This window comes from Timaviella obliquedivisa GSE-PSE-MK23-08B (genome assembly GCA_019358855.1).
Classification (GTDB): Bacteria; Cyanobacteriota; Cyanobacteriia; order Elainellales; family Elainellaceae; genus Timaviella; species Timaviella obliquedivisa.
This window is the reverse complement of the sequence record JAHHII010000015.1, coordinates 1-57,671: the sequence shown is the minus strand read 5'-3', so window position 1 is coordinate 57,671 and position 57,671 is coordinate 1. Positions and strand designations below refer to the sequence as shown.

At 45.5% G+C, this 57,671-nt stretch carries 37 protein-coding genes (1 of these 37 running past the window's edge); 21 read left to right on the top strand and 16 right to left on the bottom strand.

Annotated elements, in window-relative coordinates:
• Positions 1-985 carry the 3' portion of a radical SAM protein gene (locus tag KME11_20020; GenBank protein MBW4517498.1) on the top strand. The gene continues 38 nt to the left of window position 1, outside the view, so only the last 985 of its 1,023 coding nucleotides appear in the window; its start codon lies beyond the left edge, outside the window; the stop codon is at positions 983-985.
• Between the two features lie 186 nt (positions 986-1,171).
• Here KME11_20020 and KME11_20015 read toward each other — a convergent pair whose 3' ends face one another.
• Positions 1,172-1,621, bottom strand: a complete 450-nt coding sequence (locus KME11_20015; GenBank protein MBW4517497.1) for a hypothetical protein — start codon at positions 1,619-1,621, stop codon at positions 1,172-1,174.
• 140 nt (positions 1,622-1,761) lie between these two features.
• Between KME11_20015 and KME11_20010 the strand changes: the two genes are divergently transcribed.
• On the top strand, positions 1,762-2,136 hold the full coding sequence (locus KME11_20010; GenBank protein MBW4517496.1) for a DUF2237 domain-containing protein: 375 nt from the start codon (positions 1,762-1,764) through the stop codon (positions 2,134-2,136).
• 8 nt (positions 2,137-2,144) lie between these two features.
• Here KME11_20010 and malQ read toward each other — a convergent pair whose 3' ends face one another.
• Positions 2,145-3,644, bottom strand: a complete 1,500-nt coding sequence (malQ, locus tag KME11_20005) for a 4-alpha-glucanotransferase (GenBank protein ID MBW4517495.1) — start codon at positions 3,642-3,644, stop codon at positions 2,145-2,147.
• Positions 3,645-3,966: 322 nt separating this feature from the next.
• Here malQ and treS point away from each other — a divergent pair, with 322 nt between their 5' ends.
• Complete coding sequence (gene treS / locus KME11_20000; GenBank protein MBW4517494.1) at positions 3,967-7,323, top strand: maltose alpha-D-glucosyltransferase; 3,357 nt, start codon at positions 3,967-3,969, stop codon at positions 7,321-7,323.
• Positions 7,324-7,936: 613 nt separating this feature from the next.
• Complete coding sequence (locus KME11_19995) at positions 7,937-8,566, top strand: hypothetical protein (protein MBW4517493.1); 630 nt, start codon at positions 7,937-7,939, stop codon at positions 8,564-8,566.
• Between the two features lie 374 nt (positions 8,567-8,940).
• Here KME11_19995 and KME11_19990 read toward each other — a convergent pair whose 3' ends face one another.
• Positions 8,941-9,444, bottom strand: a complete 504-nt coding sequence (locus KME11_19990; protein MBW4517492.1) for a DUF4385 domain-containing protein — start codon at positions 9,442-9,444, stop codon at positions 8,941-8,943.
• A gap of 265 nt (positions 9,445-9,709) precedes the next feature.
• Between KME11_19990 and KME11_19985 the strand changes: the two genes are divergently transcribed.
• Entirely contained in the window at positions 9,710-11,995 is a 2,286-nt protein-coding gene (locus KME11_19985) for an FdhF/YdeP family oxidoreductase (GenBank protein MBW4517491.1), read from the top strand.
• A 70-nt stretch (positions 11,996-12,065) separates the two neighbouring features.
• Here the strand turns inward: KME11_19985 and KME11_19980 are convergent, their stop codons facing one another.
• Positions 12,066-12,566: an META domain-containing protein gene (locus KME11_19980; protein ID MBW4517490.1), complete on the bottom strand. Its 501-nt coding sequence runs from the start codon at positions 12,564-12,566 to the stop codon at positions 12,066-12,068.
• A gap of 158 nt (positions 12,567-12,724) precedes the next feature.
• Positions 12,725-14,659, bottom strand: a complete 1,935-nt coding sequence (locus KME11_19975; GenBank protein ID MBW4517489.1) for a mechanosensitive ion channel family protein — start codon at positions 14,657-14,659, stop codon at positions 12,725-12,727.
• Between the two features lie 330 nt (positions 14,660-14,989).
• Between KME11_19975 and KME11_19970 the strand changes: the two genes are divergently transcribed.
• Positions 14,990-18,682 carry a CAAX protease gene (locus tag KME11_19970; protein ID MBW4517488.1) on the top strand — a complete coding sequence of 1,231 codons (3,693 nt, stop codon included), beginning with the start codon at positions 14,990-14,992 and terminating at the stop codon, positions 18,680-18,682.
• A gap of 226 nt (positions 18,683-18,908) precedes the next feature.
• Here KME11_19970 and KME11_19965 read toward each other — a convergent pair whose 3' ends face one another.
• From KME11_19965 to KME11_19955, 3 genes are all read right to left on the bottom strand, one after another.
• Positions 18,909-20,738, bottom strand: coding sequence for an EAL domain-containing protein (locus KME11_19965; GenBank protein ID MBW4517487.1), 1,830 nt, complete (start codon positions 20,736-20,738; stop codon positions 18,909-18,911).
• 9 nt (positions 20,739-20,747) lie between these two features.
• Positions 20,748-24,809, bottom strand: coding sequence for a GAF domain-containing protein (locus KME11_19960; GenBank protein MBW4517486.1), 4,062 nt, complete (start codon positions 24,807-24,809; stop codon positions 20,748-20,750).
• 709 nt (positions 24,810-25,518) lie between these two features.
• A complete protein-coding gene (locus KME11_19955) occupies positions 25,519-26,061 on the bottom strand; it encodes a GAF domain-containing protein (protein ID MBW4517485.1) in 543 nt (180 codons plus the stop codon).
• 194 nt (positions 26,062-26,255) lie between these two features.
• Between KME11_19955 and KME11_19950 the strand changes: the two genes are divergently transcribed.
• A complete protein-coding gene (locus tag KME11_19950; protein ID MBW4517484.1) occupies positions 26,256-26,450 on the top strand; it encodes an acetyl-CoA carboxylase biotin carboxyl carrier protein subunit in 195 nt (64 codons plus the stop codon).
• 109 nt (positions 26,451-26,559) lie between these two features.
• A complete protein-coding gene (locus tag KME11_19945; protein ID MBW4517483.1) occupies positions 26,560-27,069 on the top strand; it encodes a DUF2808 domain-containing protein in 510 nt (169 codons plus the stop codon).
• A 9-nt stretch (positions 27,070-27,078) separates the two neighbouring features.
• On the opposite strand, the gene KME11_19940 is transcribed toward KME11_19945, so the two are convergent.
• Genes KME11_19940 through KME11_19930 form a run of 3 tightly spaced genes read right to left on the bottom strand, consistent with a single transcriptional unit; the run spans position 27,079 to position 28,540 of the window.
• Positions 27,079-27,912, bottom strand: a complete 834-nt coding sequence (locus KME11_19940) for an aldo/keto reductase (GenBank protein ID MBW4517482.1) — start codon at positions 27,910-27,912, stop codon at positions 27,079-27,081.
• A gap of 32 nt (positions 27,913-27,944) precedes the next feature.
• Positions 27,945-28,091 (bottom strand): DUF4174 domain-containing protein, encoded by a 147-nt coding sequence (locus tag KME11_19935; protein MBW4517481.1) that lies wholly within the window; start codon positions 28,089-28,091, stop codon positions 27,945-27,947.
• Positions 28,067-28,540: a DUF4174 domain-containing protein gene (locus KME11_19930; GenBank protein MBW4517480.1), complete on the bottom strand. Its 474-nt coding sequence runs from the start codon at positions 28,538-28,540 to the stop codon at positions 28,067-28,069. Before KME11_19930 ends, KME11_19935 begins: the two co-directional genes overlap by 25 nt.
• A gap of 287 nt (positions 28,541-28,827) precedes the next feature.
• On the opposite strand from KME11_19930, the gene KME11_19925 reads away from it, so the two are divergent.
• The 6 genes from KME11_19925 (at position 28,828) to KME11_19900 (ending at position 40,954) form a co-directional block, all read left to right on the top strand.
• Positions 28,828-29,541: an alpha/beta hydrolase gene (locus KME11_19925; GenBank protein ID MBW4517479.1), complete on the top strand. Its 714-nt coding sequence runs from the start codon at positions 28,828-28,830 to the stop codon at positions 29,539-29,541.
• 52 nt (positions 29,542-29,593) lie between these two features.
• Complete coding sequence (locus KME11_19920; GenBank protein MBW4517478.1) at positions 29,594-32,035, top strand: sucrose synthase; 2,442 nt, start codon at positions 29,594-29,596, stop codon at positions 32,033-32,035.
• Positions 32,036-32,132: 97 nt separating this feature from the next.
• Positions 32,133-34,988, top strand: coding sequence for a beta-phosphoglucomutase (gene pgmB / locus KME11_19915; GenBank protein ID MBW4517477.1), 2,856 nt, complete (start codon positions 32,133-32,135; stop codon positions 34,986-34,988).
• A gap of 424 nt (positions 34,989-35,412) precedes the next feature.
• On the top strand, positions 35,413-37,698 hold the full coding sequence (locus KME11_19910) for a GAF domain-containing protein (GenBank protein ID MBW4517476.1): 2,286 nt from the start codon (positions 35,413-35,415) through the stop codon (positions 37,696-37,698).
• Between the two features lie 9 nt (positions 37,699-37,707).
• A complete protein-coding gene (locus KME11_19905; GenBank protein ID MBW4517475.1) occupies positions 37,708-38,202 on the top strand; it encodes a response regulator in 495 nt (164 codons plus the stop codon).
• On the top strand, positions 38,165-40,954 hold the full coding sequence (locus tag KME11_19900) for a PAS domain S-box protein (GenBank protein ID MBW4517474.1): 2,790 nt from the start codon (positions 38,165-38,167) through the stop codon (positions 40,952-40,954). The genes KME11_19905 and KME11_19900 overlap by 38 nt, the downstream gene beginning before the upstream one ends.
• 72 nt (positions 40,955-41,026) lie before the next feature.
• Here the strand turns inward: KME11_19900 and KME11_19895 are convergent, their stop codons facing one another.
• On the bottom strand, positions 41,027-41,884 hold the full coding sequence (locus KME11_19895) for a sigma-70 family RNA polymerase sigma factor (protein ID MBW4517473.1): 858 nt from the start codon (positions 41,882-41,884) through the stop codon (positions 41,027-41,029).
• 339 nt (positions 41,885-42,223) lie between these two features.
• Here KME11_19895 and KME11_19890 point away from each other — a divergent pair, with 339 nt between their 5' ends.
• The 3 genes from KME11_19890 (at position 42,224) to KME11_19880 (ending at position 44,716) form a co-directional block, all read left to right on the top strand.
• Positions 42,224-42,691: a hypothetical protein gene (locus tag KME11_19890; GenBank protein MBW4517472.1), complete on the top strand. Its 468-nt coding sequence runs from the start codon at positions 42,224-42,226 to the stop codon at positions 42,689-42,691.
• A gap of 330 nt (positions 42,692-43,021) precedes the next feature.
• Positions 43,022-43,855, top strand: a complete 834-nt coding sequence (locus tag KME11_19885; protein ID MBW4517471.1) for a sugar ABC transporter permease — start codon at positions 43,022-43,024, stop codon at positions 43,853-43,855.
• Between the two features lie 24 nt (positions 43,856-43,879).
• Entirely contained in the window at positions 43,880-44,716 is an 837-nt protein-coding gene (locus KME11_19880) for a carbohydrate ABC transporter permease (protein MBW4517470.1), read from the top strand.
• 183 nt (positions 44,717-44,899) lie between these two features.
• Here KME11_19880 and KME11_19875 read toward each other — a convergent pair whose 3' ends face one another.
• Complete coding sequence (locus KME11_19875; GenBank protein MBW4517469.1) at positions 44,900-46,231, bottom strand: ABC transporter substrate-binding protein; 1,332 nt, start codon at positions 46,229-46,231, stop codon at positions 44,900-44,902.
• 249 nt (positions 46,232-46,480) lie between these two features.
• Positions 46,481-47,029 carry a fasciclin domain-containing protein gene (locus KME11_19870; GenBank protein MBW4517468.1) on the bottom strand — a complete coding sequence of 183 codons (549 nt, stop codon included), beginning with the start codon at positions 47,027-47,029 and terminating at the stop codon, positions 46,481-46,483.
• A 574-nt stretch (positions 47,030-47,603) separates the two neighbouring features.
• On the opposite strand from KME11_19870, the gene KME11_19865 reads away from it, so the two are divergent.
• The 4 genes from KME11_19865 (at position 47,604) to KME11_19850 (ending at position 55,838) form a co-directional block, all read left to right on the top strand.
• Entirely contained in the window at positions 47,604-49,049 is a 1,446-nt protein-coding gene (locus KME11_19865) for an efflux RND transporter periplasmic adaptor subunit (GenBank protein ID MBW4517467.1), read from the top strand.
• Between the two features lie 34 nt (positions 49,050-49,083).
• Entirely contained in the window at positions 49,084-52,392 is a 3,309-nt protein-coding gene (locus KME11_19860) for an efflux RND transporter permease subunit (GenBank protein ID MBW4517466.1), read from the top strand.
• 348 nt (positions 52,393-52,740) lie between these two features.
• Positions 52,741-54,423 (top strand): NAD(P)/FAD-dependent oxidoreductase, encoded by a 1,683-nt coding sequence (locus tag KME11_19855; GenBank protein MBW4517465.1) that lies wholly within the window; start codon positions 52,741-52,743, stop codon positions 54,421-54,423.
• A gap of 83 nt (positions 54,424-54,506) precedes the next feature.
• The gene (locus tag KME11_19850) at positions 54,507-55,838 is read left to right on the top strand and encodes an MATE family efflux transporter (GenBank protein MBW4517464.1); all 1,332 of its coding nucleotides are present in this window, start codon (positions 54,507-54,509) and stop codon (positions 55,836-55,838) included.
• Here KME11_19850 and KME11_19845 read toward each other — a convergent pair.
• A complete protein-coding gene (locus tag KME11_19845; protein ID MBW4517463.1) occupies positions 55,828-56,808 on the bottom strand; it encodes an aldo/keto reductase in 981 nt (326 codons plus the stop codon). The two genes, KME11_19850 and KME11_19845, sit on opposite strands and share 11 nt — an antisense overlap.
• A gap of 33 nt (positions 56,809-56,841) precedes the next feature.
• Entirely contained in the window at positions 56,842-57,255 is a 414-nt protein-coding gene (locus tag KME11_19840) for a MerR family transcriptional regulator (protein ID MBW4517462.1), read from the bottom strand.
• Between the last annotated feature and the right edge of the window lie 416 nt (positions 57,256-57,671).

Sequence of the window (57,671 nt, the reverse complement as noted above, 5' to 3'; positions counted from 1 at the left end):
AGAGGCTTGGGGGCAAAAGATTCTGACACGAGTGCAATCTTTCAATTTGCCTGTTGAGGAACTGCCACGTAACCGCCTGACTGGGTTACGTGGAGAGACAGAGCAAGAAACCTATGCGATCGCTAAACGTACCTTAGCGGTTGTGACTGCACCTCCTAGCAGCTTTAAGCTGAGTCCGATTCCCCCTTCCGCCGATTGGCAGTTTCACTTAGCTGAAGGATGTCCGGCTCATTGTCAATATTGTTATCTGGCTGGAAGTCTGCAAGGACCCCCAGTGATTCGAGCATTTGCTAACTTGCCCCAGACCTTACAAAACTTGGCAGCTTATGAACGCTTAGATAGCACTACTAGTTTTGAAGTAAGTTGCTACACAGATCCGTTGGGTATTGAGCATTTATTGGGCAGTTTGGCAGAATGCATTCGCTACTTTGGTACCCGTGAGAACGGACACTTACGCTGGGTTTCTAAGTTTGATGCGGTTGACGAATTACTAGATCTACCCCATAACGGACATACTCGTTGTCGCTTTAGTGTGAATGCTGCACCGATCAGCAATCGACTAGAAGGGGGAACAGCTTCTGTTGCTAATCGGATTCAGGCATTACGTAAGTTGGCATTGCCCTCTGAACGGGGTGGCGGCGGTTATCCCGTAGGTTTAGTGATTGCGCCCATTATGGCGATCGAGGATTGGGAAGATTACTATGATCAGTTGTTCGATGACCTGAGCAATGCTTTAGACTTTGATGTCGATTTAACGTTTGAGCTAATTTCTCACCGTTTTACCCCTGGCTCAAAAAACGTTTTACAGGCTTGGTACCCTAACAGCAAGCTAGAAATGGATGAGTCAAACCGAGTGATAAAACGTAATAAGTTTGGTGGTGTGAAATATGTCTATGATGGCGACACCATGAAAATGATGCGAAAGTTCTTTGAGCAACAAATTCAAAAACGTTTCCCGCAAGCTAAGATCTTGTACTGGACTTAAGTTTGAGAAGATGTTCAATGGGTCTACGTGATTGTGTAGCAGTAAGCGTTCTTGTTAGGACATCGTTAACGTGCAAGATTAATAAGAGGCTTAAGCCCTTGTCCTAGACAATGTAAAAACTGGGGTATGATACATCATGCATCATACCCCAGTCAATTCACCTAGGCGTGCTAGAACACTAAATTCTTACTTACCAAAAGCATCCTTAACATTATCTACAGCCTTCTCGATAACATTCTTAGTGTTATCTACTGCCTTTTCAGTCCGGCTTGCATCTTCCTCTGCTCTTTGCTGAATGCGCCCTGCATCTCTCTTAGCTCTATTTGCGATCGCGCTATCATTGTCGTCGGTGGCGTTATCTACTTTTGCAGCGTTGCTTCTGGCAGCTTCTTCCACCTTATCTGCGGTATCTCTAATGAAGCCCTTGGCGTTCTTGGTATCTTCACCCACTTTGTTCTGGACTTTATTGCCCAAGTCTGCTGCCACGACAAAGTTGTTCGTAGGATTAGCCATTGCTGCATTGTTTAGCAAGAATGCACCCTGCCAGAAAAAGGCGATCGCCGACAAGCTTAACAACACCATTGTCAACCGACGACCTAAAGCAGAAATTTGTTTTGTCAAATGATTCAGTTTCATACCAATAACCAGGTTGTTTACCAAGTCATTTGTACTGCGTTTGGCTAGTCATACAAATCTGTCCAGAGATAGATTTTCCTTTACTCTAAGATGTCTGGAGATAATGTACTCTTGATCACGACATTTAAGAGGTATAAGAAATGGTGAATGCAGCAGGTGCTAAAAACGTTTTAGGTGGCAAGCTGGAAATTTGTTGCACTGAGCCAATGACAGGCTTTTATCGAAATGGCAAGTGTGAAACTGGAGCCGATGATCAGGGAGTACACGTCGTTTGCGCTCAAGTCACCGATGAGTTTTTAGCGTTTACCAAAGCTCAGGGGAACGATTTAAGCGCGCCAGGATTTGGCTTTCCTGGGTTGAAAGCAGGCGATCGCTGGTGTCTCTGTGTCAGTCGTTGGAGGGAGTCCCTAGAGGCGGGTGCCGCTCCTCCCGTAGATTTGGCGGCAACCCATGCAGCGGCGCTTAAGGAAGTCTCGCTAGACGATTTGACAAGTCATGCTATTCAAGGGACGTAAAGTCAGATTTAACGCCCATACAGCCGTGTTAACCACCCTAAGCGATCGCTCATCTCTTGATTCAATTGCTCTGAACTTTCATATCGCCATCGCCACTGACCTGCATTCACGCTTGGATCGTTCATTCGCCCCGAACTGCCTAATCCCAGTAAATCTTGTAGCGGCAAAATTGCTAAATCCGACACTGAAGCCAACGCCATCCGAATTAGTGCCCAGTTAATTTCTGAAACATCTTCCGGGCGATCGTACCCTAGATATTGAGCAAATTGCTGTTTTTCTTGGGCGGCGGCACTTGTCCACCAGCCGATCGCCGTATCGTTGTCATGGGTGCCCGGATACACCACACTATTAGGCACATAGTTATGAGGTAAATAGGCATGATCAGGGTCACCTGTGAAGGCAAACTGGAGGATTCGCATTCCTGGAAACTGGAAGCGATCGCGCAGATTCTCTACTTCAGGGGTAATAATTCCTAAATCTTCTGCCATCACGGGCAAATTGCCCAACTCTGCCGCTAACGCCTCAAAGAACTCAACGCCTGGAGCCTTCACCCATTCCCCATTCATAGCTGTCGTCTCACCTGCACGTACCTGCCAATATGCCTCGAACCCTCGGAAGTGGTCGATTCGCACAATGTCTACGTACTGCATCGTTGCTTTAAAGCGTTCAATCCACCAAGCAAAGTTTGTGGCTTGCAGCTTATCCCAGTTGTAAACCGGATTGCCCCAAAGCTGCCCGGTGGCGCTGAAGTAGTCGGGCGGAACACCTGCTATGTAAGCTGGTTCTAGAGTTTGAGGATCGAGCTTAAAGATTTCAGGATTGCCCCAAACTTCGGCGCTATTGTGACACACATAAATGGAGACATCTCCAACAATTTGGATATTTTTCTGTTGAGCATAATTTCTAAGGTTCGACCATTGCCCGAAGAACTTAAATTGCAGAAATTTCTGGTAGAGAATTTCATCCTGTAATTGCTCTCGCTGGGCAGCAAGGGCGGCTGGCTCTCGTCGGGCGATCGCCCCTTCCCACACGTTCCACGCCTTGCCATTATTCGCCTCCAACAGTGCCATAAACAAGGCAAAATCGTCTAGCCAAACTGCCTTCTGTTCACAGAACTGCTCAAACTCAGCTTGAGAGTTTCGCTGCTTAAAGTTGTTGTATGCCAGCTTGAGATAATAGGATTTGTGCGGAATGACTCGATCAAAATCAACGCGATCGGCGGGCGCTTCAGGTAAGGGCGCAAGCTCATCGGGATGAAGCAGTTGGTCACCTGCCAATACATCAAGGCTAAGCAACATCGGGTTGCCTGCAAACGCACTGTAATTCATGATGTAAGGCGAATGCTCGTCACCCGTAGGCCCTAGCGGCAAGACTTGCCAGAGCTTTTGTCCACTGCGTTCCAAAAAGTCTATGAACTCGTAGGCAGATTGACCTAAATCGCCAATCCCAAAGCGGCTGGGAAGGCAGGTGGGGTGTAGTAAAATTCCACTGGCGCGTTGAAAAGTCACAATATTTTAGGGATGCTTAGGGATTAGTCAATTTGATTCCTATCCACAGTAATAGAATGCGTCAGATTCACGCAACTGTCGGCAAGTTTATGTCTCAGTCTGTATTATTAGTAAGTTATCAGTAAATTCTTGATGAATGTGTCATAGCGAACATTATTATTTGTTACTAATAATTCCATTAGATCCATGATGAGACTGCCTGTTCATCTTAAAGCAGAGCCTAATGCAAAGACAGTATGAAAGATTGCACTAAAGTAAGAGTAACTCAATCAAGTTATGGCAATCTCTTCTAATCTACCCCACCCCCTAACGCACTTCCCCTATGCAACAATCGACCCTTCATAGCGATCCTCTCTGGTTTAAAGATGCCATCATTTACGAAGTGCCTGTTCGGGCTTTTGCCGACAGCGACAGTGACGGCATCGGCGACTTCCGAGGACTAACCGAAAAGCTCGATTATATCCAAGACTTAGGCGTAACAGCCGTTTGGGTACTGCCCTTTTTCCCTTCGCCATTGCGAGATGATGGGTACGATATCGCCGACTACAACAGCGTCAATCCTATCTATGGCAACCTTGAAGACTTTCACATGTTCTTGGAAGCGGCGCACCAGAGAAATATCCGCGTCATTATTGAACTAATTGTTAACCACACTTCCGATCAGCATCCTTGGTTTCAACGGGCAAGGAAAGCCCTGCCTGGCAGTTCAGAGCGTGACTTTTACGTTTGGAGTGATACTCCTAATCAATATCAAGGTGTACGGATTATTTTCCAAGATTTTGAAACCTCTAATTGGACATGGGATCCTGTTGCAAAAGCGTACTTTTGGCATCGCTTTTACTCTCATCAACCTGATCTGAATTATGAACATCCCCAACTTCAGAAAGCTATTTTCGATGTTGTCGATTTTTGGCTAGAAATGGGGGTTGATGGGTTACGGATGGATGCAGTGCCGTATTTGTATGAGCGCGAAGGCACCAACTGCGAAAATTTGCCTAAGACTCACGATTGGCTGAAGCAACTCCGCGCCCATGTCGATCGCAAGTTTCCTAATCGAATGTTGCTTGCCGAAGCTAATCAATGGCCTGAAGACGCAGCGGAGTACTATGGGCAGGGTGACGAATGCCACATGAACTTCCATTTTCCACTGATGCCGCGCCTGTTTATGTCGCTGCAAATGGAAGATAGTTTTCCTATTATCGATATTTTGCAACAAACCCCAGAAATTCCGCCTAATTGTCAGTGGGCGCTATTTTTGCGTAACCATGATGAACTGACGTTAGAAATGGTCAGCGATGAAGACCGTGACTATATGTATCGCGTTTATGCCCAAGATCCGCAGGCGAGGATTAACTTAGGAATTCGTCGGCGTTTGGCTCCCCTGATGGGGAATAATCGACGGCGCATTGAGTTAATGAATAGCCTGCTGCTGTCGCTGCCTGGCACGCCCGTCCTGTACTATGGCGATGAAATTGGCATGGGTGACAACTTTTACTTGGGCGATCGCAATGGCGTTCGTACTCCCATGCAGTGGAGTTCTGACCGCAACGCTGGGTTTAGCCGCGCCAATCCTCAACGGCTTTATGCGCCTCCTATCGTTGACCCAGAGTATAACTATGAAACTGTCAACGTTGAAGCACAGCGAGCAAACTCTAGTTCCCTGTGGTGGTGGATGAAGCGATTAATTGCGGTGAGAAGTCGCTACCAGGCGTTCGGTCGGGGTACTTTTGAAGTTCTTTCTCCCGAAAACCGCAAGGTATTGGCGTTCACCCGTACCTATGATGGCGAACACATTTTGGTCGTGGCAAATCTTTCTCGATTTGTACAGGCAGTAGAATTAGATCTATCGGCATTTCAAGGAATGATGCCCATTGAAATCTTTGGACGCACCGAATTTCCGCCCATTGCTGATACACCCTATTTTCTCAGTTTGGGGCCTCACTCGTTTCTCTGGTTTACGCTGCAAATTCAGCCCAGCACTGCCTTACTTCCTAAAGCTCCGGCTCAGCTACCGACCTTAACCGTAAGCGGTCATTGGCAAGATATTTACAGCAAAGCAGATTCTAGAAAAGCATTAGAAGCGCTTCTGCCTGATTTCCTACGACAGTGCCGTTGGTTTGGGAGTCGCAATCGTTCGATGCAATCTGCCCAAATTGCTGATGTGATTCCGTTTAATATTCAGCCGCAACCCGAAGCTAATGAATATCACATTGTTTTGGTCAAAGCCGAGTATACCGAAGGGGTTGCCGAAACCTATGTGCTGCCGTTAGCTTACGCGGTCGGGAATCACCATCCTATTACCCATACCGAACACGCGATCGCCCAGATTAAGGGCAACTACATTTCTGGCATTTTGTTTGATGCCTTCAGCGACAAAGACTTTCTGCCTATTCCTCTAGAAGCTTTGATTCAGGAGCACTCCCAGAAGGGTAGTCAGGGTGAAATCGTTGCAACCTTGTTTGAGCCAGCTAATCTGTCTGTCTCTGCCACGCCCCATTTACCTAAAGTCGAGCATGGCAATGCCTTAGTCGTTTATGGCGATCGCCTCATCTTTAAACTGTTTCGCAGAGCAGAAGAATGCATCAACTCAGACATTGAAATGGGACGGTTTTTAACCCAACGTTCAACTGCGACTGATTCACCTAGTGAACACTTTGCACCCATCATTGGATCAATAGAGTATCGCCGCAAGGGTGTTGAAGCGATGGCTCTGGGAATGTTTCAGAAATACATTCCAGATACTCGTGATGCATGGTCGTTCACACTCGATAGCCTGCGTGATTTCTTCGAGAAAGTAATGGCGCAACCTAGTGAAATGATCCAAGTCCAGTTGCCGCAAGCCTCATTAGTCAATGCGTTAACGCTTGAGGTGCCTGAGTTAGCCTATGAAATTATGGGAACCTACCTGGGAGCCGCAGAGCTACTGGGACAACGCACCGCTGAAATGCATATTGCCTTAGCTGCGGATGAAAACGATCCTAGCTTTGCACCAGAGCCGTTTACGCTGTTCCACCAGCGATCGGTTTACCAATATATGCGCAACCAGGCTGGACAGATTTTTTTACGCTTGAAAAAGCAACTGAAAAAACTGCCCATTAAACAACAAGCCTCGGTTCGGACTTTACTGAATGAACAAAGTGCAATTTTAGATCACTATAAGCGCATTGTTGATCAACCTATTGCCGTCATGCGAATTCGCTGTCATGGTAATTATCATCTTGAGGAGGTGTTGTATACAGGTAAAGATTTTGTCATCATTGACTTTGAAGGTGAAGCCAGCCGTCCGCTGAGTGAACGACGGATGAAGCGATCGCCAATCCGAGACGTTGCTAGCATGGTGCAATCTTTTTACTATGCATCGCGGATAGCTTTACAGCGCGAGGTTGAGAGTGGTGTCATTCGGACAGAGAATCTGCCATTGATGGAGCAATGGGCGCAGTTCGTGTATTACTGGACAAGCGTGGTGTTTTTGAAAAAGTATTTAGCAACGGCGAGCGGTGCCGCGTTCTTACCTAAAACACAGCCCGAGCTTCAGGTTTTACTAGACGCTTTTCTACTCGAAAAGGCAGTGTATGAGTTGGGGTATGAAATGGAAGCCCGCCCAGATTGGACAGATGTTCCGCTCCAGCGGATCTTAGAGTTACTAGGTATCAATCCTGATAAAAAAATCAGCCCCTGAATCTAGTTTCTCTTTCTGCTTAGGGAAGAGGCTAGGGTTTAGAAGAGGATACTTTCAATAGCGCTAAACTATTGGTGTTGCTGAGCATCGTTGAATGAAAGTATGAATCTAAATCAAAGCCCCTTTCCTTGTTTCTGTTAGCAGCAGTGCGTCGGTTTTTTGGGCATCCCATTTTTTGGGCATCCCATTGATCTGCACGAAGTTCGCGCGGTAATAATAAGTTCTTGCCACAAAACGTTTGAGTCAGGGAGCCAACTGGTCGCCCGACTCAACTAGCCAAACCAGAAAAAACAAAAGGTGTCTCGATAGTAATGATGGGCTGCCTCATGGGTCAGGACTGCCTCAATTTGGGCGTTCCTCAATTCGGGCGTTCCTCAAGTTGGGCGTTGTTGAATGAGGTGAGCAAGCCGAGACTGATGACTAATTTAGAATTCCAAAAGCCTACTTGCGCTGCAAACAAAGCAGGCGTATCTAAAATATTAGAATATATTGAGCATTAATTAACCTTATTCAATCCCCCTATCGAAAGAGCTACTCTCACCCTCTAGACGGTGGGTTGCCCGTAGATGCCTTGCTAACCTTGATAAGCCAATACAAACGTAGGAATAACACTATGCTTCACTCTTTAACTTTTGTCAAAAAACTTTCCTTAGCTGTAGGCGTAGCAGGAATCGGCATTCTTACAGGTTTTCCTGCCTTGGCTCAGTCCTCTGGCTCAACTCCAGAGTTTGAGTTATCGAAAGAGGGCTTTATCATCCTTTGCGATCGCACCCCAATGAATTCTCGTTGCGAAGGAAGCCCATACTACACGGGTTCATCAAGTCAATCGCCTCAAGAGAACCCTACGTTTTCACCCAGCGGTACTACTGCTCCTACTCAGAACTTACCTAGCGAAAGTGATGTACCTGAACCCTCATCTGCTCCCGAAACCCGCTCTCCCGATGGCATGATGCAAGATGGTTCTTCGCCTGGATCAAGTGGGTCTTCTGGCTCAAACGGCATGGGTTCACCTGGCAATACAACGGGTTCAGATGGCACTATGTCACCCAGCGGTACCACTGCTCCTACCCAGAACTTGCCTAGCGAAAGTGATGAAACTGAAACACAGACTGCACCTCAGAATCAATCTCCTAGTGGCGCGGGTCAAGGCGGTTCATCTTCCGGATCAAGCGGTAGCTCAGGTTCACCTAGCAATACCACTGCTCCTACGCAATCTCTACCTAGCGAGTCTGACACTAAATAATGGGCTATCTTCAGCCTGTTTCAAACTGCTTCAAACAGAGAGAATAGTTTTATAGGCTGAGCATGTAGAAAAAATAAACCAGACATAAAGCTTCTCATCTTCAGGATGGGAAGCTTTACTTTAATTCAGCGACAAATCCAAGCCATGCATCTAATTAAGCGAGTAGAAAGTTTCCTGCTTTTATAAAAATAGGTTCTAAAATGCTTTCTTGTGAAGAGTTTAAAGCATTATAGAGAACCATGAAAGTTTCTTTTCGGGCTGGCTACGTAAAGTTAGTTTCTCGGAATTGTCTTCTCAAGCCTTAAAGGTGTCCTTGGTTCCTAGCATTGTAGTTGCACAGTTTATCTTATTTGTAACCGCTTTGTTCTCGCACTTTAGTCTTCAGCTTCTATAGGTGCTGTTAATTGCTCATATTGGTTTCGATGGCGATCGCTTAGTTTCAAGTATTCTGAATCTGTCTTAGCTAACTGCCATGTCTCGTAAAAGATTTTGGCAGATTGAGCTTTAATTGGGTCTTCTTCTCTTGGTAAAATAACTCGAGAATTTTTGTCATATTTCCGTCCTGATTTATGATTGGCATAACGACGGGAGCGAGTGTAACCCATTTGTAAAAACTTCCGCGCCATGTCCATTCCTACAAAATCATTCTGTTCTTTGTAAGCAAGAAAAAGAGCATAAATTTCTTCTGCCGACTGTTGGGCAATCTCTGGTGTTTTGAATCTCCAATAGGGTAGTATCTCGCTCTTATAAGGCTCAACGAGTAAGACACCTTGTTCGCCTTTTCCTATGCAATAAAGCTCGGGGTGCTGCCGAAAGTCGATCGCTTTAAAGTCAAGCGAGTAGTCAAATTTCTTGAGCGATGGTGACTTCTTAACCAATTGTGTTGATGGTAAAACTTAGTGAAAACTTCGATTTGCAGATTATCATAGATCAACTGTAATCCAAGTCACCCTAACGAAATATCTTGATTTTTGCAGTGCTTCTTCTAGCGATCGGCAGAATCTCTTTTTCATTGCTTGTTACTAAAATGCTTGATGTTGAAAAATGTTGTAGCAATGCTCGAAATCTACCTATCGGGGGATTCTTACTTCCTTTGACATACGCTAAATTGCATAGGCAAAAAAACTTCAATGGCGTGTCTACATGGAAACTGACCCTCAGCCCAAACTGCCTTTCAACGAAACTAACGCAGATACTCCTGAGATTGGGGGCGGTATTCCTATTATTGAATATTGGGCAAAGCATACGCTGTCGCCAGAGGGACCAAAAATCTGGAAAACACTGTTTCACCATAGTGCTTGTTTATCTTGTTCTTGGGGCACAGGGGGACAAAAAGGTGGATTTACTAACGAAGAAGGTGAAAAACTACAGCGCTGTATGAAAAGCGTTGAGGCAATTTCAGCCGAAATTCAGCCGCCTATTCCAGCACATTTTTTTGATACTCATTCGATCGCTGAGCTAGAGCAATTATCTTCTATGGAAGCCGATCGCTTAGGACGATTGAGCTTTCCAGTAATCTTTCGGGCGGGTAATTCTCACTACGAACGCATCTCTTGGGACGAAATTTACGCGATCGCGACTAAAGCATTCCAAAAACATCCTGAACGAATTGCTTCATATAGCTCAGGTCGGGGTTCTAACGAAGCGGCATTCTTGCTACAACTGATGCTGCGAACGCTAGGTTCTAATAATCTGGCAGATTGTTCAGACTTGTGCCACGCGCCCTCGACAACGGCACTCCAAGAAATGTTTGGCACAAAGACCTCAATTGTTAGTTTAGAGAGTCTGAAGCAAGCAGATTGTGTCGTATTAGCAGGGGCGCACTCTTCTTCAAATCATCCGCGTTTAATGAATGAGCTCATTAAACTGCGCGATCGCGGTGGTAAAGTTATTGTCATTAATCCAGTCATGGAAGTTGGATTGGTCAAGTTTGGCTCCCCTGTGTTCCCAGTTAAATCTTTGGTTCCTGGCTCTGAAATTGCTTCATTGTATTTACAGCCCATTCCAGGTAGCGACGTGGCGCTATTTGTTGGTATTCAAAAAGCGTTGATTGAACAGAATCGAGTTAATTACCCGTTCCTACAAGCGTATACAGAAGGGTGGGAAGCCGTGCTAGAACAGGCGCGATCGCTTTCCTGGAAAACCCTTAGTACACTTTGCGGCGTTACTCAAACAGAAATTGAAGCAGCGGCAGCAATTATAGGTATGTCGAAGGGTGTGGTCTTCGGTTGGGCGATGGGAATTACTCAACAGATGAATGGTGTTGACAACGTTTATAGCATTGCTAATACTGCGTTGATTACGGGTCAGATTGCCAGAATGGGCGCAGGGCTAATGCCTGTGCGTGGGCATTCTAATGTGCAAGGCTTTGGCTCAATGGGCGTAACAGTAAAGCTGAAAGAGGAGATTAAGCAAGCACTAGAGACACTTTTGGGGCGATCGCTGAATCTACCCAAGGGCTATCACACCCGCGATTTAATTGAAGCAGCAGAAGCAGGCAAAGTAGAGAGTCTAATATGTGTTGGTGGTAATATTTATGGTGCTAATCCTGACTCAGCCCAAGCAAAACGGGCGTTGGGAAACATTGATACCATTATTTACATGGCTACCAAACCTAACATTGGGCACTTTAATGGATTGGCAAAAGTAAATACTATTATCATCCCTGTCCTAAATCGGTTTGAAAACCCCCACAAAACTACGGTTGAGTCGGGTAACAACTTTGTCCGGTTCAACGATGAAGGCACAACCCACTTAAAGAATGCTGACCTGATTTCGGAAGTCGAATTTTTGACAGAACTGGCGCATCGGTTGCTAGGTGACTATCCAGTAGAGTGGCGTAAGATGCAAGATACCCGCTACGTGCGACAGTTGATTGCTAAAACCATTCCCGGTTACGAAAAAATCGCCACCCTTGACGATACCCAAGAAGAATTCACTATCTCTGGACGCATCGTCACTGAGCCTCATTTCAAAACACCATCGGGAAAAGCAAAGATGCTCACTACGCCGTTACCTAACCTTACCTTACCTGAACCCAAAGATTTCGGAATTGCTGAACCTGCAAACAGTCTTATTTTGGCATTAATGACGGGACGGAGCTACTCGCAGCACAACACAGTGGTTTACAAAATTGGGGATCAGTATCGGGGAATGCCCCATCGGCACTGTATTCTGCTCAATCGGAGCGATGCAGAAAGAGTAAACTTAGCTGAACACGATCGCGTTACTGTACAGGGTGATGCAGGTAAATTAGACAATATAGAAGTGATCTATGGCGCAGTGCGGCAAGGTGCGGCGCTAATGTTCTACCCTGAAGTAAATGTTATCTTTAAGGCAAAAACTGAAGTACGATGTGGCACGCCTGCTTATAAGCGAGTACCCGTCGTAGTTTATAGCAAAAAGCAACAGGTGCAACAGAAAAAATAGAGATGAGCGTCATGACTTTGTGGTTATAAAATCCTATTAAGATAACCGTGATGGAACGGTAATGCACTGTTTACCATAACGCTCTGACGGTTTGAGAGGTAAAGCGTAAAACGCCTGACTCTTGCGCAGTTTGGTAAAAGATTTGCAACTCACCTTGAGTATTCACCTCATATTGCTGGGCGGCTTGTAATGCGGCTAAATACTTTGCCTCCTGATTCATCACAGATTCCTCACAAGCCTTGCGAGTAGAGGCTAGAGCGCCAAGGCTTAATATATTTGACTCGGTTTCATAGCTTCCGGTAAAGCGGTTGCATCCACCTGAACCAGAAACGCGATCGCCCTCAAAATTGGCGGTCAGTTCAGTTGCTTGCAGGGGTACGGTTAGAGCGGCGGTTGTTCCCATAGAGATAAGCCGCCAACTGCCTGTGATCGTGGAGGATTGTGCCATGAGAATTGGGGTTTCAGTCGGGATGGGCTGTGCCATTGCAAGATTTTTAGCCGCAACTCCAACGATCTCGATCGCTATTACCGCGCCAACTGCTAATAGTGAATTGCTTAATAGTGGATTCATTGAGGGCTTCATAACTTGTACCAGAGCGATGAATTGCTTTTCAAATTAACTGACAATGGTCAAATCAAAAACCTAACATTAATTAACTCATGTTAATGAACAGCTTTGCTCAAGAATTAACAAGGATTAAAAAATAACACACAGAATTACTCTAGCTCTTAGGTTGTGTCAGCAGGGTCAAGTATATCAGTAAGGGTGCCTAGCACAACTTGTTGCGGAACACCAATTTGAATATTATGGCGATCGAAAGCAATTTTAAGCCGACGGCGCAATTCTCGTGCTGTCGGCCATTGTTTAAGCGGAGCCGTTTTAATCAAGATGCGAATCACGATGCCCGTGTGCGAAATCTGATGAACGCCAAACAGTTCTTGGGTATCGAAGATTAAGGATTGCCATTCTGGATCTTGTGCCATGCGATCGACGGTTTCACGAACGACTGCAAGAGCCAAATCCACATTGGTATCATAGGCGACCTCAATCCGAAAATCTGCCCTTGCCCAAGTCCGTGACATGTTTTCTACTTGAGTAATTAGGCTGTTGGGTAAAGTGATTAAATTACCATCGTCACTGCGGATCTGAGTGATGCGTAAATTTAGGTTTGTCACAAATCCAGCAGCCGTACCAATTCTGACGTAATCTCCAATTCGGAACTGGTCTTCTAACAAAATTAAGAATCCGTTCACGAGATCTTTAACCAGGCTTTGTGCCGCAAACGAAATTGCTAATGCAACTAATGCTCCCAACGCCAAAAGCGATCCGGGTGCAAGATTTAGCCACTGGAGCACCCAGAGAAAACCTAGAGAATAAACCAGAACTCTTTTTAGCCCTTTAACCACGTTAGCAAGCGTGGCGACCCGCTGTAAATTTGCTTCTGTTAAAGATTGGTCTTGCTCACGGCTTTCGATAAAGCGATCGATGACCAGATCGGTAAGGCGATTAATTAGCCCTGTTAGAAACCACGTTATTAAAATTACAACCGGGATGGCAATGACTCTGTTGGCAAACTGGCGCGTTTCAGGAAAGGTTCTGAGACTATAGGCAAGCCCAATCAGCCAGGTAAAAGCGATCGCCCAAAAAGTCAACCACCGAAAAAATCGAACAATCTTCAGTCGTCGCTGTAATCCCAAATAATCATGTAGCCTCTGAAACAGCCAAGGCTCTAAGTAAGTGGTTTCAACATGGGTTGTTCCAGCATGAGTTGCTTCTACCGCAGGCGTAGCTTCAACACGAGCCGCTATCTCGGCTGCCTGCCGTTGCTCAAGCTTCCGTCTGCGCCATCCCCAAAATATCCAAACTCCACTCAGTAAAACGGTTGACAGCGCCGTTGCCATTAAAATTCTAATCGCTTCAGAGTTCTGTTGTTCTAATGCTTCTGGCTGGCGCAGTTCTAGCGCCTGGCGCAGTTCATTCTCTAAAATTTCCTTCCATCGGTTTGCCAGTCTGTCTTGGGTTGTGGAGTAAAACTGGGCATCTGTATCGGTTACCGTCAGCAAGACTTTCGCTTCCGTCAAGGTAGCATCTTTAACAAATAAAACTGGCTGACCATTCAGTATCTCAATTGAAACCCGTAGGGTTTCGGGGTCTAGCATTTCATCCTCAGATACTTTACTTGCTAGAGTCAGTTGTCTAAGATTGGCTTCCACCTGTTTGGCACGAACTTCGACTGGAATTTGGCTACCCGGCTCACTGCGGTTGAAAATAGCTGAAGACGCAATTTTAAACAGTTCTTTTCCGTCCAGCCTTATTCCAGCAGCTTCTAATGTGCCTCGCCGTTCTACGCCCGTTGGCAGGGGCGGAGTAGTGGTTGGATTAGTCAAGGATGGCAATTGCCCTAAGACAGGGATGGTGGTTGATGGTGCGATCGCCCTGCCTTGGCTTGCGCTTACCGTTAGCAAGAGAAAAGTAGCGAGACTGCATACAGCAAGTTGGTAGAAGCGGTGGATTCGGCTCCACCTATAGCCCTTAGATAGATGACCCGAGAATGATTTTAATAGATAAAGCGCGCTTTTTGAGATACTCGTAAAGGGTCGCTCAATTCTTTGAAAAGGGTTACATAATATGCGCTTGGAGTTGGGTTGCAAAGGGTGACTCATAGATGGCAAATTAGGGCGTGGGGAGAAGTGATCTCTTCAAGATACCTATAAGAGGTTACCTCTCGGAAGAATTAGGCGTATGGTGGATTGCAATGGCTGAATGAAAAGTAAAAAAGAGTCGCTGCTGAATTGTGGTACGAAAATCTAGTTCTCCTGCCCTCTTAGGAAAAGGGCTAGGGGCTAGGATTATTGGCAAAGCAGTTAGCGAAACCTCTCCTCAACCTCCTTCTCTTACGGAAAGAGGCTTTAAATGGATTCATACTTCTATTCAGCAATGCCCGATTCTTTTTACACAAGCGCTAGTGCTAATTTAACTAGGAGACCTTAGGAATGACTGATCCGCTGTTTAATGAACTTGGCAATTTGATTAGTGGAGCGTTCTCTCTCAACTCAGAGGCATTCCAAAAAATTGTCAGTTTTCCAGGGGGACAAACAGCCGCACTTCTGGTCGTTCTAGCCGCAGGACTCTCCTTAGCAGTGGGACAGAGTATTATTCTATTTACCAATCAGGTGCAGCCATTACGGTTTGTCTTTAGTCTATTACTGAATGCCGTCTTGTTTGCCTGTGGTTTTTTGTTTCTAGTGGCTAGCACCTGGCTAACGGGTTGGATACCTGGATTTTCGCAGTTGTCATGGAGCAGTTTGGTTAAAAACTTGGGGTTAAGTTACGCGCCGTTACTGTTTAGCTTTCTGGCAGCTTTACCCTATGCCGGAGTTCCCATTTTTAACTTATTATCGGTCTGGCATTTGCTGGCAATGGTCGTCGGATTTAGCGCGATCGCCCAGGTTGATGGAGCCTCTGCCTGGGTTCATGTGGCGCTCGGTTGGTTGGTGCTACAGCTTCTACAAAGAACGATTGGACAGCCGATCGCCAAGCTAGGACGGCGCTTAAGCGAACAGGTGGCAGGTGTTGATCTGGCTGATAATCGCTCGGAATTAGAAGAGATTGTTCAATCTGGACTAGAAACACGGCTGGCTGAGGCTTTACCAGAACCATTGCCCCAAGCCCCAGAAGCTTTAGCTTCAACACCAGAGCAGCCCGAAACCCAAAACCCTGATGCAACCCTTACCGCATCATCGGCGATCGCCCCTGTCCAGATACCGTCTGTAGGCACCGCTCAAAACCTATTAGTTCGTTCCTCTCATTATTCAAGAAGCATTCCCCAGATTATTCAATTGGGGTTGGGCTTGCTGGCAATGATTCTGTTATTTCTAATCATTACAATTCTGCTACGTCCAGTCCGCGAAAGTCTTTTTGTCTGGCATGAAAGCATTCCCAAATTAATCCGTCAACTTTTTGATCTCGTTTGGATTGGAGTTGTTGCGCTGATATTCGCCGGATTCCTGGCTCCCCTAGAAGCCTTGGGCTGGTGGGCAGGCTGGTATGGCGACGGTTTAGACACTCGCCGCACTCCAGCGCCCGTTGTACCTGTTAATCCTGGCGATCGCCCCTCGCGCTATGTCGTTTATCTAGACGGGGTGGGTCAGTCTGGCGAAACCTACACGCCCGATGTAGTCGAATTTATTCAGGCGCTTCAGACTGCTTTACCTAAAAATGTCGTGTTTGTACAAGGGCTGATGATGTACTCCGTCTTCAATCAACCTTTGGATCACGATCGCTTGTTGTCTTGGGCTTGGCGGCTAGCAGACAAAGTGCGGTGGAAAAATCCTACCTCTTTGTTAGGTCTCATGATCAATCTTCGGAATGCGTGGATTGTTGCTGTATCTGCCGATCAGCGTTACGGACCCATCTACAATCAAGGAATTGCCCAAATACTTTATAACGGGCTGGTGCAGCAGGGTTATCAACCTCGTACAGGCGTACCGATTACCCTAATTGGCTATAGCGGCGGCGGTCAAATGTCGGTTGCGGCAGCACCTCATCTCAGGCGGGTGCTGGGCTGCGAAATTGAGGTGATTTCTCTGGGAGGTGTGATGAGCGCCAACAATAATTTTTTGAAGCTGGCGCATCTTTATCATCTAGTTGGTGATCAAGATAAGGTTGCAGGTCTAGGGTCAATTCTTTTTCCAGGACGATGGCAGATATTTGCTTTGTCTTATTGGAACCGGGCAAAGCGCAAGGGCAAAATTAGCGAAATTTCGTTAGGTTCTATGGGGCATCAGGTTCCGGGGGGGATTATGGATCCTCATGCGTTACTGCCGAATGGACAGAGCAATCTTCAACACACGATCGCCCTTATTCTTTCCATCTTGCAGGGTCGGTTCCTAATTGCTAGTTCACATCGTTCTAAAGAAACTAGCAATTATGATCGCTATCTGCGTGCCGATTTTAATCACTATACCTATTATCCCTTATCTCAAACTATCGATTTGCAATGGTATCGCCCGATCGCACCTTGGATGGGTCGCTTAATCTTGCCGTTGTCCTCAGAACGAACTCAGGTACGAGGAGTTTGGTTTGAAGTCCATCATGCTGAGCGTGGCTATGAGTGGATGGTGGGACAAACGGTGCTGTTGCGTTGGATTGATCATCCCCCGGTAAAAGAGCGAGTGCGAACTGTAACGCGCGATGTTCACTTCAGCGCTGATGCAGAATATTCTAGTCAGCAAGGCAGCACTATTTTGCCAGAGCGGTTAAACCATTGGCAACAAGTCGATCCTCTAGAATCCTTAGCAGGCGCTCACCCCATTGATGATCTCATCGTCATGCTTGAAGAAGTCAAGGTCGAAGAATCCGATCGCCCGGTTCTGCGTATTGCGAATCAACCTGTTGAAATTACCGGACGTTATTACGGCTTAGTGCAGTTTGAAAGAGCGATCGCCAACACCGATCAGTTTCAGGTTAAGCATTTTAATCCTACTTCACGCCAGTTCGATGGCTGGACAGAAGTCGTGCGGCTCCCATCAGTCATTCAGTCTGAAACAGGCAGCTATCCCTCTACGACTCGGCATCTAGAGCAAACCCCCTTAAACGAAACAGGCTGGTATATCTATGGTGCTAAGGATGCTACCGGACAATTTGTGGTGCGATCGCTGGCTCCTCGCTCCTTGCTGCGGCTTCAGCCCGATCGGGTAGTGTTTGGTGAAAAAGCAGCATATCATTATATTCGCCAAGAAGCCTGGGCAAACATTGCGGCGCACAAAGGGCAAATCTCATCAGTTCTTTGTGCCGGAAGCTCGTATACAGAGCAAATTCAAGCGGCTATTGATGATTGGAAAGTGGGCGATCGGGCGTTGCTGCTCCATGTCTATGGTGGCATTGGGGGCAAAAAAAAGGAACCTGCCGCTGCAACTCCTCTGTTCTTTGGGCACTTTGCCTACGGGTTAGCAACCGTAATTCGTGATCCGCTGAGTCATGAACTGCGGTTTGAGATTCAGTATTATCAAGTGTATTCCCAGAATACAGATGGTCTAACGGCAGGAACGTTGCATTGGTCAAGATATATGGGCGATCGGCAGTGGGGCTGGCTAGGCACCCGCCCAACCTGTGATCTTTTAGTTAAGTTTGAGCCATTTACAGGCTACCTGGATATTAACGGGATGCGGCGATCGGCGCTTAGCAATATGGTGAGTCAATTGCAAGTCATGACTGCTCGTTATCGAATTGGAGACGGTACGGGCGCGACCTATGTTGGTCCTGCTAATAATTGCGCCCAAGATTCTAATCACGCGTTGTTTGATAGTCTTCGCTTTGTATTTCAGGCGATCGCCACTAATCAAAATCTGTTGCAATCCTGGCTAACGAATAATCCAGCGCAAACCCAGTGTTATCAACAACTCCTAGACGTAAAAACAAAGCTATACCGCAAATTGCAGCCGCTGGGTTCTCCTCGCAGTGATTGGGAAACCAATGAATTTAATTTGGGTAGCACTCTCGAAGACGAGCCGCTTCGTAATTTGTGGGCAGGTTTAGTGAGTTGGCGAACGCTCCTACCTCGAAAAGCAAGTGATACGATCGTTCAGGTTTTCTTAGAGCAGGGAGCATCAGTGTGGGTACTTCGCACCAACCAAGTGGGCGGACAAGACCCTGATATTGCACCGATCGCACCCATGACGCTGTAAGCCTGATTAGCAACTTAACTCGTTAGGGAGTTGCAATTAAATAACGCCCCGAACCGCCCCCTAAATCCCCCATTCTGGGGCAGGACTCCCGAACCTTTCAAAGTCCCCTAGAATGGGGGATTTAGGGGGCTGAAAAGTCAATGCATTTCACTGGTGTTTTATTTTCACGTAACTCCCTTACCTTTTAATCTTAGTAGGAATCAACCGATGATAGAGTGAATCAAGATTACTCAGAAGCCTCTAAATGCTTTTGATGAGTCGTACTGAGAAGAACAATCATTTCTTCAGAAGGCAAGGGTTTAGAGAAGAGATACCCTTGACCAAACTGACAGCCCAAAAACTTCAAATGGGCAAGCTGTTCACTCGTTTCAATGCCTTCTGCAATCAAGTTCATCTTCATCGCCTTACCAATTTGCACGATCGCAGTCACTAACCCAAAATTGCTCTTCTTTTTATGCAACCGATTGATGAACGAGCGATCGATTTTAAGATTTTCGACTGAAAATGAATGAAGGTAGCTCAGCGATGAGTACCCTGTGCCAAAGTCATCAATGCTTAATTGAATCGATCGCTCCTGTAAGTTACTGATGTTATCGGCAACCAAAGGAATATCCTGCATGATTACTGTTTCGGTGATTTCTAGCTTTAAGCACTGAGGTGCAAGCTGAGTTTCCGCCAAAATTTCATCAAGCTGCTTAACAAAGTCAGGTTGAGCAAACTGGCAGGCTGAGACATTGACGCTGACTGAAAACGATGAGGCGACAATGCATTGGTCTTGCCAATAACGAAGGTGACCGCAGGCTTCTCTAAGCGCCCAGTGCCCTAGTTTTAAAATAAATCCTGTTTCTTCTGCAATCGGAATAAATCGATCGGGTGGAATCAAACCTTGAATGGGATGGTGCCAGCGAATTAATGCTTCTACCCCAACAATGTTACCGGTTGCTAATTCAACAATGGGCTGGTAATACAGAGCTAGCTCTTGGCGCTGAATTGCTTGTCGTAGATCTGTTTCAATCTGTAATCGATGGCACACTGCTTGATACATTGAAGGCTCGAAAATTTGATATTGGTCTTTTCCTAGAGCCTTGGCTTGATACATTGCGGTATCCGCATCTCGTAGCAGTTCTTCAGGATCCCAGTAACTTGAACACTCTAATACAATCCCGATGCTAAATGAGACAAAGATATCTTTTCCCCTTAAATGAAAGGGAAGGTCAAAGCTTTTAATAATTCGATCGGCAACTTGAGTTGCGTATCGTGAGTCTTCTAGTTTACCAAGTAAAATAACAAATTCATCTCCCCCTAAACGCGCCAAACAATCTTCTTGGCGCAAGAGAGAATTTAGGCGCTCAGAGATGGCAATTAGTAACTCATCGCCTGCTTGATGCCCAAGCGAATCGTTGACAGGTTTGAAGCGATCGCAATCTAGATAAAACACAGCAAACTGATTTTCAGAGCTTGCCTGCTGTTGACTTAAGGCTTCGTGAAGGCGCTCCATGAATAAAGCGCGATTAGGCAACCAAGTGAGCGGATCACGAAATGCCAGTTTCGAGAGTTGAGAATTTGCAGTTTCTAGCTGCTGAGTTCGTTCCTGAACCCGTCCCTCTAACTGGGCATTAAGCTGACAAATGGTTTGTTGAGCCGCAATCATAGCAAGTTGATTTTGAATGCGTGCCAAGACTTCTTCTATATGAAAAGGCTTAGTAATGTAGTCTGCACCTCCTACTTTAAATGCTTCTATTTTATTAGTAATATCATCTGCTGCACTCAGAAAGATAATAGGTATATGAGCGGTTCTAGGATCTGATTTGAGGCGTTGGCAAACCTGGTATCCGCTCATGTTAGGCATTCGGATATCTAGCAGAATTAGACTGGGTAAAGTTGTCTCAACAGCAGTCAATGCCATTGCGCCATTCGTTGCTTTGCGGGTTTGGTAGCCGTTGCAGTCCAACATGGCTGATAAGAGACGAATGTTTTCTAGGACATCATCTACAATCAAAATGTCTGTTTGAACTGCGACAGATAGAGAATGATTAAGAGTGCTTTCACAATTCATGGGTCTGTCCTAAAAATTCTCTAAGTGCGTTGACTGGGTTAATGTTACTAGCTGGTCAAATTGGTATTTTTCAACCAAATTTTTTAAGCCTGTAATCAGTGAGGTATGCTCAGGGGGAATTTGAGCAATTAGCTTAAGACTCTCGACATCGCTACCTTGAGCGGCAGTAAAACGCATCTGGGCAACCCATGCGGGTGGCATAACGGTTAGGGCGATCGCATCAAGATGATAACTGGGCTCAGGCAATGTTAAGTGGGGGGCAATCACCCCCGGAGCCGCCTCAGGGAACTGTGCATTTAAATGTTTGGATAACACCTCAAGCACTTCCTCAAGCCGGAAGGGTTTACTGACAAAATCATCGCAGCCTGCTGACAAGCTTTCTTGTCGTTGCTCCTCAAAAACACTAGCTGTTAAGGCAATGATTTTGGTAGGAGGACGAAAGGATAAAGCACCGGGAGAATGATGGGTATTGTGCTTCTCCTCTAGTTCCCGAATTTTTTGAGTAGCTTGATAACCATCAACAATGGGCATGTACATGTCCATAAAGATCAGATGGGGTTGCCACTGTTTCCAAATGTCGATCGCAGCTTGACCATTCTCAGCCTCCTGGATTTCAAACCCCAAACTGCTTAGAAGTTTATTTAATAACAAACGATTGAGAAGGTTGTCTTCTACGATTAGAACACGGTGATTGCCTTGTTTTAGCTGAGTGGTAATTGTACTATGGATTGATGAAGATTTTATTGCTGTTTCTGTTACTACCGTTTCAGCGAGCTTGACCTGAATATGAAAGCAAAAACAACTGCCTTTACCTAGTTCACTGCGAACCGTAATTTCGCCACTCATTAATTGCACAAATTGACGACTAATTTGTAGCCCTAGCCCTGTTCCTTCCTGAGATTGCCGTCCTGAACGGGTCTGCTTAAAGGCTTCAAATAAGTCGTCCATCTCGTCTGCTGCAATACCAAAGCCAGTATCTTCGACTTCAAAAAACAAAAGTTGAGACCTAGAATCTGGACATCCTAATTGCAGCACGTTGAGTTCATGGATGGGATTTAAGGGCTCATCAATAACGGGCTGCGTTGTCACTCGCAGCTTAACATAGCCTTGTTCCGTGAACTTAATGGCGTTTCCTAATAGATTAATTAAGATCTGCCGCAGTTTATTTTCATCGGTTTTGATAGGGTGCGGCACGATCGAGTCATAGTCAAAAATAAGCTGTAATCCTTTAGATCGTGCTTTTAGTTGCAGCATATCTTCTAGGCTTTGCAGCATTTTAGACAAGTCAAAAACTGTTTCGTTTAAGGTGATCTGTCCAGCTTCAATTTTAGACATTTCCAATACATCGTTAATCAGACCCAGCAAGTGTCCACCACTTTGGTTAACAATTTCGACCGAGCGATGATGTTTTTCTGGTAATGAAGGATCGCGTTGCATTAGTCGTGTGAAGCCCAGGATTGCGTTAAGAGGAGTGCGGAGTTCGTGACTCATGTTGGCTAGAAACTCGCTTTTAGCCCCATTTGCAGCATCAGCAGCTTCTTTTGCTTGTTTTAGCGCTTGAGCTTGATATTGGGTTTGGGCAAGGAGTTCTGCCTGCTGGACTGCAACCCCTAGTTGAGTGCTAATCTGAGACACCATTTGAATTTCGGCTAGCTGCCATTGACGAGGCTTGGTGTTCTGGTAGGTAGCCAATAATCCCCAAAGCTGACTACCACAAAATATTGGAACAATGATATAAGCGCGTGCTTGAAGCAATTCTAGAAATTCTATGTAGCAAGCGTTGAACCCTTGCTGATAAATATCAGTCACACAGCAGTAATTCGTTTTTTGACGATATGCCCCCCCTTCATTCTCTTGTAAGTAGGTGTCTTGAATTAAAACTTCTGTGCCGTCAAATTGTTTGATAGTGCAGTTGGCTTGATCAGCGGCTCCCTGATTTAACCCGGAACAGGCGATCGGGTCAGGAATCAGTGTTTTCCATAGATTGCCCACTGACTCGGCAACCACTTGTCCACTCCAGTCTGCATTGAATTGATAAATCAACGTGCGATCGCACCCCACTGCTTGCCGTAATTCTTCGGTTGTGGCGTGGAAAATAGTTTTTAGATCAAGAGTTTCCCGCATCCGTTGGAGCACGCGTGCAGATGCCTGCTCTCGCTCGGCGGTTTGGCGAAGAGCCTCTTCGGTTAATTTGCGATCGATGCCCACCGCGATCGCCCTGGCAATAGATGCCATCTCTTTGAGGGTATGTTCAGCTAAAGGGTAACGGGCGAAAATTGCCATGACTCCTAAAAGACGATTTTTAATGGTTAACGGATAGCCCGCAAAAGCAACGATGCCTTCCTGCTCTGCCCATTGAGAATCACTGATATAAGGATCATTCACGACCTCGTTAGTTAAATGGGGCTGGCGGTGTTGGGCAATCCAACCAATTTTGAAATGTCCCACAGGGATGCAGCTATGGTTGCCATCAAGGTGCGTATACATCCCGGCACTCGCCTGTAGAATCAGCATTTGCTCAGAACCGTTGAGTGTCCAGATTCGGGCGAAGGCGGCATTGGCGTGTTTGTGCAAGGCGATCGCACAGCGGTTCAGCAGATCCTGAATAGATTCACCTTCAGTCAGGGCGGTGCCAATGTCTGCCCGTAGCGCTGCCAATTGCATCTGCTGCAACTGTTCTGCTTCTGCTTGTTTTTGCTCAGTAATATCGTAAATGATGCTGAGAAGGCAGCATTCTCCCTGAATTTCAATCTTTTCAAAGGAGGACATGCCTTCTCGAACTTCGCCAGAGCGAGTCCGAAAGGGAGCATTTAGCTGCATTGATTGCTGCTGTAAGCCTTGAATTAAGCGATCGCGGTCGGCTGGGTTTGCCCAAATTTGCAACTCAGCCGCGGTGCGACCGATCACTTCCTCCCGGCTATAGCCAAACAAGTTTAGAAAGCTGGTATTAACATCTAAAATTTGTCCTGCTTTGAGAGTTGAAATACAAGAGGCGACGGGGTTTGAATGAAAAGCTTTAGAAAACTGCTCTTGGCTCTGCTGCAATAACGCCTCTGCAACAACCCGTTCCTCAATTTCAGTTTCCAAAGCAACATTGACAGCCACTAGTTCAGCCGTTCGGTCTGCCACCCGAAACTCTAGTTCTTCATAAGCACGATGTTTCTCATCTTCTGCCCATTGTCGTTGCAGTTCAGTGGCTGCCCGCACTGCAAACACGCTGAACAAAGCGCGAGTGCGATCGTCGATGAGGAAAGGTTTGACATCAAAAACACAGAGTTGACCAATTGCCTTCTGGTTGGTATCTAACAAAGGCACACCCATGTAGCTTTCGGCTCCCATTTCCTGAAGCCGGAGTGCATCAGTATGCTGTTGCAACGGGTCAAGATAAGCAGACAACGACTTACTTATCATCGTCACCCCACATTGAGTACCAGACGATCTGTACTCAATGTTTTCTACTAACTTTCCATTTGACCACCGGGCAAGGCTGCGCAACGTCTGTCCATCATCAACTGCCTCACAAACCATGACATAAGCCACATCAAGGGCGATCGCCAAGTTTTGCACCAAGGCGGCAAAGAAATCATTTCCAGTCACTGCGGCTGTTCCGGCAACAATCATCCGCAGGGTTTCTTCGGTTCGCTGGCGTTCTGCTACCTGCTTCTCTAGTTCGCGGTTAAGCGTTTCTAATTGTTCTGGCGTTTGTAGTGCCAGAAACTGAGGCAACAGTTCAATCAATTGCAAGGCGGTATAACAAGAAACTAGTGCAGTGATCGCCTGTACTACGCCAGAAACCCAATAAGCCGGATACCAGAGTGTCAAAATATTAAGGAGGTGCCCTGTGCCACAAAGGACAATGAAAGCCCCAAATAGCAGAAACACTCTAGAGAATGGGATATCGCCTCTCTTGCAGACAAAGTAGACAAGCATGGCTGGAATGGAAAAGTAGGCAACGGCTATGAGAGCATCGCTCACAAGGTGCAGTCCTACTAAAGGCATCTGCCACAAATAACAATGTCCATGAGGAATGTATTGACTAGGTAACAGAAGATTTTTGACCAGTTCTAGCATGTTCTTCTTAGTAGAAAAGGAACTTCGAGATATCAACGACAGCTAGGAAAACACGATTTAATTGAATGCTTGTAGCAGGAGACAATGCTTATTGAAGTATGCCCAATTTGGTTTTCGCTAGCACTAAACCACTCAAATAAGGGTTATTTATAACTAACATAGAGTTATCATCTACATAAATAAAATATGACCTTTACCTTACAGGCTATCTCTTCAAATTCATACCTTGCATCAGTACAATTTAAATCTCCTTTATAATTGATACGTTCAAAACGTAAGTCAGTGGCACTGCCTAACGTTTTAGTATCTCTAAATTTTGGTGTGAAAAGTTGGTTTCCCCATCATTAACTAGGGAAGAGGTCAGGAGTTATGCTAAGGCGAGATCACTAGCCTCTCTCTCTGAGTTCTCTTCTAGAGGAGAGAGGTTTTGAGCGGGTCGGTACGTTTATGTGCCCTGCTAAATTATGCATAAATCGCTGAACTGAGAGAATGAATTCTTAGTCGAAGCAATTTTAGTCTAGGAGCGGATTGTACCGTTCTTGTTAGCCTCTATCCCTCCAAAGGGAACTCTAGCGAAGAAACTTTTTTCGTTGGTAGGTTAAGTGGTTCTATGCTAATGCGCGACACGATCCTTCCTGGCTACTCCACTACTGAGAAACTGAGCAAATAGAACGGATAAACCAAGGCAGTGACTTTTACTCTCTAGGTATTACGTTCGGAGTCTAGCTGTTTCACCATAGCGCACCACAAAGGGTCTGACTTGTTTAATGACTCGAGCCACTATCTGCCGATCGATCTCGCTCCAAATTCTAGGTTGACCAAAAATGCAGGGCTGTAAAATACCTCGCAGGGTGCCATCCTGGCAAATGTGCGCATGTATTAAGGCTCGATGCCCAAAGTTGGCGCGCTCAAACTCTACATTAAGTACGTCTGCCCCTGTTGTATCCACATCCTCGACAAAAATAGAAGGATCTGTCCGTAACGCTGCTGCAAACATTGGATCATCCTTTTCCCAAGGTTGTTCTATTTCCCAATGCTCGGTCGCAAGGTCGGGAAACTGGAGGCTACGTCGCCAGCAAAAGACGCGGCTCAGTCGAGTAGCAGGTTGACGCACGACTAGAAAACAGCGATCGGCTTGCAGAACCTTGCATACGGTTGGCAGTAAGGCTTCAAACAAAGCTTCTGGCTCATCATAGCTAGAAAATACAGCGTCTAGGGGAGCAGTTAACTGAGTAAAATCAGATGGGGTCATCAGTGTTAATAGATTAGTGCCGAGAGCGTACTATTATTATAATTTTCAATCATCTTGCTAGTTTAAAGTATAGATTATTCTCTAGATTCGTACCAATCTGATCTGTTCTCTAGACCAGGCTTTTTAAGTATCCTCGCCAACTACGGAGATGGGAAATATCCGGAGCATCAGCGATCGCAAACGATTCACAATGAGTGAAGTGTCGCGTTGCTGAGGGCGATCGCCTAGTCATTTTAGAAGCTATGAAAATGGGAATTGCTGTATTCGCTGATCGTGCCGGAATGGTGACAGAGATATTTTGTCAGATCGGGCAACTCGTAACGGCTGGACAACTTTTGGTCGTGATTCAACCCAACTCAATCCTAAATAAGTGTAGAGGCGATCGCTAGAATAAACGTACAACATCCTATTCTTAATTAATCTATGCGGTTTCCTTCTTGGTTTAGTCTAGCGATCGCCTCAACCTGTAGTAGCATTCTTCTGCACAACGCTTTTGTTATGTCCTCTCAAGCGGTGCAACTGCGAGATGGCAAAGTCTACTTTGTTCATCCTCCCAGCTTAGTAAATGTTGCAACGACCGAAAGGCAGACTTCTGCTTCAAGCGCGTCTTACTATTTCACTTTGAGTATCCCAGAAGATGCAGGAGAACCTTTACAGAAAGTGGTCATTGCTCAGCGCGATGGTTCGACTCGGGCACGCTTAGTACAATTTGATGCCGAAGACAGCCGAGCTTTTGTTGGAACAAGGCGCGATCGGGGAGACGAACTTAATCTAGGCGAAAATTACTTTGATCGGGATGCCCAAACCCTCTCAATTGTCTTTGATCCTCCGGTTTCTCCTGGCAACACCGTAACCTTAGAATTACAGCCCAGACGAAATCCTAGACGAGATGGTGTGTACTTATTTGGAGTGACCGCTTATCCTCCAGGGACTGCTCCTTATGGGCAGTTTTTAGGCTATGGTAGGCTGCAATTTGATGGGAGCGATCGCTCATTTCCGTTTTTTTAGAGAGTTGCCTTAAAGCATTTCTAAAGGCACAGAATGGGTAGGTACGGGAAAGGCAGTTTCTAGAATATTGAGTTCTTCAGCGCTCAATTTCAAATCTAGGGCAGCCCGATTTTGCCCTACATGATCAACGTGACTAGATTTGGGAATCACAATCACGTTGTCTTGGTGTAACAACCAGGCGATCGCTATTTGTGCCGTAGATACTCCTCTTTCTTGCGCGATCGCCTTAAGTGTCCTGCTATTCAGCAAGCGCCCTTGTTCTATGGGAGAATACGCCATGATTGGAATATTCTGTTGCCGACACCAGGGCAGTAAGTTTTGCTCAATGCCGCGCCGCGTAAGATTGTAGAGGACTTGGTTTGTCACAATGCCGTTTCCACCCTTCAATGAAACGGCTCCCTGCATCTCTGCGACATCAAAATTGCTCACGCCATAACTCCGAATTTTTCCAGATTGTTGAAGTGTCTGGAACGCTTCCAACGTCTCTGTCAACGGCACCGAACCCCGCCAATGTAACAAATAAAGATCAAGGTAATCAGTTTTCAATCGCTTCAGGCTTCGTTCGCAAGCCGCTATTACTCCTCGTTTAGAAGCATTGTAAGGATAAACTTTGCTAACTAAAAAAACTTCTGCTCGACGGTTAGCGATCGCCTCTGCAATGACTTCCTCTGCCCCTCCTTCTCCATACATTTCAGCCGTGTCAATGAGAGAAAGTCCTAGCTCTAATCCATGGCGCAGAGCCTTAATTTCACTCTGGCGATCGCCCATATCCTCGCCCATTTGCCAAGTCCCCATCCCTAGAATAGGAATGTCTTGTCCAGAAATCAGTTTGAGAGTTTGCATCGTTGTTATCCTTTCCCTATAAGCGATTCAAGCTACTGACGATCGCGCATTTCTTGCTGACGCATGGGCATAGCATCAATCGTGCGAAAAATCGTGGCTGGATCGATTGGTGTTTGACTTCGTTGCTTTTCAGTACCATCTTTACCAACTAAAATTACCGTAAACTTCCCTGGGGCAATTCCAAAGTGTTGCCTGAGAGAATGTCTGAGAAGTTTAGATTGCTTCCGATCCGCCCCCTAAATCCCCCATTCTGGGAGACTTTGAAGGAGCATTGGTTCGGAAGTCCCCCAGAATGGGCTGGGGGGCAAGTATAAGAATCTTTGATACTTCTCAGACATCCTCTGAGTTTCTCAACCGATGCAGAAGAAATGGGCTGCCCACCAACCTGACCAGCGCTTCCTAACACCTCTACTAGCTTCAGTTCTCGCTCTTGGACACCTTCTTCATCCCAGTATGCCATCTGCTGCTGGTAGGCAGGCGATCGTTCGAAGGGTGCAAAAATTAGTAAAATTCGATGCTCCCACTGATAGTCAGCTAAAACAAAATTTATCTCTGGATGATTCACTGATAGAGCCGGAGTAAGGGTTTTGGATTGTGGCGAGTAGCTGAAAGGTTCTGATGAGGTCATATAGGCTCTCAGGCGAAGAAGAACTACAGGACTGAAGAAAAACCAGGAAGACGGCAGGAACAAATAACTGCTGCATTTTTCAAATTGAAGCTGACTGTTGATTGTGTTTAAGATTTAATTGTGTCTAAAATTGTAATGAGATCACTGAAGATTGATCTAACTCTAAAGTAAGAATGCTCGCAATTTTGTGCGTTTGTCGCTCCTCACAAGATACTCAAGGCGATAGCGTATATTGCTAATAAGCCAATTTTTTAAATTTATTCAAATTATTCAAAGAGGATTTATTAATGAACATTAAAGAAAACTACAAGGAGAGACTATTTTCTATTACAGCCGATCGCATTTATTTAGAAGGCGATTTGGTCATCCCTCTTCAGGCAGAAAGTTTAATTATATTAGTGCATAGTACTAATAAAGGTCGATATAGTCAAAGTAGCCAACGTATTGCAGCAGTTTTACATCAGGCTGGGTTAGCAACGTTAATCATTAGCTTGTTGACATTACATGAAGAGGCTAGCGATCGCAACACTAAATATTTGCTTTTCAATGCAAATTTGTTGGCTGAACGTTTAGGAGGAGCGACTGATTGGTTATCTTTATATCCTGCTACTCAAGGTTTGAGAATGGGTTATTTCGGGAGCGGGATTGAGGCTGGTGCTGCTATCCTGGCAGCGGCAAAAAAACCAAGCCGAGTCGGGGCGATCGCTTGCTTGGGAGGACGGCTAGATTTAGCGAACGCCGTTTTGTCCAACGTTCAGTCACCGACCCTGTTAATGGTAGCCGAAGACGATGCCCGTGCCCAGCATGTTAACCAAGATGCATTGGAAAAAATTCATGCACAAAAACAACTTGAGACGATCGCTGGAGCAAGTTATTTAAGCGAGAATTCTGAAGCGTTGAATAAAGTGGCAAACTTAGCAACTCAATGGTTTAAGCAGTATTTGGTTTCTACTGAGCCAATAGTTGAGGCACAACGAATAGAGTCTTTTGTAAAAAAATGATCGATGCACAAAAACAACTAGAGATGGTTGTTAAAGCAAGGAACTCACTACCATGCATGACTTAATTCAGAATGTTCTCTCCAGAGAGGAACAAGTTGATCTCCTTCAGTTAATTGATGTATTAAGAGATTCGGGCAAACGGTACTTCTTGAGAAATGAAATCTTGCAAACATTCTCGGACTATTGCCACCAGGCTCAAAAGCCGACCTATTTTTATCACACCTCTGTGTTAGGAAAGTTACTCCACTTTGTTCATGAATTGATTCTGGCAGAGAAGAATATCTGGGTGCTGGTGCGTCCTTGGGTTGCTAGTCAGGAGATTTGGAGCTTGAATAACGACTTGACTCAGCTTGAACAAAGAACCCCACAGGCGTTGCTGAAGATGCGCGACTCTTTAGTAAAAACAAGTAGAGAAGCAGAGGGCGATCGTTCATTAGAATCTGAACCGAGGATTCTAGAAATTGATATGCATCCTTTCTACGAAAAAGCTCCGACTATTCATGATCCTCGGACAATTGGGCAGGGGCTAGAGGTACTCAATCGTCATTTGTGTAACCAGGTTTTAAGCGATCCGCAGTATTGGTTGAATGCACTGTTTCAGGTTTTGAAACAGCATCAATACGATAATATATCGCTGATGATCAACGATAAAATTCACTCTAGCGAACAGTTAATTGAACGAGTCAAACAGGCTTTAGAGGTTTTGAGCGATCGCCCTGCTAATCAACCCTGCGAAGCGTTTCGGAAACCTCTCCAGGAGCTTGGATTTGAACCGGGTTGGGGAAATAACACGGCTCGTGTGCAGGAGAGCCTAGAGCTTTTAAATCATCTCGTTCTAAATCCTGAACCTGCTATCCTAGAAGCCTTTATGGCTCGTATTCCAGCAGTCTTTCGGGTTGTCTTGGTTTCTATTCATGGATGGGTTGCCCAAGAAGGAACTCGTAAACGACCTGAGGTTACGGGACAGGTGGTTTATGTGTTAGAGCAAGCCGCTAGTTTAGAGCATTACCTCTGGGAAGAGATTGAATTAGCAGGCTTGGGTGGGCTAGGAATCCAACCGGATGTGGTGATTTTGACGCGGCTCATTCCTAATTGTGACGGCACCCACTGCAATATGCCGTTAGAAAAAATTCACGGCACTCAAAATGCTTGGATTTTGCGAGTTCCCTTTCACGTAGAAGATGCCCATAACCCATTGATTCAACACTGGATTCCTAAATCCGAAATTTGGCCCTATCTCGAAACTTTTGCAGTTGATGCAGAAAAAGAACTGCTGGCTCACTTTCACGATCGCCCCGGACTCATTATTGGCAATTATAGTGACGGTAATTTAGTGGCTTCTTTGTTGGCGCGTCGGCTCAATGTAACGCATTGCACGATCGCTCATACACTAGAAAAGCCTCGGTATTTATTTAGCGATATGTATTGGCAAGAAATGGAGGCAGAGCATCACTTTTCATCTCAGTTTACTGCCGATTTAATTAGTATGAATGCCGCTGATTTTATTATTACCTCTTCTTATCAAGAAATTGTCGGTACACCCGATACGCTGGGGCAGTACGAATCCTATAAATGCTTTAGTCTGCCCCATTTATATCATGTCATTGATGGCATTAACTTGTTTAGTCCCAAATTTAATCGAGTTCCTCCAGGAGTCAACGAGCAATTATTTTTCCCTTATAGTCGAACGGGCGATCGCATTCCTGCTGTGCGGGCACGAGTCCATGATCTTCTTTTTACTCAAGAAGATCCGCACATTGTAGGACATTTTAACGACCTCAGTAAAACTCCTATTCTTGCGATCGCTCCTTTAGTCTCTGCTAAAAACTTCAAAGGACTGGTCGAATGCTTTGGGAGGAGCCAGCCACTCCGATCGCAATGCAACCTCATTTTAATAACTCATACGTTAGATGCTTCCCAAGCAAACTCTGTTGAGGAAGCAGAAGCGATCGTTCAACTGCACCAGATTATTCAGCAGTATGGTCTAGATGGCAGCGTCCGTTGGATTGGTACGTCTTTGCCAGGGGTAGACCTGGGCGAGATCTACCGAATTATTGCTGATTATCGGGGTATATTTGTTCACTTTACTCACTTTGCTGCATTTGGTCGCACGGTTTTAGAGGCAATGAGTTCTGGACTACCGACCTTTGTCAGTGAATTTGGTGGCTCGTTAGAAATTTTGGGAGATGCCCATGATCACTTTCATCTTAACCCTACGGATCTAGAGGGAACTTCAAAGCGAATTTTAGACTTTTTTGACCAGTGCAATTTAGACCCTCACTATTGGCAAGATAATTCTGATTGGGCAGTCCAGCAAATTCAAAATCATTACAATTGGCAGTTACACACGCGACATCTACTTTTGTTAGCAAAAATGTATAGTTTTTGGAACTTTGTTTTTCAGGACGATCGCCAGGAATTGCTGCATTATCTAGACACTCTATTTCACTTAGTTTATAAACCTAGGGCTGAAACGATTCTTAAGCAATTGTAGAGTTTTTTCTTCTCGGCTTCTCAGTGAAACGAGAAGAGGAAAACGAAAGGATAAAGAAACTGATCTATCAATGAACTGTTAGTGAAAGCCAATTCTCATGAACAATCAACCGTTGATTCAATCTCTTCAGTACAGCGAGTGGACAATCTGTGAAACTCAGTTTGACCTAGATAAATTACAGGCTAGAGAAACAGTTTTTACCCTGGGTAATGGTTACTTAGGAACAAGGGGCAGCTTTGAAGAAGGCTATCCGGCTGCGGTACCGGGAACTTTGATTTGTGGTGTGTACGATGATGTGCCCGTTTTTTATAGTGAATTGGCTAATTGTCCAGATTGGCTCCCATTGATAGTTGTCGTTGATGGCGATCGCTTCCGGCTAGATCAAGGCGAAATCCTAAATTATAAACGGCAAATAGATCTGCGCTATGGCGTTGTTAGTCGGGAAGTTCGATGGCGAAGTCCGGGTGGTAAAACTCTAGACCTAAATTTTGAACGCTTTGCTAGTCTTGCTGATGAGCATGTTCTAGGGCTGCGTGTTCAGATAACACCTGTTGATTGTGATAGCGTTATTGAAATTCAAACCAGCCTTAATGGATATCCTGAAAATCAAGGTTTTAGCCACTGGGAACGACTTGACCAAGGTAAGGTTGAATCAGGGATCTGGCTTCATCTTCGGACTCGTAGCTCTCGCATTGAATTGGGGATGGCAATGAGTATGACGTTAACTGGATCTGATTTTTCCTTACAAATCAGCAATCCTCCGGGCTACCCAACTTTGAGTACCACGGTTTCGGCTTCGTCGGGGCAAACCATAACGGTAGAGAAGCGAGTCACTGTTTTTACCTCACGAGAAGTTGAAAAGCCAGTTCAAGCGGCTCAAGCGAAGCTAGCAATATTGCCCGACTATGCCTCTCTACTCCAAGCTCATCAGCAAGCATGGGATCAGGTTTGGCAAAAGAGCGATGTGATCATTGAGGGCGATCGCTCTGCTCAAGCAGCAGTTCGCTACAATCTTTTTCAGTTACTCATCAGCGCTCCTCGCCACACCGATCGCTTTAGCATTCCTGCTAAAACGCTCTCAGGTTTTGGTTACCGAGGACATGTTTTTTGGGATACTGAAATTTTCATCCTGCCTTTTTTCACCTTTACACAACCCACTCTTGCCCGTAATTTACTAACCTATCGTTACCATACCCTGAATGGTGCTCGGCGCAAGGCTAAGCACTATGGATATAAGGGGGCAATGTTTGCTTGGGAAAGCGCCGAAACGGGTGATGAAGTGACTCCTCGGTGGTTGCCGCCTCAAAATGATCTGTATGGGGAAGATATCAGAATTTGGTGCCGCGATCGCGAAATTCATATTAGCGCTGACATCGTCTATGGAGCATGGTATTACTGGCAAGCTACAGAAGATGATGAATGGATGCGAGACTACGGGGCAGAAATTATTTTTGATACGGCTGTGTTCTGGATGAGTCGGGTTGAATGGAACACTAAAGAGGAACGTTATGAGATTCGGGAGGTGATTGGAGCCGATGAATACCATGAGTATGTTAGTAACAATGCGTTTACCAACCGTATGGTGCAATGGCATCTACAAAAAGCAATCTTTGTTTACGACTGGCTACGTCAAAAATTTCCAGAGCAATCTACTGTATTAGAACAAAAACTTCAGCTTACCTCAGAACGTCGAATTCGGTGGCAAGATCTTGTTACCTATATCTGGATTCCAACTGATTCTGTGACGGGTTTGATTGAACAATTTGAAGGTTTTTTTGAGCTTAAAGATATTCAATTGGCAGACTATGAGCCGCGTCGTCAGTCTATGCAGGCTATTTTGGGTTTGGCTGAAATCAACCAACGGCAAGTGTTGAAGCAGCCAGATGTATTGATGCTGTTCTACTTAATGCGATTTTCTCAAGAATTTCCTTACAGCAAAATTGCGTTACAAAAAAATTGGAATTACTATGCTCCACGAACTGATATTGCCTACGGCTCATCTTTAGGGCCTGCAATTCACGCTATCCTGGCTTCAGATTTGGGTGAAGATAGCTACAGTCAATTTATGCAGGCTGCAATGATTGACCTTGAGGATACTCGTCAAAATGCGAAAGAAGGAATTCATGGCGCAGCGGCAGGCGGAATTTGGCAAGCTGTTGTATTTGGGTTTGGAGGCGTTCAATGGGTTGAAAACCAACTGGTAGCCCAGGCTCGCTTGCCCTCTCATTGGACTCGTTTAAAGTTTCAACTGCACTGGCGCAACCAATGGCACGAATTTGATCTCTGCCCCACAAACTCTCCTCAGATTCGAGGAGTTATCTTTGATCTAGATGGTGTGCTTACTGATACAGCAGAGTATCATTATCAATCTTGGCAGCGGCTAGCAGACGAGGTAGGACTGCCTTTTAGCCGTCAAGCCAATGAAGCACTGCGCGGTGTGCCTCGTCGGGAGTCACTGTTGTCCATTATTGGCGATCGCCCTTTTTCAGAAGATCAAATTCAGGAGATGATGGCGCGGAAAAATCGATTTTATGAAGAGTTTGTTCAAAAAATTACACCCCATGATTTACTGCCTGGAGCGCTTGAACTGATAGAGGAACTGCGGCAAGCTGGTATTAAAGTTGCGATCGGCTCAGCCAGTAAGAACGCTCGAACTGTTGTGGAACAGCTGGGCATTACTGATTTTATAGATGCGATCGCCGATGGCTACAGCGTAGAACATTCCAAACCTGCGCCCGATCTTTTTTTGTACGCCGCTCAGCAACTCGGACTACTCCCAGCCAGTTGCCTTGTCGTCGAAGATGCTGCATCAGGAATTGAGGCGGCATTAGCAGCAGGAATGGCAACGGTGGGGCTAGGGCCCCCGGAGCGAGTGGGGGCAGCGGCTGTAGTTTTACCTAATTTAGTAGGAGTTCATTTTTTAGACTTATTGACTACACCCCAATCAGCTTAGGCTGTCGTTGCGGAGTCAATTTCTTAGAGCAGACAGGTACCAAAGATAAGCGGCTATACTCTTCAAAATTTGGCATTTCTGACCAACAAGAGCGACAGAACCAAGCTAGCGATCCATGTTGGATATGGCGTAAGAGGGTGTTAGAGCAACAAGGACAAGTAGACATTAGTTTTTACAGGAGTTTTTAAGAAGGGGTTGAAAAAATTTCGTTAAATTAAATTAAAATCTTTCTTACCCCTTCAGAGTATTCCCAAAACTTGAGGAACCTGTGAGGAAATTGAGGTTAATTTTGATGAACTTTACTTTAAAGGTGACTTTCCTTTTTAGTTAAAGAATTAAAACGAGAAATTGCAGTATTCTACAGCTAGGGCGATCGCCCCCACTGCGAATTGCTACAATGCCAGTTTATAGAAGTCTGTGGCCTATGACATTTAGCATGGGTAATCTAGCCCAAACTCCCGATTTAACCCAGTATGCTCGCGAACCTGTTCGCACTCCTGGTTCAATCCAACCCCATGGTGTTCTATTTGTTCTTCAGGAACCTCAGCTAACTGTCCTTCAAGTTAGCCATAACACTTTCGAGTTTATTGGGCGACATCCTCACGAATTACTCAATCAACCCTTGGCAACGGTTCTGGATAGTCAGCATTTAGACATGCTTCAGAACTGTCTGTTAAAAGATTTTGAGAGTATTAATCCACTCAAAATATCAATAACAAATGAAGAAGAACTGCTATCCTTCGATGGAATAATTCATCGTCATGATGGAGTCTTACTGCTGGAGCTAGAGCCGAACCCAGTTCGACAAAATAGCAATTTCTTTAGTTTCTATCATCAAACTAAAAGCTCAATCGACCAGATTCAAAAAGCATCTACTCTTCAGCAGATGAGCCAAATTGTAGTCGAAGAAATTCGCAAAGTTACCGGGTTCGATCGCGTCATGATCTACCGATTTGATCCTCAAGGTGCAGGAGTTGTGACGGCTGAAGATAAGGCAGATAGGCTGAATACTTGGTTGGGCTTACACTACCCAGCTTTTGATATTCCGCTTGAAGCAAGAGAACTCTTTATCCTCAATGCTCTTCGGTTTATTCCTGATGTTGAGCAACTGCCGACTCCTATAGTGCCAATCGCTAATCCTATGACTCAGCGATCGCTAGATTTGGGCAAGGCAATTTTACGCAGTGCCTCGTCTTGCCACCTGGAATATTTGCACAATATGGGAGTTAAGGCTTCCATGACAATTTCGTTAATTCGCGATCGTCAATTATGGGGCTTAATTGCCTGTCATCATTATTCATCGTCTAAGCATTTAACCTATGAAGTCCGCACTATCTGCGAATTTCTGGGTCAAATTATGTCTTTAGAACTGGGAACTAAAGCTGACCATGAAGATCGTGAATACAGAATAAAATTGCAATCTTTGCAGCCCGAATTTGTTCAATGTCTCACCCAAGCAGATAATTTGCTCGCAGGTTTAGTCCAATCATCCTCAAATTTATTGCAACTCGTCAGTGCTTCAGGAGTTGCCATTTGTTGGGATGACGAAATTACGCTAGTAGGACAAACTCCCCAGCTAGAGAGCGTTCAAGCCCTACTGACTTGGCTCACACCACAAATTTCTAATAACATTTTTCATACCCATGAGTTGCCGAAACTCTATCCTGCTGCGGCATCTTTTCAGGCATCTGCCAGTGGGGTGTTAGCATTAGCAATTTCCCAAACTCGCAAAAGCTATATCTTATGGTTTCGTCCTGAAGTGACCCAAACCGTTAGCTGGAGCGGCGATCCTCAGCAGAACTTTACCCAAGAAGCAGGTGAAGCGCGGCTATCTCCCCGCAGATCTTTTGAACTTTGGCAAGAAATTGTGCGAAGCACGGCGCTACCTTGGAAACCCTGTGAGCTTGAGGCAGTTGCTGATTTAAGGGGCGTAATTGTTGGGGTTGTCCTTCGCCAAGCTGATGAATTAGCCCGGATCAATGTGGAGCTAGAGCGCACTAACGATGAGTTAGATGCGTTTGCCTACATTGCCTCCCACGACCTCAAGGAACCCTTGCGAGGAATTCATAATTACTCCAGCTTTTTAATCGAAGATTATGCCGATATCCTTAACGAAGAAGGTGTTGCTAAACTGCAAACTTTGATGCGACTGACTCAACGCATGGAAGACTTAATCAATTCTTTGCTGCACTTCTCCCGTTTAGGACGAATCGAATTATTGCTGAAAGATACTGACCTGAATCAGATCATCAGCCAAGTAGAGTCGGTTGTAAAAATTAGCCAGCCCGATACCCCGATCGCCATTCACATTCCCCGGTCTTTACCCGCTATCTACTGTGATCCGGTACAGATCAATGAGTTGTTCACCAACTTAATCAGCAATGCTATTAAATATAATGATCAACCTGAAAAACAAGTTGAAATAGGTTATTTGACAATGGCAGAATTGCCTGAGCAGAATCCGGTTAGTAAAATATCTTCCTCTGTGCTTGTGCTTTATGTTAAAGATAATGGTATTGGCATCCGAGAGAAGTATCTAGATAGCATTTTTCGCATCTTCAAACGCTTGCACGGACAGGCTCATTATGGTGGTGGTACAGGCGTTGGGCTGACAATCTCTAAGAAAATTGTGGAGCGTCATGGGGGTAAAATTTGGGTAGAATCGACCTATGGACTGGGCAGCACATTTTACTTCACGTTAGCAGGTTAAAGCAAATTTATGGTTAGTCATCAAACTCAACCCCTCTTAGTCATTGAAGATAGTGACGAGGACTTTGCCGCCTTTGAACGTGTGATTCGTAAGTCATCTATATTTCAAAAGATTTATCGATGCACTAATGGCGATGATGCTCTTGATTTTTTACGCCACACAGGCGACTACACCGACGTTGCTAACGCTCCTCGCCCCGGCATGATTCTGCTCGATCTCAATTTACCGGGCACTGATGGGAGAGAGGTGCTAGAAGAAATTAAACAAGATGCAGTGCTCAAGGTAATTCCAGTGGTCGTGTTTACAACCTCTGATAATCCTCGAGATGTAACAGGTTGTTATCAATGTGGCGCTAACGGATATGTGGTTAAGCCGATTGACCTTAAGAAATTAACAAAAACAGTTCAGGTCATCGTGGATTACTGGTTTGAAGCAAACACTTCACCTAGCCTAGCAGGAGACCGCAATGGAACGAGCCCAACCGATCGTTTTAATCGTGGATGATAGTTTTGTCGATCGGGCAACCTATCGGCGATATCTCCAGCAAAACACCGAAGCTTATACCGTCTTAGAAGCAGAATTAGGAATTGAAGGACTAGACCTTTGTCAACGTTGCCAGCCGGATATTTTGTTGGTTGACTATGGGTTGCCTGACCTTGATGGGATAGATTTTTTAACGGAATTACAAACGCAAGTGAGTATCCCTCCAGTAATTATTCTAACTGGACAGGGGAATGAAGCGATCGCTGTGCAAACGATGAAAGCTGGAGCGCAAGATTATTTGGTGAAGGGGCACCTGACTGCTGAAAAGCTTCGAATTGCAGTGAAGAGTGTGCTAGAAAAAGCTCAGCTACGCGCTCAGCTTCAGCGCAGCGAAGCCGAACGCCAACAGGCCGAAACAGCATTACGTCAAGCCAACAATGAACTAGAAAGACGAGTGGAGGAGCGCACTGCTGAACTGATCATCATGAATCAGGACTTGCAAGCAACTTTGTTAGAGCAGCGGCAAACAGAATTATTTCTCAAGGAGAGTGAATCTCGCTTCCGTTCCCTTAGTGAATCATCACCTATTGGTGTTTTCCAAACTGATCCGGCTGGCAAGTGCCTGTATACCAACACTTGCTGGCAGCAAATTGCAGGCTTAACATTAGATGAAAGTTTAGGGGATGGTTGGATCAATGCCATTCACCCCGATGATCGGCAGGGGGTTATTGCAGCGTGGGATAAGAGTGTCCAGGAAGAACGAGCCTTTTTGCAGGAATTTAGATTTCTCACTCCCCAGGGCAAGGTGAGATGGGTCTGGGCGCGTTCGGCTCCCATCTATTCGGCAACTGGTGAAATTGTTGGCTACGTAGGCACCGATGAAGATATTACCGATCGCAGACAAGTCGAAAACGAGCTAAGAGAAAAAAATACGGCCTTGAGCAACGCTTTAGAAGGCATTGCACGGTTGGATGTTCAAGGGCGTTACAGTGCTGTTAACGAAGCCTATGCTCGGATCAGTGGGTACCAACCTCAAGAAATGATTGGTATGCATTGGCGGGACACAGTTTATTCGCAGGATTTAGAGCGACTGAAGATTGCCTATCAGCACATGCTTCGCCATGGCAAGGTGGAAGTAGAAGCTAAGGGTATTCGTAAAGATGGCTCTCTCTTCTACAAACAACTGTTCATGGTTACTGCCTACGATGACCAGAAGCAAATAACTGGACTTCATTGCTTTATGAAAGATATTAGCGATCGCAAGCAGTCAGAACAAAAAATTCTTGAACAAGCCGAGTTGCTCAATGTCGTTTCTGATGCAATTTTTGTGCGCGATTGCTCAAACCGCATTATTTTCTGGAATCACGGTGCAGAGCAGATTTATGGCTGGAAAACTGCCGAGGCTATGGGACAGAATGCCCGTAAGCTACTCTGCGTAGATTCAGAAACAGCCTGGGAGACAGCCTGGGATACTGTTTTGAAAACCGGAGAATGGCAAGGAGAATTGCACAAAGTGACTAAATCAGAAAAATCGGTCATTGTGACTAGCCGTTGGACTTTAGTACGCGATGAAGCCGGACAACCAAAATCGATCCTAACTGTAGATACCGACATTACTGAGCAAAAGCAACTTGAACAGCAGTCTCTCCGTAATCAGCGCTTAGAGAGCGTCGGCACCCTTGCCAATGGCATTGCCCACGATCTAAATAATATTCTTACGCCTATCCTGGTCATTTCTCAGTTGTTACCGCTCAAGTTTCCTCATTTAGATGCACATACTCAAGATCTTCTCAAAATGCTAGAGACTAGCACTAAAAGAGGAGCGGCTTTAGTTAACCAAGTGTTGGCTTTTACTCGGGGTGTTGAAGGTCGGTTAGTGCCTCTACAGGTAAATTATCTGTTGTTAGAAACTCAAAAAATTGCGAAACAAACCTTTCCAAAATCGATTACGTTTCGGGTTGATTTACCCCAAGACTTGTGGTTAATTTCTGGTGACGCTACCCAAATCCATCAGGTATTGATGAATCTTTGTGTAAATGCGCGGGATGCCATGCCCAAAGGCGGCACCTTGACGCTTTCAGCCACCAATCTTTGGCTCAAAGAGACTGATATTCAAAAGCCGCTGGATGCTCCGGCTGGGGCATATATTGCGCTTACGGTTGCGGATACTGGCACCGGAATGCCCCCTGAGATTGTGGCGCGCATTTTTGACCCGTTCTTCACGACTAAAGAAATTGGTAAGGGAACTGGGCTAGGGCTTTCTACAACGATCGGGATTCTTAAAAGCCACAAGGGGTTTATTAATGTTTCGAGTGAAGTGGGTAGAGGTACTGTCTTTAAGGTATTTTTACCCGCAGCCGATACTCTGACCTTGGAGCCAGTCGAGGAGGCAAAGTTCAGCCAAGTCAATCAAAAACTTGTTTTAGTGGTGGATGATGAAGCTTCAATTCGTAGCGTCACACAAGCAACGTTAGAAGCCCACGATTACACTGTATTTGTCGCTAGCGATGGGAGAGAGGCGATCGCTTCTTATGCTGAACACAACGATAAAATTAACCTGGTTCTAGTAGATATGATGATGCCGTTAATGGATGGACAAACTACGATTCGAGCATTAAAAAGAATTAATCCCGATGTCAAGGTTATTGCAGTGAGCGGACTTTCTTCTAACAAAGAACTTGCCCTTAGAGCAGGAGCAAAAAGTTTTTTGCAGAAACCCTACACTAGTCAAGATTTAGTGTCTTTGATCAACGAACTAGATCAAACTTTCTAGGACTGAGAGTTTCATAGCTCATCTAGATTTAGGATTCTCTATCATCAAGAACTTTTCTAGTTCAAGGTTTTTTTACAGAGCAGCGATCGCCTCTTTTCTCATTTTCTTCATCGCCTTTAGCTCAATCTGTCTCGCTCGCTCTCGCGTGAAGCCAAAAGATTCTCCTACCTCGGCTAGAGTGCGCTGCTGTCCATCTTCTAGCCCATAGCGCAGCATAATAACCTCACGCTCGCGATCGTTTAAGCAAGTGAGATACTGCTGACATTCCTCACGCGCCACACTCACCTCTACCTGCTGCATCTGCTGCATATCAGGAATGAGATCGCCCAGTCGCGTCTCCTGCTCTTGACCCACTGTGGCATCCAAGGAAGCACATTGGCGCTGTTGAGCCATGAGAGTACGTAACTCTGCGGGAGTCATTTCCAGCGCTGCCGAAAGCTCTTCTCCATTGGGAGGACGACCTAGCTCTTCTGCTAATCGGCGGGTCGTGGTTTTAACCTTACTTAGGCGTTCCTGGATATGGATAGGTAACCGAATCGTCCGGGTATCGGACTGTAAAGCACGGGTCATCCCCTGCCGAATCCACCAGTAGGCATAGGTCGAAAACTTATATCCTTTAGTGGGATCGTACTTCAAGGCTGCCCGTTCTAGACCAATATTTCCTTCTTGAATGAGGTCTAGTAGGTCTAATCCCCGGTTTTGATATTTCTTGGATACAGTCACAACCAAGCGCAAATTAGATTGAATCAGCCGATTCTTAGCGCGTTTGCCTTGATGGATAGTTGCTTTTTCTTCAGCAGTAGGATTTTCGACTGGCAGCAGTAGCAGCATTGACTGAATTGCACGCGCCAACTCTAGCTCTTCATTACCATTGAGTAGCGGGGTTTTGCCAATGGCACATAAATAGTCGCGGATGGGGTCAACACTCATAAGAATTTAGAATAAAAAACCAGGTCAATGCCTGGGCGTTGCACTTCAGGAAATAATTTGGCTTAACTAGAATACCTTATTGCTGTCAAGCAATATAAGAAATATAGTAACTCTATAAAATATTCGCAACCAGATAGCGATAAAAAGCCATTATATCAACAGATTATGGCGATATTATTACTTGATTATATTTTCGCTAACGACCTGACCCATAATACTATAGCTTTAACCTCTAAACTTGGGTTCTACAGTTTATCTCTTTGCAGGTCGTAATGGTCAGATTTTTCCAAGCTGAAACAGGAGATATACACTAGAGAAAATGTTTTGAGGACTTAATAAATGGCGAGAACAACTGGAGCTAATGCTAAAATATCGCCTCAGCAATTGCCTGAGGCTTCAGACTTAGACGAACCCGTAGACGCTGAAGACTCGGAGCCAGAGTCCGCAGACTTGGAGCAGTCATCTCAACCTGAGATCCTCACTGAGACTTCGGACAGTGCCCAGAATGAGGGAGATATTCAGACTGTGGATGACATTTTGAACTCGCTCAAAGCTTTGCTGAGTGCAGTTGAAAAGCTTCAAAAAATTCGGCAAGAAGTGGGTGATATTAAGCCGCTACTCGTGAGAATGTTAGATGGGGATCTGGTCGCGGGTGAGGAACTGGAGCAGCTTAAGGCGGGTGTTGGTGGGCTACTGCGTTTGGTGCGGGCTTACGGCGATCACCAGGCAGCGCTGACGAAAGCTCAAACTGCCCGATCGCTGCTAGATGAAGTCCTTAAAGTCGCTCCAATTCCTACAAAAGAGTAATGGATAGAACTTTTTCATGGTATTGTCCCTTTTCTCTTGAATAAAATTAATCTTACTGAAACCCTGTTTTCTTAAGCGGCACCTAAGTAGACAGACTGAATCAAATGAATTAAATAGGAGACATCTGTCTCGATTATGATGTCATGCAGTCAACATCCTGCTCCACAGAATATACATTTTTTGTGACTGTCTACTTAGATCTGTCCAGCACTTCGGTGAAGCGATCTAGTTTAGATAAAGTCGTCGTAAATCTTTACTAAAGCAGGTGCCTTGATGATGAATCAGCGCCTTAAGTCCGAAATTTCAGAGAACTTAGCTGGCTATGCATTTATGACCCCGGCAATTGGGGTACTGGGTACATTTATCGTGTTGCCAATTCTCTATGCAGTCTTTTTGTCATTACAAAAAGTGCAGCTTTTAGGGGGGATCAGCTATGAGTTTGTTGGGTTACGTAACTTTGCACGCTTGCAAGCAGACGAGCGGGTTTGGATTGCGCTGCGTAACACTGCCGAGTATGTAGCGATCGTTGTTCCAACTCAGACTGTGCTAGCGCTGCTGTTGGCGGTGACGTTGAATGCGGGAATCAGAGGTAAGAGCGTATGGCGAATGATTTACTTTTTGCCTACGGTGACTTCTTCTACTGTTCTGACGCTGATTTTTATGTGGATTTACAACACAAATGGGTTATTGAATCGCTTCTTAGAAGCGATCGCCCTTCCCACCTATAACTGGCTAGGCGATCCTGCTGTTGCACTGAAGGGGATCATGCTGATGAATATTTGGTCAACTGCGCCTTTCTTTATGGTGATTTACTTGGCAGCGCTACAAGATATCCCGCGATCGCTTTATGAAGCCGCAGAAATTGATGGGGCAACTGCCTGGGGCAGATTTTGGTTTATTACGCTGCCTCTACTCAACCCCGTTACGTTTTTTGTGATGGCAATGGGCGTAATTGGGACGTTTCAACTTTTTGACCAGTCTTACATTATTTCTAATGGGTCAGGAGGGCCCAATAATGCCACGTTGACTTTGGTGCTACTCATTTATCAGTATGTTTTTCGAGATTTACAAATGGGTTATGCAGCGGCGATCGCCTTTTTGCTGGCAGCCCTGATTATTTTGATTACCTTGATTCAGAAACAACTGTTTAGGAGCGATCGTTAAAAGGTTTATTCTGCTCAGGTCAATATGAAAATATTAACTCGCTCGTTTTGGATTAGCAAAATTTTATATGCTCTACTTATTGTCTATGCTGCCATTACGTTAACTCCATTTCTTTGGGCACTTTCGGCTTCCTTTAAACCCCTCTCAGAAATTGTGAGTGGTGAAGCTAACTTTATTCCTCGCCATTTCACGCTAGAAAACTACCGACAAGTTTTTACAGAAGAACCCTTATTTTTACGCTGGTTTTTTAATAGCGTGGCGATCGCCATTAGCGTAACGCTGCTCAACCTGATATTCAATTCTCTTGCTGGATATGCGCTAGCCCGACTGCCATTTCGCGGTAAGCGGTTTTGGTTTTTTCTCATTTTGGCAGTGCTGGCAGTTCCTGTACAAGTAACCCTAATCCCGACCTTCTTAATTTTAAAAGCCTTTGGCTGGCTCAACTCCTATCAAGGCATGATTGTGCCAGGAATGGTAAATGCTACTTTTATTTTTATGATGCGTCAGTTTTTTCTCAATTTTCCTTCAGAGCTAGAAGAGGCGGCGGCATTGGATGGACTGGGGCGATTGAGCACTTTTTGGTATATTGTCTTACCCCTAGCGAAACCAGCTTTGGCAGCACAGACTATTCTGGTTTTTATGAGCAGCTGGAACAATTTTTTATTGCCCATCGTAACTCTATTTGAACCTGAAATGTTTACACTTCCGCTAGGGCTGAATACATTTAAGGGAGAATACATTAGCTACTGGAATAACATCATGGCAGCATCTATGATGTTTACGTTGCCTGTTCTCTTTCTCTATGCTTTTTTTAACCAATACTTTATTCAAGGCATTACCTTTACGGGTGGAAAAAGTTAGAGGATGTCTGAGAAGTCTAGATTGCTATCCGATCCGCCCCCTAAATCCCCCATTCTGAGGGACTTTGAAGAAGCATTGGTTCGGAAGTCCCCCAGAATGGAGGGTTAGGGGGCGAGTGTAAGAATCTTTGATACTTCTCAGACATCCTCTTAGCGACGATCGCTTTTCTAAGGTGCCGCTTTCCTAAAGTGCGGCTTTAATTTGTTGGTTAGCGCTCTCCTGTGCCCGAATCATCGCAGTAGGCAGGAGTTGTTGTCCTAATAAAGCGCTTAAATATTGATTATTAAAGTTATTCACAATTGCAGTCGGAAATTGTCCTACTTGCCACGGGGTGGCGTAGCTAACTCCAGCCAATAGAGGCGCGCGCAGGCGATCGCCATCACCCTCCAACGTTTGGGCATTCAATTTTTGGGCAACCGATTTGCGGCTAGGCAAGGCAAAGCCTGTGCCCGTCCACTTCTCCATTCCTACTTTGCCCGTCAAGTAAGCAATTAGCTCCCAAGCCGCTTGCTTATGCTGAGTCTGATGATTCATCACGTAGGCGACTGTAAATGCCATGGTGGCAGACTGATTGTTGATTTTGGGTAACTCAGCCGTAGCAAAATCTAGGTTGGGGAAGGTGCTTTGCAAATAAGGAATTGCCCAGTTTCCTTCAATTACCATAGCGGCTTTGCCTTGCCCAAACATCTCGCTGCCATTGTTAGCGCCCACATCAATTGCACGGGCAGAGGTGCGATCGTTCTGATACTGTTGCACCATAGGGTTGACTCCGTTAATCCCGTCATCCGTAGCAAACGTAGCATAACCCCTAGTATTAACAACCTGTCCACCAAATGCCTTAATACTATGTGCCTGTCGCGATAGTTCGGGCAAAATACCAAAGCCATACTGGTCAGGTCTACCATCTTTATTCAGGTCGATCGTCAGTTTTTTAGAAGCAATCAGCATCTCTTCCCAAGTTTTGGGGGGATGGCTCAACCCAGCCGCCGCAAAAGCTTTTCGATTGTAAAACAGGGCTAAGGTAGAAAAATCTTTGGGCAACCCATAGACCCGGTTTTGCAAAGTAAAGGGTTGAAGTAAATTAGGCTCAAAGTCGGCTAAGTCAAACGCAGCAGGAATATAAGCATTCAACGGTTCTAGAACGTTCTGCTGCATAAAGAACGGAGCTTCCATGGCATCTAAGTAAAATACATCAGGAGCAGCATCCCCAATTAGTCGGGTCTTAATCACGTCCATGTATTGATCAGCAATGACTTCAAACCGAACTCTGATGCTAGGATGACTCGCTTCAAAATCGCGTAAGACTTGGTTTAGCAATCGTTGCTCGGCTGGACTGGCGCTCCATCCACTCAGTTTAAGGGTGACTGGCTCTACAGTTGAAGGAGGCACAGTTTGTTGGCAACTCACGATGATTAAAAATGCTATGAGAGTTAGTATTCTAAGCCTCACCTTTTGCCATATCTTGTTAGGGCATGAATTGATGATGTTGGTATAAAAGTATACTTTAGTTGCCATACTTTACAGAGCAATGACTACCTTCTGGCATTACTGAATTGTAGTCTGAATCAACGGCTTAATTTTCATGCCCCTTCTCCTGAAAAAAGGGACTCTGAACAGGTTCACACTCTTACTGAGCAATGCTTCTTTTTTTAATTTTAACTTAAAAGCCATCTTCTCTATTTCTAAAGATGGCAATAGCCGGAATTACGCTGAAGTAATTCCGGCTATTCAGTAAAGCCCTCTGTCCTAAAGAATTAATCTTTACTATAGTTGGACATCAGGTGGCAAAAGAACTTTGTCAATTCCATGAATTACGCCATTAGTTGCAATAACATCGGGCTGCGTTACAGACGCATCATTGACAGTAATATTATTTGCGCTGCTCTCGACAGAAATGGTCTGCCCTTCCACAGTTGCAACAGCTCCAGGTTGAATATCTGCCGAAGTGACCTGGCTTGGTACAACGTGATAACTCAAGATTTTCCTAAGCTGCTCTTTGTTTTCGGGAAGCAGTAGTCTATCAAGAGTCCCGGCAGGCAATGCTGCAAAGGCTTCATTAGTGGGAGCGAAGACCGTTACGGCTCCTGGCGCACTCAAGGTTTCTTGTACTCCTGCTGCTTGAGCCGCTGTTAACAACGTGCTAAAAGAACTGTTCTGAGCCAAAACTTCCGAAATTGTACCTGAGGCAGTGGTGGAAGGTGATGCGCCAACAGTAGGACTAACTAAGGGCGATTCGGTAATAGTGGTTGACCCAGGATCAGTCGTTGTACTGGTTGTAGTATCTGGATTTTCACAAGCAGCGATCGCGGTCATTAGTGCAACGCTGGCAGCGATCAATAACTTTTTCGATTTTCTAATTGCTGAAATCATTCTGAAATCTCTCCTAATCGTTCTAAAGTAAAGACACATTTACGACTTGTAATGAGATGCGTCTTTTCTCAAAGTAAATTAGGATTAAGTACTCTACCCTCTTCCATGAGATAGAGGTTTTGTATAAAAACGATTGACTTAAATCTATACAAGACGATACAAAAATAAGACGATATAAAACTTTCTGCTCGAATAAAAATCGATGATTTAGAACGCTACAATAGTGGAGAAAAAATTGGAGTGGAGAAAAAATTAGAAGTTTGAGAACAATGAAGAGTTTAGTAGAACCTGCTTTAAGTAGACCTATGAAGAGTTTAGTAGAACCTGCTTTAAGTAGACCTCTCTCGGTTTCAGATTCGATCGCTTACACTTCTAAGTTAGGTTTCTATACATTCAGGGTGAGAAAGTGAAAGTATTCTAGACACTTAGCTATGATGCCTCTTGGCTTTACGCTTCTTCCTTTGTGTTGGCAATCGGTTCCCTTCATCTCCATAATTAATCAATTCAGGTGATTCCAATGAATGGCGAAGACAATCAGAAAAATCTGACCGTTCATCCGTCTGACCAAGCAGAATTACCTTCTTCACACCCAAAGGTAGAGCCTCAAACTCCGCGCTGGCGGCAGTCTGTTGTTCCTGCTGTGATTGGGCTAGTACTTCTGGGTGGACTTGGCTGGATTATTTTTAGCCGATTCATTTTACCGATGATGATGGGTGGTCAGATGGCCCCGCCGCCTACTCCTGTACCGCTAGCTAACCCTAAATCTGCTCCAATCCAAGATAGCTCCGACTACTCGGCGACTTTAGATTCACGGCAATCGGTGACGCTTCAGCCGCGTGTGGCTGGACAAATTAGCGCTATCTATGTACAACCTGGCGATCGGGTTGAGGCAGGGCAACCCATTTTGGAAATTGATGCAGATCAACAGCGTGCCCAAGTTTCTAGCCGTACTGCTGCCGCTCTGACTGCTGCTGCTGATGTGCAGGCGGCACAAGCCGATGTTGCTAACGCCGCCGATACCCTCAGATCTTTAGAAGCACAGCGCGCCGCCGCCCTTGCCAATGTTCAACTCAATCAACAGGAGTATCAACGCTACCAAGAGTTGACTCGTCAAGGGGCATCCAGTCAGCAAACGCTAGACCAACGAGCTAATGCATTAAGAACTGCGCAGGCAGAACTGCGACAGGCAGAAGCTGAGATTCAGGCGCAGCGATCGGCGATCGGTCGGACTCAATCTGTAGTGACTCGAAATCAACGGGCGGTAGAAGAAGCCGAAGCTAATATTGCTGAGGGGCAAGCTGCACTGGAAGAGTACACCATTACTGCGCCTTTCAGCGGCACGGTTAGCAACATTCCAGTGAAAGTAGGCGACGCGGTAACGGTGGGTACACAATTGCTGAACATTACTCAAAATAAGCAGTTAGAAGTTCAAATTCAGCTTCCTCTAGAACGAGCGTCTTCAGCCCGATTGGGGCTGCCCGTGAAATTGCTAGATGACCAAAATCGAGAAATACAGACAGGGCGAATTTCATTTATTGCTCCTAACGTAGATGCTACTACCCAATCAGTGCAAGTCGAAGCAACCTTTGAGAACGGAAGTGAGGTTTTGCGTAGCTCCCAGTTTGTCCGAGCGCGGGTGATTTGGAGCAGTCAACCAGGAGTGCTGGTGCCGACTACGGCAATTTCTCGCTTGGGGGGCAGAGATTTTTTGTTTGTGGCGGCTCCCTTTAAAGATTCAGGATGTCAAGCTCCTGCTTCTGAAGGCACATCGGCTCCGGTTGATCCTGACCAGTTAGTCGCTGCCCAGAAGCCTGTTAAGCTCGGCAGAATTGTTAATAATGATCAAGAAGTTTTGGAAGGTGTAATGGCTAGCGATCGCATCGTCGTTTCAGGTATTCTACAACTGCAAAATTGTATGCCCATTGCAGATGCAGCTTCCTCCACGTCTCCTCCCGCTCCGTAATCTGGCTGGTGTTCCTCTCATTCCCGGATGAATTATGATTTTGTCTATCTCTAATTTCTTCATTCAGCGTCCGGTGTTTGCCTCAGTCTGTTCGATTATGATCACGCTTTTAGGAATTGCCTGCATTCCGACATTGCCGATCGCTCAGTACCCTGAAATCGCACCCCCACAAGTTAGCGTTACCTCTAACTATGTAGGCGCTAACGCAGAGGTCGTTGAATCGACTGTGACCGACATTTTAGAGCGGGAACTGAACGGTATTGCCGGGGTAAAATACATCAAATCTACCAGTGCTAGCACGGGAACAAGCAGCATTAACCTCACGTTTGATTTAGGGCGAGATCAAGACTTAGCAGCAGTAGATGTACAAAATCGTGTCTCTACTGTGCAATCTCGGTTACCAGGGCCTGTAACGCAAACGGGAGTTCAGGTTGAAAAGGCAAATAATAACTTTTTATTGGCGATCGGGCTATATGCCGATCGTGACGAAGCATCGGATACAGATCTCTACGATGATATCTATTTAAGTAACTACGCCGATCTTTATTTAGCAGACGCTATTAAACGGATTAGGGGTGTAGGTAGTGTGCAAATCTTTGGAGAACGTAAGTACGCGATGCGACTTTGGCTTGACCCAGAGCGGCTTGCCAGTCGCAGCATCACGCCTCAGGATGTAGTCAGCGCCCTCCAGCAGCAGAATATTCAAGTGGGCGCAGGACAAATTGGACAGCCGCCTGCATTGCCAGGACAGCAGTATCAGTATGCCGTAACCGTACAAGGACGACTTAAGGATGCTGAGGAGTTCAATAATCTGGTCATTAAAACTACCAATACTGGAACGCTGGTCAGGCTGAATGAAGTGGGTCGGGCTGAACTGGGCGCAGAAAACTATGGTTCAGTGCTGCGGTTTACTCCCAATGATCGAGTGACGCACCAGGGTGTGGGTTTAGGAGTTAATCAACAGTTTGGCAGCAATGCGCTTGATGTTGCAAAAGAGGTCAAAATAGAGATGCAGCGGCTCTCCGAAAGCTTTCCACCTGGGATGCGATATGCTGTTGCGTTTGATACTTCTACGTTTATTGAAGCGGGCGCAGGGGAGGTAGTTCAATCTTTGATTGAGGCAGTTGTCTTAGTCGTTCTGATCTTATTTCTATTTTTACAAAGCTGGCGATCGGCATTGGTCACAACCATTGTGATCCCCATTGCATTCATTGGTACATTTATCTTCGTCAAGCTTTTAGGGTTCTCAATCAATACCCTGACTTTATTTGGATTGACCTTAGCAACAGGTTTGGTTGTAGACGATGCCATTGTCATTATCGAAGATATTACTCGTCGCATTCAAGATGAAGGAATGTCGCCTCGTGAAGCGGCGATCGCATCAATGGATATTCTCTTTGGAGTGGTTATTGCCACTTCGCTTGTATTGGTTACAGTGTTTGTCCCGGTAGCATTCTTCCCCGGCACAACCGGTCAACTTTATCGACAATTCGCCTTGACTATCACGTTCTCGGTGATGCTTTCAACCTTTAATGCTATTACGTTTACGCCCATGTTATCGGCGCTGTTACTTCGGGCAGAGGCACCATCAAACAATCGATTTTTTAATGGCATTAACTGGGTCATCAACAAAACTCGAGATAGCTATGGTCGAGGGGTGAGCCAGGTCATTCGGCGCAAAGGCTTAGTGATGGCTTTATTTGGTGGGGCGTTGGTTCTCACTTATTTCACCTATAATTTTGTCCCTAAAGCTTTCATTCCTGACGAAGATCAAGGCGTTTTTATTACGGTAGTGCAAGGGCCAGAAGGTGTATCTCTAGACTACACGGAAAAAGTGCTGCAAAAAGCTGAAGCAATTCTTAAGGCACAGCCCGAAATCACAAATATCTTTGCAGTTGGAGGGTTTAGTTTTAGTGGGGCAACTCCTAACAACGGTTTAATCTTTTCGACCCTGAAGCCTTGGGAAGAGAGGACAGGTGCCAATCAATCTTTACAGGCAATCATCGGTGGGTTTGCCCCTGCTCCTTTTGGACTATTTCCAAAACTAGCGTCCATTCAAGAGGCGGTTGTTCTGCCTTTTAACTTGCCTGCTATTTCAGGAATTGGTAACTTTGGCGGTTTTGAGTTTCATCTTCAAGATCGCACTGGACTGGGCTTTCCAGCTTTAGGAGAAACTCTCGGTAAGTTTATGGGACGGGCATCGGCTTATCCTTCTGCTGAAAGCCCAAAGCTGACTGGGCTGCGTCCTAACTTTAGTGCTAACACTCCACAAATTTTGGTGGAAGTCGATCGCGATCGGGCAAGCCAACTTCAGGTTTCCTTAGAAGATGTTTTCAATACACTGCAAATCTTTTTAGGTTCTACCTACGTTAATGACTTTAATCAATTCGATCGCGCCTATCGCGTTTACGTTCAAGCCGATCGTCAGTTTCGTTCTAACCCAGAGGATATTAAAAAATTATATGTTCGCAGCAATCCAACTGATGGCTCTGCGGGCAGAATGATTCCATTGGATAGTTTAGTAACCATTACTCAAACTAATGGGCCTTCAATCATTAATCACTACAATCTATTTCGCTCGGTTGAGATCAATGGCTCAGCGGCACCAGGCTCAAGTTCTGGGCAAGCTATTAACGCGATGGAAGCTGTTGCGCAGGAAACACTGCCTAAAGGGTTTGGCTATGAGTGGTCTGGTCTATCGCTTGAAGAAATCGAGTCAGGAGGATCTGCCTTATTTATTTTTGGATTAGCAGTTGTTTTTGTTTTCCTAACGTTAGCGGCTCAATATGAAAGTTTTGTTGACCCAATTATTATTATGTTGACGGTGCCGTTAGCTATTTTAGGAGCATTGGCGGCAGTGATGCTGCGCGGCACTGCCAATGATGTGTACACCCAAATTGGTTTAGTCATGCTGGTAGGGATGGCTAGCAAAAACGCTATTTTGATTGTTGAGTTTGCGAACCAGCTTCGGGAGGAAGGAAAGACTATTGCTCAAGCAGCGCTCGAAGCGTGTCAAGAACGATTACGTCCTATTTTAATGACCGCGATCTCTACTATTGTGGGGGCGCTGCCTTTGATGATTGCTTCGGGAGCAGGGGCAGCGGCTCGACAGTCTTTAGGGACTGCGATCGTTGGCGGTATGTGTATTGCAACTGTTCTAAGCTTGTTTCTTGTGCCTGTTCTCTATATCGTTATCAAGTCGATGGAGTCCCGGTATCAGGATAAGCGTCGTCCTGTTCTAGTCGATGGAACCCTAGATGGTAATGGAGATGGTCATACTCCCAAAGTAGAGCACACTAAAACTGGCGTTGGGCGATCGAACAATAGGGAGGATCATAGATAAGCTTCGTTATCTCTAGCATCTTTTACCTTAGAGGATGTCTGAGAAGTCTAGATTGCTATCCGATCCGCCCCCTAAATCCCCCATTCTGAGGGACTTTGAAGAAGCATTGGTTCGGAAGTCCCCCAGAATGGGGGGTTGGGGGGCGAGTGTAAGAATCTTTGATACTTCTCAGACATCCTCTTAGTAGTAAAAGAGTTATTCCCTTGGATAGGTTTGCGATTGTCAATCTATTCGGTACTCTCAAGATTTGGCGTAGGTCAGATGCGCTGTGGCGAACGTTTCGCAAAATGTTTGTGAAGTGTGTGACTGCTATAAGGCTAGAGAATATGTACCCTAGGAGAGTTTTAGATGCATGAGTATGATGCGGTCATAATCGGAGCAGGTCACAACGGATTAGTGTGTGCAGCTTATCTACTGAAAGCGGGATACAGCGTACTCTTGCTAGAAAAACGCTCTGTTCCGGGCGGGGGAGCAACGACAGAGGAAGCCATGCCAGAACAAGCTCCTGGCTTCAAATTTAACTTGTGTGCTATTGATCATGAGTTCATCCATTTGGGACCTGTGGTAGAAGAACTTGAGCTAGAAAAATATGGGTTGAAGTATTTGTACTGCGATCCAGTCGTGTTCTGTCCCCATCCTGACGGTAAGTATTTTTTGGGGCACAAATCTGTAGAAAAGACTTGTGCTGAGATTGCTCGATATAGCCCTAGGGATGCAGTTAAATACCAGGAATTTATTCAGTTTTGGCAACAGCTTCTAAATGCGATCGTGCCCGTATTTAATGCACCGCCCAAATCATTGATTGACATTGCTGGAAACTATGACATTACAAAGATAAAGGATCTCCTTTCAGTCGCTGGCTCTGTCAATAAAGCCCTTGATCTCTTCCGTACAATGCTATCCAGTTCGGAAGACAACTTGAACGAATGGTTTGACTCAGAGTTTTTAAAAGCACCTCTGGCTCGGTTAGCATCCGAACTTGGTTCTCCTCCCAGTCAGAAAACACTGGCGATCGGGGCAATCATGATGGCAATGCGGCACAATCCTGGCATGGCAAGACCTGTCGGGGGCACGGGTGCGCTCACTCAAGCACTGCTCAAGCTGGTTAAATCCCTAGGAGGGGAAGTTCTGACAGACCAGTCTGTGGAGCGTGTGTTGATGGATGATGGCAAGGCGGTTGGCGTACGGGTGCAAGGTGGGACGGAGTATCGGGCTAAGGAAGGCGTAATTTCCAATATTGACGCACAACGTTTGTTCCTACATTTGGTTGATGAGAGAGATTTGCAAGCAGCTGATCCAGAGTTGAAAGAGCGTCTGGAGCGTCGTATTGTGAATAACAATGAGACCATTTTGAAGATTGACTGCGCTTTGTCAGAACCCTTACATTTTGAACATCATCAGCATCAGGATCAGTACCTGATTGGATCTGTGTTAATTGCTGACTCTGTGAAGCAGGTTGAGATCGGTCATAGTGATCCGAGTATTGGCAAGATTCCTGATTCTGATCCTTCAATGTATGTTGTGATGCCAACGATGCTGGATCCTTCTATGGCACCTGAAGGAAAGCATACGCTCTGGGTCGAGTTTTTCGCACCTTACCAGGTTGAGAATGCGGAAGGTACCGGATTAAAGGGGACGGGGTGGACAGACGAACTGAAGAACAAAGTTGCCGATCGCGTTTTGGATAAGTTAGCAGACTATGCGCCCAATCTCAAAAAGTCGATCATCGCTCGCCGAGTAGAGAGTCCGGCTGAGCTAGGAGAGCGGCTCAGTGTTTTGAAGGGCAACTACTACCACATTGATATGACCTTGGAGCAGATGATCTTTTTCCGTCCTTTACCAGAAATAGCGAATTACAAAACCTCAGTCGAAAACTTGTTTTTGACTGGGGCGGGGACTCATCCAGGCGGTTCAATCTCTGGGATGCCGGGTCGAAACTGTGCCAGAGCTTTTCTGCATACTAAGCAGCCGATCGCCCAAATGCTGAAGGATGCTAAAAGTTCTTTTCAATCAACTTTTAATCTTTCATAAGGCTAGTGGTTGATTTGCAAAGCAGATGGGTAGGTGAATGAGTAACATTAATTCATTCACCTACCTACGGAAATTCACGCATCATGTTCGAGTCGCGCTCTTTCTTACGTCAGTTTAGCCAGTTGGCGATCGTCAATATTCTTTCTAATTTGATGGTGCCTTTGGCGGGACTGTTGGACGTAGCATTCTTAGGGCATTTGGCAGATATTCATCACTTGGCAGGGGTGGCGTTAGCGACTATTTTGGTGAATTATTTGTACTGGACTTTTGGCTTTCTGCGCATGGGCACAACTGGGCTAACGGCTCAGGCAGTGGGACGGAATGACTCTGATACGGTCTTGCTGATTGGATTGCGTAACGGAGGCTTGGCGTTAGGCATTGGGTTACTCATTCTGATGATGCAGCAGCCGTTAGGTCAGATAGGATTTAGCATGCTGAGTGCTAATGAAAATGTGAAAGCTTCAGGAATGGCTTATTACCAAGCGCTGATTTGGGGCGCTCCGGCAACGCTGTTGAATTATGTGTTGATAGGCTGGTTTTTGGGGCGGGGGCAGAGTGGCAAAGTTTTACTGCTTTCGGCGGTGGGAAATGGGGCGAAGGTGCTGCTGGATTATTTGCTGATTGTGCAGTGGGGATGGTTGAGTCGGGGGGCGGGATATGCGACGGCTTGGAGCCAAGTTTTGATGATGGCGATCGGGTTGTTTCTACTGGTGTGGGAATTTCGATCGAAGCCTTTGGCATTGGGATGGAAAGAACTGCTAGATCCGACTGCGCTCAAGTCTGCTCTTTGGTTGAATAGCGAGATTTTGGTACGGAGTTTTGCACTAATTTCTACGTTTGCTTTGTTTACAAATTTAAGCTCTGTTTCAGGCACTGAGGTGCTAACCGTGAATGCTGTATTGCTAGAAGTCGTGACCTTTGCAGCTTTTTTTATTGATGGGTTGGCGTTCGCGACGGAGAGTTGGGCAGGAGTTTTGCACGGGCAGGGTACGACTGATGGGTTGGTTCGTCTGTTAAAGGTTTCAGGAGTTGCTAGTTTATTATTAGGTGTGAGTGTTGCGATCGCTTTTATCGTCGCACCTGTTCCATTGTTTAGCCTGTTAACTAATCATACTAATGTGATCATTGGTATACAAAAGTATGTCGTTTGGCTACTACCTATATTAGGGCTTGGCTCGATCGCCTACTTGTTAGATGGCTACTTTCTAGGTTTAACCAGCGGTCGTATTTTGCGTAATGCCGCAATTATGGCTTTGTTGATAGGCTTTGCACCAATGGCAGCGATCGCCTTTTATTACCACAGCAATCATCTGCTTTGGCTGTCGTTGGCACTATTTATGGGGGTGCGAGTTGTGACTCTGGGAACCCAAGTGCCCAGGACTTTGCACCCCGCAAATGCTAGTGTTAGCGATTAACTGTACTCATGTCAGGGTAGCGATCGCCCACTGCTCCTCCTTTCGGTGCGACTGCATCAATCCGGCTTAGATCTTCTGATGTCAGCGTTACAGAGGTTGCTGCTACGTTCTCTTCTAGATAAGTGCGACGTTTCGTTCCTGGGATTGGCACAATATCTTCGCCCTGTGCCAGCAGCCACGCTAAAGCCAGTTGGCTCGGCGTTACGTTTTTTTCAGTTGCAATTTGTTTCACCTGATCCACAAGTTGCAGATTTTTGGCAAAATTTTCTCCTTGAAGCCGGGGTGAAAAGCGACGATAGTCATCCTCGGCAAGATCTTCAATGCTCTTGAAGTTTCCTGATAGAAATCCTCTCCCTAGCGGACTATAGGCAACAAACCCAATTCCTAATTCGCGCACTGTTGGTAATATTTCATCCTCTGGGTCACGGCTCCACAGAGAGTACTCTGTTTGCAGCGCCGTGATAGGATGCACAGCATGGGCACGACGAATAGTTTCGGGTGCCGCCTCAGACATGCCGAGATACCGCACTTTTCCTTGTTGCACTAACTCTGCCATTGCCCCGATCGTATCTTCAATAGGAACGGTTGGATCAACGCGGTGTTGATAGTAAAGATCAATGGTATCTACGCCTAATCTTTGCAGTGACGCATCGCAGCATTGGTGCACATATTCTGGTTTACCATTAACGCCTGCCCAGCCGCCTTCAGCAGTTCGGACGTTCCCAAATTTGGTTGCCAGCGTCACTCTATCTCGCAAACCTTGAATCGATCGCCCTACTAACTGTTCGTTTGTGAAGGGGCCATACATGTCGGCAGTATCGAGAAAAGTCACACCTAACTCAATAGCGCGTTGAAGCGTTGCAATAGACTCCTGCTCATCGCGTCCGCTATAGAATTCTGACATGCCCATACAACCCAGTCCTAGTTCCGAAACGACCAATCCTTGGTTACCTAGTTTTCGCGTTTTCATGAGTTTATTCTCCATCAATACTTTTGAAGGTGGTTAAGCGATCGGTTGCAAATGAGATGTTAGCTGAGCAGTTGCGTGATGCTGTTCTGCTAACGTCTTGTAGTTTTGAATTTTCCACTGAATTAGCTCCAGGTTTTGTATCAACTGTTGAATCTGTTGTTGAACTGCCTGTTCATGGGCTTCTAAAATTGCCCGACGTTCCTCGATCGCATCTGGTTTTTGCCGCATTAGTGCCGCATATTCCTGCATCTGACGAATGGGCATTCCTGTCATGCGCAGTTTAGATAAAAACTCAATGCGAGCAAGATCCATTGCCGAGTACCGACGATGCCCATTGGCTGCCCGAGTGACTGGCTCTAAAAGTCCGTTGCGCTCGTAATAGCGGAGGGTGTAAACGCTCAGCCCGATGCGCTCAGAAACTTGTTGAATGGTGAGTTCGTTATCCATGCCCACTACCTTAAATCCTAGAGTGCACTCTAAGTCAAGCATATTTTTTCAAGACGAAGACATTCTGCTACAGGGGTAGATTTAGCTTTGCTAGCGAATCAAAAAACAGAAAATGTAGCTGTACTCAACTTGGTTAGGGAGTTGCGTGAAGATAAAACCCCGGTGGGATGCTTTGACTTTTCAGCCCCCTAAATCCCCCATTTTGGGGGACTTTGAAAGGTTCGGAAGTCCCCCAAAATGGGGGATTTAGGGGGCAATTCGGGGCGTTATTTAATTACAGCTTGGTTAGGACAAGGGGCGTAAGCTCCTTGTTAATCATGATGGTTATATTTGTTCTAATCAAAGTGCTTACGGCTATGATGACAATGGTTAATGCAGCGATGAGAATAGCCTTTGAAGGAACGATCGCGATGTTT

Coding starts and splice junctions, on each gene's coding strand:
- KME11_19925 (MBW4517479.1), top strand. CDS start 28,828: ATGAACATTAAAGAAAACTACAAGGAGAGACTATTTTCTATTACAGCC.
- KME11_19885 (MBW4517471.1), top strand. CDS start 43,022: ATGACCCCGGCAATTGGGGTACTGGGTACATTTATCGTGTTGCCAATT.
- KME11_19840 (MBW4517462.1), bottom strand. CDS start 57,255: ATGGATAACGAACTCACCATTCAACAAGTTTCTGAGCGCATCGGGCTG.
- pgmB (MBW4517477.1), top strand. CDS start 32,133: ATGAACAATCAACCGTTGATTCAATCTCTTCAGTACAGCGAGTGGACA.
- KME11_19850 (MBW4517464.1), top strand. CDS start 54,507: ATGTTCGAGTCGCGCTCTTTCTTACGTCAGTTTAGCCAGTTGGCGATC.
- KME11_19900 (MBW4517474.1), top strand. CDS start 38,165: ATGGAACGAGCCCAACCGATCGTTTTAATCGTGGATGATAGTTTTGTC.
- KME11_19945 (MBW4517483.1), top strand. CDS start 26,560: ATGTCCTCTCAAGCGGTGCAACTGCGAGATGGCAAAGTCTACTTTGTT.
- treS (MBW4517494.1), top strand. CDS start 3,967: ATGCAACAATCGACCCTTCATAGCGATCCTCTCTGGTTTAAAGATGCC.
- KME11_19920 (MBW4517478.1), top strand. CDS start 29,594: ATGCATGACTTAATTCAGAATGTTCTCTCCAGAGAGGAACAAGTTGAT.
- KME11_19960 (MBW4517486.1), bottom strand. CDS start 24,809: ATGCTAGAACTGGTCAAAAATCTTCTGTTACCTAGTCAATACATTCCT.
- KME11_19895 (MBW4517473.1), bottom strand. CDS start 41,884: ATGAGTGTTGACCCCATCCGCGACTATTTATGTGCCATTGGCAAAACC.
- KME11_19955 (MBW4517485.1), bottom strand. CDS start 26,061: ATGACCCCATCTGATTTTACTCAGTTAACTGCTCCCCTAGACGCTGTA.
- KME11_20015 (MBW4517497.1), bottom strand. CDS start 1,621: ATGAAACTGAATCATTTGACAAAACAAATTTCTGCTTTAGGTCGTCGG.
- KME11_19930 (MBW4517480.1), bottom strand. CDS start 28,540: ATGACCTCATCAGAACCTTTCAGCTACTCGCCACAATCCAAAACCCTT.
- KME11_19875 (MBW4517469.1), bottom strand. CDS start 46,231: ATGGCAACTAAAGTATACTTTTATACCAACATCATCAATTCATGCCCT.
- KME11_19860 (MBW4517466.1), top strand. CDS start 49,084: ATGATTTTGTCTATCTCTAATTTCTTCATTCAGCGTCCGGTGTTTGCC.
- KME11_19890 (MBW4517472.1), top strand. CDS start 42,224: ATGGCGAGAACAACTGGAGCTAATGCTAAAATATCGCCTCAGCAATTG.
- KME11_19980 (MBW4517490.1), bottom strand. CDS start 12,566: ATGAATCCACTATTAAGCAATTCACTATTAGCAGTTGGCGCGGTAATA.
- KME11_19880 (MBW4517470.1), top strand. CDS start 43,880: ATGAAAATATTAACTCGCTCGTTTTGGATTAGCAAAATTTTATATGCT.
- KME11_19910 (MBW4517476.1), top strand. CDS start 35,413: ATGACATTTAGCATGGGTAATCTAGCCCAAACTCCCGATTTAACCCAG.
- KME11_19855 (MBW4517465.1), top strand. CDS start 52,741: ATGCATGAGTATGATGCGGTCATAATCGGAGCAGGTCACAACGGATTA.
- KME11_19970 (MBW4517488.1), top strand. CDS start 14,990: ATGACTGATCCGCTGTTTAATGAACTTGGCAATTTGATTAGTGGAGCG.
- KME11_19985 (MBW4517491.1), top strand. CDS start 9,710: ATGGAAACTGACCCTCAGCCCAAACTGCCTTTCAACGAAACTAACGCA.
- KME11_19905 (MBW4517475.1), top strand. CDS start 37,708: ATGGTTAGTCATCAAACTCAACCCCTCTTAGTCATTGAAGATAGTGAC.
- KME11_19870 (MBW4517468.1), bottom strand. CDS start 47,029: ATGACCGCGATCGCTGCTTGTGAAAATCCAGATACTACAACCAGTACA.
- KME11_19965 (MBW4517487.1), bottom strand. CDS start 20,738: ATGAATTGTGAAAGCACTCTTAATCATTCTCTATCTGTCGCAGTTCAA.
- KME11_19865 (MBW4517467.1), top strand. CDS start 47,604: ATGAATGGCGAAGACAATCAGAAAAATCTGACCGTTCATCCGTCTGAC.
- KME11_19845 (MBW4517463.1), bottom strand. CDS start 56,808: ATGAAAACGCGAAAACTAGGTAACCAAGGATTGGTCGTTTCGGAACTA.
- KME11_19975 (MBW4517489.1), bottom strand. CDS start 14,659: ATGAGTCACCCTTTGCAACCCAACTCCAAGCGCATATTATGTAACCCT.
- KME11_19995 (MBW4517493.1), top strand. CDS start 7,937: ATGCTTCACTCTTTAACTTTTGTCAAAAAACTTTCCTTAGCTGTAGGC.
- KME11_19940 (MBW4517482.1), bottom strand. CDS start 27,912: ATGCAAACTCTCAAACTGATTTCTGGACAAGACATTCCTATTCTAGGG.
- KME11_20010 (MBW4517496.1), top strand. CDS start 1,762: ATGGTGAATGCAGCAGGTGCTAAAAACGTTTTAGGTGGCAAGCTGGAA.